Origin of the sequence: Enterobacter sp. RHBSTW-00901 (genome assembly GCF_014103115.1) — a bacterium.
GTDB classification, from domain to species: domain Bacteria; phylum Pseudomonadota; class Gammaproteobacteria; order Enterobacterales; family Enterobacteriaceae; genus Enterobacter; species Enterobacter cloacae_P.
Genome location: NZ_JABXPB010000001.1, coordinates 3332577 through 3389372, shown reverse-complemented (window position 1 = coordinate 3389372; position 56796 = coordinate 3332577). Strand labels below are relative to the sequence as shown.

Sequence of the window (56796 nt, the reverse complement as noted above, 5' to 3'; positions counted from 1 at the left end):
ATCATCGCACCGAGGATCGCACCACCGGTGATCGGCTTCTGCCAGAGATAGAACAGCAGTGCGCCTGCAAGCGACCCGATACCAATCGGAATGGATGCAGTCATGGCGCTCAGGATAATCAACGGCCCGAGGAAGCGCCCGGAAGCGTTACCTGCCCCCATCATCACGTCAGCACCGTAGGTCGAGTTACTCTGATTGATGGTGAACTTACGCGCCAGAATGATGACGTAACCAATCGCCAGACCAATCACCAGGCCGGTGATCAGGGCGGCAATAAAGTTGGTCACCGGGAACATGATGCCCGCTCCCAGCAGCAATGCAGGAACGCCGAGGCCAACGCCAGTCTGGATAGCCCCGCCGATATCTAAAATCCCCACCAGCGAGCCTTCGATGATACGGGCGAACAGGAAGCTGGCACCAAAGGCCGCTACCGCGCCGTAAACACCGGTATCAATCCCTGCTTTCAGCATCGCCACAAAAGCCACTTCGTTAAACGCGCCAATGCCGTAGAGGTAGTACATGTGCGTCCCGGCGAAGACGCCGGAGGAGAGCAGGCCAACGAAGATCGGGAACGACCAGTCGGCATACCAAAAACCTTTATTCTGTTCCATGTAGAGGCTCCTGTTATTTACCGCTGAGCGAGTTGTGGATCATGTCGAGCCAGTTCGGCACGGTCAGATGGAAGGATTCGATCATCTTCATATCGAAGCCACGGAAGAAGCCGCTCAGGACGAACAGCGCCACGATGGCCACCATCATCACTTTGGTGACGTGGTTCCAGCCGCTCTCTTCCACGCCTTTACCGATCAGAATACCCAGCACCAGACCCGGTACGGCGTTACCCATGATCAGCTGCGCCGCACCGCCAAACACGGTGGCCCAGAAGCCGGATTTTTTGCCTGCATCGATGGCCGCCAGCCAGAAGATAACCGGCATGACGGTGTTCACCAGCAGGTTAGCTGCCGGTACCAGCACCTTAACGGCCGTCACCTGAAGTGCAGCCGGAACGGAGGAGGCGGTAAGGTTAAGGAAGGTCACGACGATCATGCCGATCACGCCGCAGGCAATCGCCATCTTGCGGGGATCGTGGAGTGTTTCGCCGACGTTACGGTTTTTGAGCATTAGCGCCGCTGCGCCCCAGTTCGGGATAATGCGGTGGTCAACGTCCTGAGTGAATGCACCTGCGGCCACGGAAGAAGCCCAGGCGTTAAAGAAGAAGCCTAACCCAAAAGAGAAGTGAGAAGCCGGGTCCCCTTCACAGGAGTTCAGTTCCCCCAACGTACGAAACGCGCCCATACCCTGAGTGGTAGGCGCATGAAACATGCGTGCAGCCCCGGCCCCCACACCGACGCCAACCAGGCCGCCAATGATGAGCGATTTTATTAATATAATTAAGAACATCAGTCTGCCCTTTTATGAAGAATCAGCGTTGCGTGACGAAATCCACCCGATCAAGATTGATGGCAGTCACGTTGACGGTCACATCCAGCTCCACGCTGTAGGTGCGTCTTTCCCGGCGCAAAAAGAAGAACAGGAAGGCTTCTTTACGCACCACTTCTTGCGCCTGAACAACCTGCACATCCTGTGGCTCAATACGCAGTAAGATATGCGGTGAGGCTTGCATCACCGCGGCCTGAACGTGGTTGAGCGCATCGGCAAAGGCGCGCGCCTTGGCATCGCCTTTGCCCTTCACTCTCACGGTGGTCGTGAACTGTTCTTTCATGCTTATGCGCCGTGCTTCTTCTGCCACGCCTGTACCAGACGCTCGCCCAGCTCTTCTTTATCCATAAAGCCGAAGCCCAGCACGTTGCAGCCTTCGTTGATGGCGGTTACTCCCTCTTCCACAGAACGCATGCCGTATTTGGCTTTGTAGCCATATTTGGTTTGCGCAGTAATGGCACCCGCGCCACCGCTGCCGCAGAAGGAGATGCCGAAGGTGGCGTTTTCCGCTTTCATCACGTCACCCAGTTTCATATCTGCCGCCACCCCCGGCACGACAACCGCACGTCCACCTGCCTTTTCCACGCCGGCGGCCACTTTCTGACCTTTACCCAGGCGATCGCCAATCACGACTGTAATCTGTTCCATGTGTTGCTCCTTAAAGGTTGTCTTTCGCGACTTCAAAGTGAACGGAGAGCAGCCAGGCCTCTTCATCAGGAAGGTTGCCAAACTGCGCCACCACTTCGCGGGCAAGTCGCATTGAATCGGGTGAAATCTCGTCGAACAGCTCTGCTTCTACTTCCGGCAGCGGCTCGCCGGTCACAGACCGGTGCGCCATCGCGCGAACGTGTGAGGTCAGCATCTGTTCCTGTACTGCATTAGGGATGATGTTGTGCCGGGCCAGCAGGGTATAGACCTGCTGCAGCATGGTGTTAGCGAGCTGTTCTGTTTGCACCGCCTGATCCCCAACGTCGTTCATTACCGCTCCGTTAATCACTCGTCTTACCCCGTTAATGGCTCTGGAATAAAACTAACGATGACGGCAAAGGGTTTGTAGCGAGTTGTTTTCCACTTCGAAGTGGAAAGGAAAGCAGCAGCAGTGATCTGTGCCACATAAATACGCTGAATTTGAATAAATCAATGCATTTACGTGATGAATATCACTCAATCTGGCGGCACAAAAGGGATGAGTAAAGCAGAAAAGATTACGAGCAGACTCGTAGAAATGTGACGTGGATAAGGTTTTCTTATGGGGATTCGCTAGAGTGGCGACGGGTGCTTGAGACTGACCGTCTCAGGCATGGGACGGAAAGTGGAAAGCCCCGCCTGATAGAAAATCAGGGCGGGGGCTCGAAACGACACGCACAACCGTGGAGTTCGCTACCTCGCCCGCTTTAAAGCAAGGAGGCATCCATGAAACGCCAGTCCCTGATTATCCGGGGTTTGATGATTATTGCTTTGACAATAATCATTTTAACGCTGGTGACGAGGAAAACACTGTGCGAGATCCGTTTTCGAAACGGCTCGTTTGAAGTGACAGCGCGGATGGATTGTCGCTCCGGAAAGTAGGGAGCAAGCATGCGGGGGCGCGTAATGCGCCTCCGCACACGGAGAAAGGGCGTACAGCTCAGGCACCCAATTAACGATACTTTTTGTGATACGTATTGCGTGTCGTCACAAACTGATCGGCTGCTGCACGAGCTTCTTTCACTTTGCCTTCATTCGCGAGCTTCAGCGCACCGTCGATCTGGCCCACCAGCACGTCAAAGCCGTGGAGATAGTCCTTCATCTCGGCGCTGTCAGCCGCTTTGTTTTCCAGCTTAGGTGGCGTGGATTTTTTCGAGTCTAATGCCGCCTCACGCATTTTGGTCAACGCGTCTTTCATTTCTGCTGCATTGTCCGTTTTCTGAACGATCTTCAGGTTTTCACTGAGAATACCCATGTTGCTTTCAAGATCGGCAGCAAACGCAGAAGAGCCAAGAACCAGCGTTGAAGCCGCGACGATCGCTAACAGGTGTTTACGCATTGCTCACTTCCTTTTTTATTATTCACGATAAGCGTCATACCCTAAATAATTCGAGTTGCAGGAACGCGTGCAGCCAACGCACCTGCAGCTTGAAGTATGACGGGTATTATTGACCGGCAATTTTCATTTCCGGCAGAAGAACTGAACCACACTGTATATTGCTACGTGTTTCAATATCGTTACCGACAGTAACAATATTGCGCCACATATCTTTCAGGTTGCCGGCAATAGTGATTTCACTCACAGGATACTGGATTTCACCGTTTTCAACCCAGAAGCCCGCCGCACCGCGAGAGTAATCCCCGGTCATGCCGCTCACGCCCTGGCCCATCAGCTCCGTCACCACCAGGCCGGTCCCCATCTCTTTCAGCATCTGCTCAAAGTTCAGACCTTGCCCGGCAATACGCCAGTTATGAATGCCACCCGCGTGACCCGTGCTTTTCAGCCCCAGCTTACGTGCAGAATAGTTGGTCAGCAACCACTGGGTCAGAATACCGTCTTTGATGATATCGCGGCGTTCTGTGCGCACGCCTTCGCTGTCGAATGGCGTAGAAGCCAGACCTTTAAGCAAATGCGGATGCTCTTCGATAGTCAGCCATTCCGGCAGGATCTGTTTACCCAGCGAATCAAGCAGGAACGTCGATTTACGGTAAACCGAGCCACCGGCAATCGCCCCGACCAGATGGCCAAACAGGCCAGTCGCCACTTCATTGGCAAAAATAACCGGGGCTTTCATGGTAGAGAGCTTACGCGGTGACAGGCGAGAAAGTGTGCGCTGCGCACACTCAGCACCGACCCACTCCGGAGACTGCAAATCCTCCAGCGCACGGCCAATGGTATAGGCGTAGTCACGCTCCATATCGCCATTTTCTTCGGCAATCACACAGCTGGACAGCGAATGACGGGTCGAGCAGTAACCCTGCAACATCCCGTGGCTGTTGCCGAATACTTTGATGCCGTAGTGGCTGTTGAAACTGCCGCCTTCGGTATTGGTGATGCGTTTATCAGCCTGCAGGGAGGCCTGCTCGGCACGCGCAGCCAGTTCGATCGCTTCGTCCGGGGTGACTTCCGCCGGATGGAAAAGATCGAGATCCGGGGCATCAAACGCCAGCAGCTCTTTGTCGGCAACACCTGCGTAAGGATCGGGGGACGTATAACGCGCGATATCCAGCGCAGCCTGCACCGTACGGGCAATGGCATCCGGGCTGAGATCGGTCGATGATGCACTGCCTTTGCGATTCTGGTGATACACCGTGATCCCCAGAGCACCATCGCTGTTGAATTCTACATTCTCCACTTCGCCATAGCGGGTACTCACGCTAATGCCAGTGGTTTTGCTGACCGCCACTTCCGCGCCATCTGATTTACCTGAAGCGAGCGTCAGCGCGGTGGAGACGGCTTCTTCCAGAAGCTTACGCTGCGCTTCAACTTGTGAGGTTACTTTCATCGCAAATGCCATACTGTAAGAGAGAGTTAACTGAAGTCTAACAGAGAACCGTTTTTCAGTGCGCGTCTTAACTGGTAACATTAGCCTCTTTTTTTAAGGAGCCTGACATGACTAAGCAGCCCGAAGACTGGCTCGACGACGTTCCCGGTGATGACATCGAAGACGAAGATGATGAGATCATCTGGGTCAGTAAAAGTGAAATTAAACGCGACGCCGAAGAGTTAAAACAGCTTGGCGCAGAAATGGTAGAACTGGGTAAAAACGCGCTGGATAAGCTCCCGCTCGACCAGGATCTACGTGATGCCATTGAACTGGCACAGAAAATCAAAAAAGAAGGCCGCCGCCGCCAGCTTCAGCTTATCGGTAAAATGCTGCGTCAGCGTGACGTCGACCCGATTCGCCAGGCGCTGGACAAGCTGAAAAACCGCCACAACCAGCAGGTTGCGCTGTTCCATAAACTGGAGCAGATCCGCGATCGTCTGATTGAACAAGGTGATGATGCTGTACCAGAAGTCTTAAATCTGTGGCCAGACGCCGACCGCCAGCAGCTGCGTTCTTTGATCCGCAACGCGAAGAAAGAGAAAGAAGGGAATAAGCCGCCGAAATCTGCGCGCCTGATTTTCCAGTATCTTCGCGAGCTGTCTGAGAACGAAGAGTAACATTCGAACCGCCTGTTCCCCTCACCCTGACCCTCTCCCCAAAGGGGCGAGGGGAATTGAACAGCCTCTCCCCTTTGGGGAGAGGCTGTGGTGAGGGGATTACTCGACCACTTCCGCTTTTTTCGCCAGACCGTCCAGCAGTTTCTGATGGATCCCACCAAAACCGCCGTTGCTCATCACCAGAATGTGATCGCCAGGCTGTGCAGATTTCACCACCATATCCGCAAGCGTATCAACGTCCGCACTCCAGTGCGCAGGCTGTACGCAGGCATCGGCAACTTCCGCCACCTGCCACGGAATATGCTGCGGCTGCAGCAGGAAGACTTCATCGGCACGCCCTAAGGATGGTGCGAGATCGTCTTTGCAGATGCCCATCTTCATGGTGTTAGAGCGAGGTTCCAGTATCGCCAGAATGCGCGCCGTGCCCCCCACTTTGCCGCGCAGGGCAGCAAGCGTCGCCAGAATGGCCGTTGGATGATGTGCGAAATCGTCATACACCGTGACACCGTTGGCTTCGCCACGCAGCACCAGACGACGGCGGGCGTTCACAAATGAACCCAGTGCATTGGCCGCATCCGCAGGCTGAACGCCCACATGACGTGCCGCAGCAATCGCCATCAGACCGTTGTGCATGTTGTGCTCGCCCACCAGGCCCCACTTCACCTCACCCACTTTTTCGCCGTCGAGCAGCACTTCCCACTCAGAGGCATCCACGTTGAGTTTTTTCGCCTGCCAGTGGCCCTGATCGCCCACCAGCTCCTGCTCGCTCCAGCAACCCATCGCCATCGTCTGCTTCAGGTTGATGTCGTTCTCCGGCAGGATAATACGGCCCTGACCCGGAACAATGCGCACCAGATGGTGGCACTGCTTCTGAATCGCTTTCAGGTCGTCAAAGATATCCGCGTGATCAAACTCAAGGTTGTTGAGGATCAGCGTACGTGGGCAGTAATGTACGAATTTAGAACGTTTATCGAAGAACGCACAGTCGTACTCATCGGCTTCGATCACAAAGAATGGACTGTCACCCAGACGTGCGGAGACGTCGAAATTACCCGGTACACCACCAATCACGAAGCCAGGCTTGTAACCACAGGCCTCAAGGATCCAGGTTGCCATCCCGGCGGTGGTGGTTTTACCGTGAGTACCGGCAACAGCGATCACCCAGCGGTCGCGCAGCACAAAATCATGCAGCCACTGCGGGCCAGACATAAATGGAATATTGCGTTCCAGCACCGCTTCAACACACGGATTACCACGGGTCATGGCGTTACCAATGATCACCAGATCCGGCTGCGGCTCCAGTTGGCTGACATCGTAGCCCTGAATAAGGGAGATGCCCTGCTTCTCCAGAAGCGTGCTCATCGGCGGATACACATTGGCGTCCGAACCTGTCACTTCATGGCCCAGCGAGCGCGCCAGCATTGCCAGTCCGCCCATAAAAGTGCCACAAATCCCCAATATATGAATGCGCATACGTCACTATCCTTCTTCAATGTGGCGCACATTTTACTCACATGTCAGCGCCTGTGAAACGCATTTCAGGTAAATCCGTATGCTGCTGGCGCGATTCACCTCTGCGCTAACATTTGAATGTTTGTTAAGATTGTTGGGCTTTAGTCGTTTTAGTGAACATACAATCGCTCTACTCACATAAGATGCAGGGAAAGTGTTATGAAAACGTTAGGTGAATTTATTGTCGAAAAGCAGCACGAGTTCTCTCATGCTACCGGTGAACTCACTGCTTTGCTGTCGGCAATAAAGCTGGGCGCTAAGATCATCCACCGTGATATCAACAAGGCCGGTCTGGTCGATATCCTGGGTGCCAGCGGTGCCGAGAACGTTCAGGGCGAGGTTCAACAGAAACTCGACCTGTTCGCAAATGAAAAACTGAAAGCTGCACTGCGCGCACGCGACATCGTTGCGGGTATCGCCTCTGAAGAAGAAGATGAAATTGTTGTTTTCGAAGGGTGCGAACACGCGAAATACGTCGTTCTGATGGATCCGCTGGACGGCTCCTCCAATATCGACGTTAACGTTTCTGTCGGTACCATTTTCTCCATCTACCGCCGCGTCACGCCTGTTGGCACGCCGGTGACCGAAGAAGATTTCCTGCAACCTGGCAGTCATCAGGTTGCTGCCGGTTACGTCGTATATGGTTCGTCCACCATGCTGGTGTACACCACCGGGTGTGGCGTTCACGCCTTTACTTACGATCCGTCGCTGGGCGTGTTCTGCCTGAGTCAGGAACGTATGCGCTTCCCGGAGAAGGGCAACACCTACTCCATCAACGAAGGTAACTACATCAGATTCCCGAACGGCGTGAAGAAATACATCAAATTCTGCCAGGAAGAGGATAAAGCAACCCAACGCCCGTATACCTCTCGCTACATTGGCTCGCTGGTAGCGGACTTCCACCGTAACCTGCTGAAAGGCGGCATCTACCTCTACCCAAGCACCGCCAGCCACCCTGACGGGAAACTGCGTCTGCTGTACGAATGCAACCCGATGGCGTTCCTGGCCGAGCAGGCCGGCGGTAAGGCGAGCGACGGTAAAGAGCGTATTCTGGATATCGTGCCAAAAAGCCTGCACCAGCGCCGTTCGTTCTTCGTCGGTAACAACCATATGGTTGAAGATGTTGAACGTTTTATCCGGGAATTCCCGGACGCGTAATACCCTTAGCAAAGGGAGCCTGGCTGGCTCCCTTTCTCATTTATATATTTTACCGTATAAGTGTTTATAAAAAATACGCTTTAATATTCACCACTGCTCCTGCATTATTTCCATAACAGTTTGACAGATATTTCGTGGAGCATAACTTGTGATGAAAAACTATTCTCGAGCCAATACCGGTATTGATTTAAATCTTATCCCCGTATTTATTGAAGTGGTCCGCTGCGGCAGCATGGCAAAAGCCTCAGTGCGTCTGGAAATGTCCCGCCCGGCGGTAAGCCTGGCATTAAAACGCTTTAGCCAACTCTTTGACGAACCATTATTTTTCCGCAAAGGTTTATATCTGGAACCAACCGAAAAAGCGTTAGCCTTAACCAGCTCGCTGGAAATATTAGTGGGTGATATTCACGATAATCTCGGGGCGATAAATTCAGCGACAAATAAAACCCTGGCACACAATGCACCAGGGCTGGATATTATTATGCAACAGCCTGAGCCGTCAGTTTGAATGATGACATGGCTTCCATCAGCTCACGCGACTGCTCTTCCAGCGAGCGTGTCGCGGCAGAAGATTGTTGCACCAGCGCCGCGTTTTGCTGCGCGGTTTCGTCCATCTGATTCACCGCGATATTCACCTGCTCAATACCGCGACTCTGTTCCTGAGACGCGGTAGCAATTTCGCGCATCAGTTTGGTCATGCGCAGGACTTCAGTCGCGATTTCGTCCATCGTTTCACCGGCCTGCTGCGCCAGCTCGCTGCCCTCGTTAACGTGGGTTTGCGAATCACTGATAAGCGAACGGATCTCTTTTGCCGCATCGGCACTGCGGCTGGCCAGGTTACGCACCTCACCTGCCACAACGGCGAATCCACGTCCTTGTTCACCTGCGCGTGCGGCTTCAACAGAGGCGTTCAGCGCCAGGATATTGGTCTGGAATGCGATACCGTCGATGACGCTCAGGATGTCGGCGATGCGCGCCGAGCTGCCAGAGATATCCCGCATTTTCTCGATCACATAGCAGACCATTTCGCTGCCGTGATCGGCAGTGTCGGACACCGACTTCGCCAGCTGGTGTGCCTGTTCGGCGTTATCGGCATTAAGTTTCACCGTCGCGGTGATCTCTTCCATGCTGGCCGCCGTCTGCTCCAGCGACGTCGCGGTGGATTCGGTGCGCTGGGCAAGGTTCATATTCCCCGCCGTTAGCTCACGGCTGCCGGTATCAATTTGTGAACTGGCATCGCGCACCCGCATAACCGAGCCCATTAGCGACTGACGCATCTCTTCGATGGCCGCGTTCAGACGGTTAAATTCCTGGCTCGCAGGTGCATTCAGCGTATGGGTTAAGTCCCCCGCTGCAACATGTTCAAGCTGCGCAATGGAGGCAGAGAGCGGCTTCAGCAACATATTGCGCAGCACCAGCCAGGCCAGCACAATAATCCCGGCCGTCAGCAGCGCCGCCACGACAATCAGGATCAGCACCCGGTTTTTACTCGATTGCACCGCGCTCACTTCCGCTTTTCCGCGCGCTTCGCTCCATGTCTGGAACGCCTGCATATCGTTATCAAACTGCTTCGCTACCGGGATCAGCCTGTTCTCCAGCAGATCGTAGTAGCTGTCTGCATTCTGGTCGTTCAGGGCTTTCAGCATCGGGTTGATCCCTTGCTGGTTATACGCCGCGAGACTCGCCGCGACCTTATCCAGCAACTGCTGTCCTTGTTTGTCCGCCACACCATCGTCGATCACGCTTTTCAGCGTTTTTTGCGCCTGGATGACTTCCTGATTGATGGTTTTCACCGACTTCGCCGCATCGTCCAGCATGCCGATTTCCATCATGCGGACGGCCTGGCTTGCTTCATTGCGCGCACGCAGGATCAGCGTATAGCCAGAATTAAGCTGCACCATCTGTTCACCCTGAAGGTGGTTGATGCGCTGGAGTGAAGACGAACTCTGTGTGAGGGCATAAATACCAATGCCGCTGACAATCAGCAGCAGAAGGGTCATAACGGCCAGTAACGAAAGCAAGCCGGTACGAATCGATAGCGTTTTCAGCATGATATTATTTCCGGTAGCGAGATATTTCTGGGCATAAAAAAAGATTATCGGCCGCTACCGGAAAATGTTTAGACTTTAAGCAAATTCAGCGTGTTATCACTTTGTTGCTGATGTGCTTACACGCGTAACAGGCGAGTTCTGGCGGTTCTCCCACAGTACCGTCAGGCCACGTTGCAACGCGATAAAAATAAAGAGCAGAATGCCGATGGCGATTTTCGTCCACCACGAACTGAGCGTGCCGTCGAAGTTGATGTAGGTCTGAATCAGCCCCTGGATCGCCACGCCAAACAGCGTCCCGAGCACCGTTCCCACCCCACCGCTGAGCAGCGTTCCGCCAATCACAACCGAGGCAATGGCATCAAGCTCCACGCCCACCCCTGCCAGAGCGTAACCGGCCTGGGTATAAATGGAGAAGACGATACCTGCCAGCGTCGCCAGTCCGGTAGAGAGCATATAAATGCGGATGGTGGTGCTGCGGGTGGAGATCCCCATCAGGTTCGCCGAGGTGGCGCTGCCGCCAATGGCGTAAACCTGATTACCAAACCGGGTGCGATGAGCGAGGAAGATCCCAATCACGACCACGCCCAGCATCAACAACCCCATCGCGCTCAGGCGGCCACCGCCAGGGATTTTCCACGCCAGGCTGGAGAGCGTGTCGTAAACCGGATGGTTAATCGGAATGGACTCTTCCGACACCAGATAGCTGACGCCGCGCAGAAAGAACATTCCCGCGAGAGTGATGATAAAGGCCGGGATTTTTAGCGCATCTATCAGCAGCCCCATAAAGGCACCAAACGCACAGCCCAGCACCAGTATCAACGGGAAGGCCAGCAGCGGTGAAATGCCCCAGAAACCGATCGCTTTCGCGAGAAACACACCGGTAAACGCGATCACCGAACCCACAGAGAGATCAATCCCGCCCGAGAGGATCACAAAGGTCATGCCGACGGCGATAATGCCTAAAAAGGTGTTATCCGTCAGGATGTTGCAAATGACGCGCGTGGAAGCAAAGCCGGGGAACTGGGTCAGGCAATAGAGATACCCCAGCACAAACACGCCCAGCGTGATCATCAACGGTAAATTACGTTTTATCATGGCCACGGATCCCCTTAATGATGCTAACAAAGCGCGGCGACTGAACAATCAGCACGCAGAGCACGACCACCGCTTTCACCACCTGGTTGAGTTCCGGCTGAAAGCCGGAGAGCAGGATACCGGTATTCATTCCCTGAATAATCAGTGCGCCGACTACCGAGAGCAGCAGGTTAAAGCGTCCGCCCATCAACGATCCGCCGCCAATGACCACCGCCAGGATCGCATCCAGCTCCAGCCATAACCCGGCATTGTTGGCATCAGCCCCACGGATATCTGCCGCGACAATGATCCCGGCGATGGCAGCGCAGACACCGCTCAGCACGTAGGTCAGCATCACCATCAGCCGGGTATTCACCCCGGCGTTTCGCGCGGCGCGAATGTTGATCCCAACCGCTTCAATAAACATGCCGAGCGCCGTTTTACGGGTAAACAGCCAGAACACCACTAACGTCACCAGCGCAATAATGACCGGCGTCGGGAAAAAGAGCAGCTTACCGCTACCGAGCCACGCCAGGCCCGGCGAGTTGAAAGTGACAATCTGACCGGAGGTGATCAACTGCGCCACCCCGCGTCCGGCCACCATTAAAATCAGCGTGGCGACAAACGGCTGGATCTTGAGAACCGCCACCAGGATACCGTTCCACAGCCCGGCCAGAACGCCCGTGCCTAATGCTGCCAGCAGTACCACCGGCAGGCTATGTCCGGCCACGGTCATCGAGGCGGCAGTGGCACCTGCAATCGCCATCACTGCACCAACGGAAAGGTCGATACCGCCGGTGGCAATGACCAGCGTCATGCCAATCGCCAGCAGGGCCACGGGAGCGGCGCGGTTTAAGATGTCTATCGGGCTACCAAACAGGCGGCCATCCTGCACAATAATCTGGAAGAAATGCGGGGCGACCAGGCTATCGACCAGCAGTACCAGCAGCAGCGCGGCAATTTGCGGCGTGCCGGTCGGCCAGTTAAAGCGGCGCTTTGACTCACCAGTTTGCGAAAGCGAACGGGGCATCACGATTAACTCCTTATGCCGCGATGGCATTCATGATTGCCGGAACGGACAGTTTATCCAGCGGGATCTCTGCCACCTGCTTGCGATCGCGCATGATAATCACGCGATCGGCATACCCCACCAGCTCCTCCAGTTCGGACGAGATCACCAGCAGCGCCAGCCCGTCGGCACAGAGCGTTTCGATAAGCCGGATAATTTCGGCATGCGCCCCGACGTCAATACCGCGCGTCGGTTCGTCGAGGATCAGGAACTGGGGTTTAGTCAGCAACCAGCGTGAAAGCAGTACCTTCTGTTGGTTACCGCCGGAGAGAAACTCAATGGGTTGTTCCGCGCTCGGGGTGCGGATCCCCAGCTGGCGGATAAAGCGTTCGGCAATCGCATTTTGTTCTTTACGCGGAATCGGTCGTAACCAGCCACGCTGCGCCTGCAGAGCAAGAATGATATTTTCCCGCACGGAGGCCGCGGCAATAATGCCGTCCGTTTTCCTGTCTTCCGGGCAGAACCCGACCCCCAGACACGAAGCCTGATGTGGCGATCGCAGCGTTTGCGGTTTGCCTTTGATCAACGCGCTGCCGCTGTCGGCAGGTTTGATCCCGAAGATCACTTCGGCGGTTTCGGTACGGCCTGATCCGAGCAGGCCTGCCAGGCCGACAATCTCGCCGGGGCGCACCTCCAGATTAAACGGCGAGATCGTCCCTTTTTTGCCGTAATCGCTGAAAGCAGCGACCGGTTTATCGCTCAACAACGTGCGGCCTGCACGCTGGAGCGCATTGGTATCCAGCTCACGGCCCAGCATCATTTTAACCAGCTCAATCTGCGGTAGCTCACGGGTTTCGCGACAGCCGGCAAAACTGCCGTTGCGCAGCACCGTAATCCGATCGCTCACTTCATACACCTGATCGAGGAAGTGGGTGACGAAGATCAGGCTCACCCCCTGATTGCGCAGCTGGCGCATCAGAGTAAAGAGCATCTCCACTTCCTGGGTATCGAGGCTGGCGGTCGGTTCGTCGAGGATCAGCACTTTCGCAGAGAGATCGATGGCACGGCAAATGGCGACGATCTGCTGCATCGCCACGGAAAAGCGGTTTAACGGCTCGCGGACGTCGAGGGAGAAACCGTAAGACGCCATCAGTTTCGTTGCCCGCGCTTCCATCTCTTTACGCCGTAACAGGCCAAAGCGCCGTGGCTCACGGCCAATAAACAGGTTATCCGCCACCGACATATTCGGCAGCAGGTTCACTTCCTGGTACACCGTCCCAATTCCCAGCTGCTGGGCATGGGCGGTATTTTTTGGCGAAATCGCGTTGCCTTCCAGCCAGATGGAACCACGATCGGCGTGATAAACGCCGGTCAGGGCTTTAATCAGCGTTGATTTTCCCGCACCGTTCTCACCCAGCAGCGCCATGATCTCGCCACGTCGCAGGCTAAAATCGACGTTATCCAGCGCCTTTACGCCAGGGAAAAATTTGCTTAATCCTTCTGTGCGGAGGATTTCCTGGTGTTGTTCAGTGGTCATGGTTATCCCCCTCACCCTGGCCCTCTCCCCATAGGGGAGAGGGGAACGGGCATTAGTAGCCCATATTTTTCTTCTTCTCTAACTCTTCTTTGGCAGTATCTGGCAGGTAGAGTGTGGATTTAGTGATGGTCAGCTTCTCAGGCAACGTGCCGTCTTTCTTGAATTTCTCCAGCGCATCAAATGCCGGGCCGGCCATGTCTGGCGTCAGCTCAACGCTGGCATTCGCTTCACCGTCCATCATCGCTTTGTAGATATCCGGCACGCCATCGATAGAGCCGGTGAGGATATCTTTACCCGGCTTCAGGCCCGCTTCTTTAATGGCCTGAATAGCACCGATCACCATGTCATCGTTATGGGCGTAAACCATGCAGATGTTCTTGCCGTTGTTTTCAGCCTTGATAAAGCTTTCCATAACCTCTTTACCCTTGCTGCGGGTAAAGTCACCGGACTGAGAGCGGATAATCTTGATGTTCGGCGCTTTAGCGATGGCTTCTGCAAACCCTTTCTTACGGTCGATAGCCACGCTCGCGCCCACCGTACCCTGCAGCTCAACCACGTTACACGGTTTGCCACCCACCTGTTTCACCAGCCAGTCTCCAATTAATTGACCCTCAAGAATGTTGTTGGCGGTGACGGTGGTCATATAGAGAGATTTGTCTTTTACATCAATGGAACGATCGAGCAGGAAGACCGGGATCTCAGCGTCTTTGGCTTCCTTCAGTACCGGCTCCCAGCCTGTGGCCACCACCGGCGCAATGAAGATGGCATCCACCCCCTGAGCGATGAAGGAACGCACGGCTTTAATCTGGTTTTCCTGTTTTTGCTGACCATCGGCAATCTTCAGCGTGATGCCGCGTTTCTGGGCCTCGCTTTTCGCAACGTTGGTTTCAGCCGCACGCCAGCCGGATTCAGACCCGACCTGCGAAAATCCTACGGTTAAAGGTGCGGCCATCGCCATAGACGACATGGCTGCCGAAACTGCTGTGACAAGAAGTAAGCGCTTCCACATATGAACGTCCTCGTAGGGGTGTTTATTGTTGGTTAAAAGGTGTTCTGCGGAAAAACTATAGACAATACGAGATGTAACGGATTGCGTTACATCACACTTCAGAAAAGTGAATAAAGCGTTAATAACAAGTTTGTAATCGCTTTCATTTTGCCATGAAAAATGCAGCTGTGATTATGGACTTTCCTGCTATGAAATTGCTCTGAAAAGTGGGAAGAATGAGGAGAGAAGACGAAAACAGGCGGAGACATTCAGCGCCAGTTGGCTATAATACCTGCCACTTGTTTACCATCCATTTTAAAGGACACAGACATGAGCTTACTCAACGTCCCTGCGGGTAAAGAACTGCCTGAAGACATCTACGTTGTTATCGAAATCCCGGCTAACGCAGATCCTATCAAATACGAAGTGGACAAAGAGAGCGGCGCGCTGTTTGTAGACCGTTTCATGTCTACCGCAATGTTCTATCCATGCAACTACGGCTACATCAACCACACCCTGTCTCTGGACGGTGACCCGGTTGACGTGCTGGTCCCAACACCATACCCACTGGAGCCTGGCTCCGTCATTCGCTGCCGTCCAGTTGGCGTGCTGAAAATGACCGACGAATCCGGTGAAGATGCAAAACTGGTTGCGGTTCCGCACACCAAACTGAGCAAAGAGTACGATCACATCAAAGATGTGAACGACCTGCCAGAACTGCTGAAAGCACAGATCACTCACTTCTTCGAGCACTACAAAGACCTCGAAAAAGGCAAGTGGGTTAAAGTTGACGGCTGGGACAACGCTGAAGCTGCGAAAGCAGAAATCATCGCGTCCTTCGAGCGTGCAGCTAAGAAGTAATTCTTACCGCTGATAGTAAGCCCCGCATGTCGGGGCTTTTTTGTATCCGTTGCAAATTGTCACAAAAATGTCACAAAGAGATTTTCGCTCACGATATTAATTAGATAGCGCTTTTTACCTGCCTTACCTCCGCTTTGCCCCCTTAAAGTCCGCCTTCTACAGGTCGATACCTCCCCTGCGTGACCGCGATCGCTTTTTCACTTAACGGGAAATCATGAAACTCAACACACTCACAATTGGACAACGTCTGGGGCTTCTGGCGTCGCTTCTGCTGCTTGCGACCCTCTTGATTGGCCTGCGTGGCCTGCTGATCAATAGCGACAGCCGGGCGCAGAACGAGCAGATTATGACGATGGAACAGACCATCACCCGCAGTATCGACACCGCCCGTAATGCCCAGGTGCAATTCAAAATTCAGGTTCAGGAGTGGAAGAACACGCTGATTCGCGGTGCTCAGGGGCAAGAGGCATTCGATAAATACAAACAGGCCTTTATTGCAGAAAGCCAGAACACTCAGGCACTGCTGACACGCCTGAGCGAATTACTGCCAGAGATTGGCATGGATAACCAGCAAGTGCTGGAAACACGCGACATACACGCCGGTCTTGAACAGAAATACCTGGCGGCACTGGCCACTTATCAGGTGGGTGATGCCACCAGCGCCCAGCGTGTGGATCAACAGGTTACGGGGATCGACCGTGAACCCACTAAAATGATCGACAATGTCGTGGCGCGTACGCTGCAACATGCTCAGGCGCTCCACCAGCAAACTATCGCCCGTAATCAGGAGCAATACCAGCAGACGAAATGGATGTTAATGCTGACAATGGCCCTCACACTTGCCGCCGGACTGCTCGTCACCTGGTGGCTAATCCGGAGCATCACCCGCCCACTGGCACAGGCTGTCATCATTGCCCGTACCGTCGCCGCCGGGGACTTACAGTCCAGCTTTACCGTTGACGGGCGTGATGAAACGGCTGAGCTGATGCGTGCCCTTCAGGAGATGAATGACAACCTCACGCGTATCGTCTCTGGCGTACGTAACGGCACCGAAACCATCGCCACCGCGTCGGCGCAGATCGCCAGCGGTAGTCACGAGCTTTCATCCCGTAACGAAGCACAGGCCAGTGCGCTGGAACAAACTGCCGCATCAATGGAGGAGCTCACATCGGTGGTGAAAAGTAACGCCGAAAACTCGCGTACCGCCAGCGATCTTGCCAGAAGTGCCCGTCAGGTTGCCAGCCAGGGTGAAGAGGCGGTTGAACGCGCAGTACAAACCATGAGTGAAATCCACAATTTCTCCAGTGAAATCAATACGATTATCGGTATGATCGACAGTATTGCCTTCCAGACCAATATCCTGGCGCTAAACGCAGCCGTTGAAGCCGCGCGTGCAGGCGCTGAGGGGCGTGGCTTTGCGGTAGTTGCTGCGGAGGTTCGTGCGCTGGCACAGCGTTCAGCCGCCGCCGCCAAAGATATTCGCGTTCTTATCGACCGTTCCGTGAACCGTATTGACGAGGGGAATGGGCAGGTGAAACAGGCCGGTGCAGCGATGGCAGATATTCTGCACAGCGTCAGTAAGGTGAGTGAACTGATTGAGGCGATTTCACATGCCAGCCATGAACAGAGCACCGGAATTGATCAGGTGAATGTGGCAGTGACCCATATGGATGCGGCTACACAGCAAAACGCCACCTTGTCGCAGGAATCTTCTGCGGCAGCACAGGCGATGCATCGTCAGGCGGAACAGCTGCTGGATACGGTACAAATATTTAAGCTACGTCAGGAAGCGGTTTAACGCTGATAAGCTCTTGCACTGAAAAAACAACGCCACCTTACGGTGGCGTTGTCGTTTTTCAGTACTGGTCTCTGTCTAACCAGTTACCGCTTTCAATCCGCGTTAACCCTTCGACCGGACGCTGATAGACGTACATCCATGCACTTCCATATGGCGTCTGGATCAACTGGCGTGCGTATTCACCGCCCCTGGTGCGCAAGGCATCAAGTTCGGCAAGCGTGGCATTATCAATACGATAAACCTCACCCTGTACCGTTCCGTCCCCCGGAACCGCGCCTGGATAGTGGCCCAGACTGTACAACTGGTAGTTCTCGATATTGTAATTTCCCAACAACTGGGCGTTGGTCATCCAGTGACTGTTGCCTTGCTTGGTTCGTAAACTGCCGTAAACAAATATTCGCATTGCTAAAACTCAAACTGATAGAGCAGATCAAGTGCCTGGTCTACGCCGGACACTGCTTCCAGATATAGCTTAGGCATCAGGCGATAGCGTAACGTGAGTGTTGCCAGTGAGTCAAAGATCCCCACACCGTATTTTACCTGCAGACCCGGCAGTACATAGCCGCTGACCACCACCTGCGAGGAGTCACCCACGCCCTGGGTGTCCAGCGCCAGATTACTTACGCCGAACGTCTCACCGATTTTACCCACAACCTGACCACTTTGTGCAACCCCCAGCCCCACTAACATTGACGTCATCGCCGCACTGTCGTTTTGACCGCTATCCAGACCCTGCCCACGCAGCAGGTAAGAGAGGGCTTCCTGTTGCGACATTGCCGGGTCAGAGAAAATCTCGGCTTTCGGTTCATCGGCAGAACCGGTGACGCGCACGCCAGCAATCACGTCGTTTTCCGTGGCCTCAGGATTACGAATCGCTTCGATATTCAGCAGCGGTTGATCCGGCGGTCCGGAGAACAGCAGTATACCTTTACGCACAATCAAATCCTGACCGTAGGCATGGAAACGCCCTTCAGGAATATTGATTTGCCCGTTAAGACCTAATCCCTGCTTATCCTGCGCGACGTTCAGATCGCCAGTCAGTTTCGCCTTCAGCCCAAACGCATCCAAACGCACGTTATTCCCCACGTGCACGATAAGATTACTATTGATCGGTATGCCAGCGCTCTTCTGTTCGACAGGTTTCAGATTATCATTGAGCATAACTTCATCGCTTGAGACACCCACTGCGCTTTCCGGCACGTCGTGAACCACAATTCGCGCCCACGGCACGTCCACGCGTCCATCCAGTGTGAAGAGGCTCGGTGTTGCTTCAAAGACAATATCCGGCGACACGTCCAGGCGCACCATTGGCGGTACGGTGATCCGCACCTTACTGCCTTTTGCTGCAATGCGAGCGCGCCAGTTATCGAGCTGGCTCCAGTCTGCATCACCGCTCAGGTTGATTTGCCCCTGCTGCGTTCGCACCACACCGGCGATAGTCGAGCGCATGCCGTTGAAGTTCATCGCTATCTGGCTTGGCTGCATATCAAACGGCATAAAGTTACCGTCAATATCCACGCCGTTTAGCTGCATCTGACCAAACAGCTGCGGGCTTTGCGCATTGCCCGCCAGACGCAGGTTTGCACTGAGCATCCCCGCCGCTTTTTCTCCGCGAGAGAAAATCGGGTTCACCATCGCCAGGTTGAAATTGCGGATATTGACGTTACCGCCCAGATTGCGTCGCCCTTGCGGATCGGTAATCTGCACCTGCCCGTCAAACTGACCGTTGTTGGTCAGGCGGATAAGCCATCCCAGCTCTGCGCGGTTGTTATGCAGATCGGCACTCAGGTTGAGGGTATCGAACGCCACCGGCAACGGTGCGCTGTTTACCTCCTGTGTCACCTTCACGTTACGGCCAGAGAGCGTAACGCTACCCTGCGGCAGCCCCTCTTTGGTGGTGTCCCAGACCACGTCAGCTTTACCGCTGAAGACGCCGCTGGCCTGCGTGGTTTCCGGCATAAACGGCTTCAGCATCGCCAGGTCGAAACGATTGAGGTTGATCTGCGCACGCCCCTCCGCACCGGCATCGATGGTTTGCGGCACGCACAGCTCAGCGTTCGGGTTGGTCCAGCAATGTGGCCCGATGCTGATTTTCTGCTCAGCGTTACGATAGTCCAGCGCAATGGCACGCGACAGCGCCAGTGGCCCGACAGGGGTGTTAAAGCGGGTGTTATCCAGCGTCCCTTTCCAGCGTTCTTCCTTACGGTCAAAACTGCCCGCCAGATGGAGTTGCCCGGAAACGGGTTCGCCCTGCACGCGCAGCTGGAGGTCATGCTGCTTCTCGTTACCTTTCGCCTCAAGCGTCACCAGATTGATATTCACATCCGGCTGGGCAATGCGCTCTACGCGCAGGTTCAGGTTGCCGCCGATCTGATCGGTAGACTTCACATCCCCTTCCACGCGCACACGGGCAACAGACAGTTCCTGCCAGCGCAGATTACTGGCCGTGATATCTGCCAGCAGCTGCGGCGCATCTACCGTGCCACGCACCTTCACTAACCCCTTCGCCGTGCCGCCAAGCCCTGGCAGGGCGTTATCCAGATTCGGTGCATCGATGGTGGCATCCAGATTGAGATCCTTCACCCCCAGCTCGCCTTTGATATCCGCCGTGTTACGCCCCAGAGCCACATGCAAGCCCGGGATCACCCACTGCAGGTAGCTATTGCCCTTCAGCGAACCTTCCACGTTAACCTTGTTCTGCTTCACGTTACCGGTGAGCTTAATTTCCGGCACATCCATCTGCCACGAGCCACCGTACAGGCTGCCGCGCGTTTTGATCAGGCCATCAAGTTTAGACGGCCAGTCCGGTACCTCTTTCCCCGTGTTGATGCCCGTCAGCTTCAGCTCGCCGTGCCAGCTGATCGCCTGCTGCCAGTCGAGTAAAGCGGTCAGTTCCGTTTTCCCTTCCAGCGCCGCAACGGTCAGTTTGTCGAGATTAACCTGCTGTTCGTTACCCTTTGCATCCAGCGTGATAGTCGCTGGCGGCACGCCCTGCCCCTTCACTGCCGTGCGGAACGACAGCGTGTAATCGGTCATCTTGCCACTCAGCTTCAGCTTCAGGTCGTTGGCCTGGAACTGTTTTTCGCCGGTGAATGGCCAGTAAAGCTGCTGGCTGACAATATCGAGATTGAGAGGCAACCCGGCTTCCGCCAGCTGTGCCTGCGCCCGCAAGACCATATCTACCGGGCCGGAGAGGTTCACGCCAACATCCAGTTTGTCGCGCAGCGCACCGCCGACTTTTACCTTCACTTTCTCGCCCTTCAACGGGTCGATGTTGAGCGCACTGTTCAGCGTGATATCCACCGGCCAGTTATCGCGCAGTAGCGCATGACCAGACGCATTGACGGAGCCCTGGCTGGTATCAACATCCAGCGCGTCGAGCTTCATATTGCCGTCAATGCTGCTGACTTTAAGCAGCAGGTTATAGACCGTCAGATCGGTATCACCGGTCAGACGCAGCTGCTCACCCTTAAACTCTTCGATATTGAGGTTCAGCGGCAGATGAACATCCGTCATCTCCGGTAAAACAGGTTTCGAGAAGAGATCTTTCAGCGTTTCACCCAGCGGTTTTTCTTCCGGCTGCGGGTTCTGGATCTTCGGCTCGACGATCTTCTCCTGAGTCACCTGCGCCACTTTCGGCAGCGCAATCAATAGCCCCTGCAGGGAGGTTGGCGTCAGAGTCAGGTTCTTCTCCTCCCAGCGCAGGCCGGAGGTGAAATTCATCACCGACACGGTGGTGTCGTCTATGTTGATATTGACGTTATCCAGCGCCACGCGATAGAGCGCAATCGGGTACGGCGTGGAGAGGTTCAGTGGGCCGCTGTCCTCTTCTTCAACCGGTGCTGATTTCGGCATTTTTTTCGAATCAATCGCCACATTCACATCTTTTAGCGACAGATCGTTCACACACAGCTTGCTGTCCCGCAGGCAGCCCAGCTTGACCGCCAGGTGGAATTCCCCCGCGTTGACCGCTACGCCTGGTTGCGCATAACGAACATTCTTCAGACGCAGATCGCGCCAGCCGCCTGTCACCTGGCCAATTTCCAGCCCCGGAACCCAGCGGTTTGCCGCGTTAAACACCAGATGCAGGCCGGTTGTCGTACCGACCAGAAACGCCACCGTGCCGAGCAGCAGCACGTTAAAAATCAACACCCCGAGGCTTATCTTCTTCCATAAACTCATAATTCAGGCCCCAGACCGATGTAAAACTGTAAACCGTGTTCCTTTTTGTCTCCCACCGGAACGGCGAAGTCGAGCTTGATTGGCCCAACGGGAGACTGCCAGCGCACGCCAACGCCTGCGCCGGTTTTAAAATCGTTTGTACGGATGTCGTTCACCGCCTCACCACCATCGACAAACATCGCGCCCCACCATTTCCCGCTGACGTTGTACTGATATTCCAGCGAGCCGGTCGCCAGCTTTGATGCCCCGGTCAGCTGACCTTTATCGTTTTCTGGCGAAATGGATTTGTACTTGTAGCCGCGAATACTGCGGTCGCCACCGGCGAAGAAACGCAGATCGGGCGGAACTTTGTCGAAGTCCCCGGTTTCAATCCAGCCGAGGTTCCCGCGTACCACGAAGCGGTGTTTATCGTACAGCGTGCGGATCCAGACGTTTTGCGCCTGCACGACCGCGAAGTCGACGTCAGAACCCCACATCGTACTGGAGTAATCAACAGAATAACGCTGGGAGTCGCCCCAGGTGGGCATCAGGCCGCCGCGTGAACGGGTGCGGCTGATCATCACGCCCGGATACAGCAGCATGGTCGTGTTGGTAACGTTAGCCTGGGTAAAGTGGTCAAGGCTCCAGCGCAGGTTGATAGCGCGCTGCCAGCCGCTGGAAAGATCCCAGTAACGCGAAACGGCGAGCGTGGTGGAATCCGCCCGGGTATCGTTCAGGTCGGTACGCTTAAAGCCGCCCTGAACGAGGTAATATTGCTCCAGCGGATTTTTCAGCAACGGCATTTTGTAGCTGAAATCGAGCTGTTGTTCCGGTGCGGAGATACTGGCACTGGTGGTCAGGCTATGGCCCCAGGAGTTCATCCACGGTTTTTTCCACGTCGCCTTCACGCGCGGACCGACGTCAGTCGAATAACCGAGCCCTGTCTCAACGGTGTTCTCTGTGCGCGGCGAAACCACGCCGTGCAGCGGCAACACTTTCGTTTTACGTGATTTATCAAACTCTGGCGCGACAACAACGGAGTTAAACCACCCGGTTGCCGACAGACGACGGTTTAGTTCTGCCAGGTCTTTTGATTGGTAGTAGTCCCCCTTCCTGAAGGGGATCAGGTTTTGCAGGTATTCATCACGAATTTGCGAGCCTTCGAACGTCACGTCACCAAAGCGATAGCGTTCACCGCTGTCGTAGTCGATATCCCAGAAGGCCTGGTGTCTGTCCAGCGCAATACCCAGCTGGCTTTTGTTGAACTGGCTGTCGAAGTAGCCCTTACGCAGCGACACGCTCGTCAGCTCTTTTTTGAAATCGTCGTAGTCACCGTGATTAAGCACGGTACCGATTTTAGGCCGCGTGCTGAGCAATTCCAGGTAATCCCGGTCTGTACGTGCGCCACCGCGTAACACAACATCAGTACCGCCAATCAGTACCGGTTCGCCCGGCGAGACGCGGGCAATCAAAACCTGTCGCCCCTTCTTTGGCGGCGGGCGAAGATCAAAATCAATGGTGGGTTCGTAATACCCCAGAGCCTTCAGCCCTTCGCGGATCGCATCATCCACGCGCGCACGAAAACGCCGGTCCGGCGTCACTTCGTCACTCTGGATCGTCGACAGCTGTGCACGCACGTTTTTTTCCAGCGCTCCGGATAACCCCTCTACCTGCAAACGAACATTCGCCGCGCTGGCGACTCCGCTTGTCAGTAATAAACTGACTAAACATAACTGGCGGATCTTTGGCACGTTTTCTCCTGAATATCCTTGTTTCCACCCCTGGAAGCAAATGAAGTGCCGCTCCGCGGTCCTCTACGGCTTATCAGCCCAAAACCCAATTCATGGGTTGAAAAAGGGTGTAATACCCAAATATTTCTTATGATTAAATCTAGACTCATTTAGCGTATTTATTGTGTTCAATTAAACGCTTCGTGACAACCTTAACCGAAACATCGCTACCCGGAGGCCCCACCGTGAGTTTATTCGACAAAAAGCATCTTGTTTCTCAGGCCGATGCATTACCGGGACGGAATACCCCAATGCCTGTGGCGACCTTGCATGCTGTAAACGGTCATTCCATGACAAATGTCCCGGAAGGAATGGAAATCGCCCTGTTTGCGATGGGCTGCTTCTGGGGCGTCGAACGTCTCTACTGGCAGCTACCCGGCGTTTACAGCACCGCTGCGGGCTACACCGGAGGTTACACGCCAAACCCAACCTACCGTGAAGTGTGCTCCGGCGAAACCGGTCATGCCGAAGCGGTGCGCGTGGTGTATGACCCAGCCGTGACAGGCTACGAGCAATTGCTGCAGGTCTTCTGGGAAAATCACGACCCGGCGCAGGGTATGCGTCAGGGTAATGATCACGGCACCCAGTATCGCTCTGCGATTTACCCGCTCACACCAGAGCAGGAAACGGCGGCGCGCGCCAGCCTGGAGCGCTTCCAGAGCGCAATGCACACCGCCGGTGACGATCGTCAGGTCACGACGGAAATTACCGCTGCGAAACCGTTCTACTATGCCGAAGACGACCACCAGCAGTACCTGCATAAAAACCCGTATGGCTACTGTGGCATTGGTGGTATCGGCGTGTGTCTGCCACCACAACTTGCATAAGGATCGCTCAGACCGGGCAGCGACGGAGGTTACCTGGTCTGAAAATCACCATTTTTTAGCCAAAAACGTGACCTCTGGCGGGTTTACATACCTTTACGCTATACTACCCGCTGAAATAATCAGCTCAACGCTACGAGCTGGTGTTCAATAGTGTTTTCACACAAACGTGACTAACTTCCCTTCCGAGGATCTGGCGAGAAGCCGGATAAACTATGTTAAACAGTATTTTAGTAATACTTTGTCTTATTGCCGTCAGTGCATTTTTCTCGATATCGGAGATCTCGCTGGCCGCCTCCCGTAAAATCAAACTAAAACTGCTTGCCGATGAAGGCAACATCAATGCCTCACGCATTCTGAAAATGCAGGAGAACCCGGGTACGTTCTTTACCGTGGTGCAAATTGGCCTGAACGCTGTCGCCATTCTGGGTGGTATCGTGGGTGACGCTGCGTTTTCCCCGGCCTTCCACAGCCTCTTTATTCAGTACATGTCCGCAGAACTTGCAGAACAACTCAGCTTTATTCTCTCCTTCTCGCTGGTGACAGGTATGTTCATTCTGATCGCCGACCTGACTCCGAAACGCATCGGTATGATTGCGCCAGAAGCTGTGGCTTTGCGTATCATCAACCCGATGCGCTTCTGTCTGTTCGTGTTCCGCCCGCTGGTGTGGTTCTTCAACGGCCTGGCCAACATGATTTTCCGCATCTTTAAGCTGCCAATGGTGCGTAAAGATGACATCACTTCCGACGACATTTATGCCGTGGTGGAAGCCGGGGCGCTGGCTGGCGTACTGCGTAAACAAGAGCATGAGCTGATCGAGAACGTGTTCGAACTGGAATCCCGCACCGTGCCGTCCTCCATGACTGGCCGTGAAAGCGTGATTTGGTTCGATCTGCATGAAGACGAACAGAGCCTGAAGAACAAAGTGGCGGAACATCCGCATTCTAAGTTCCTGGTATGTAACGAAGATATTGACCACATCATCGGTTATGTCGATTCCAAAGATCTGCTGAACCGCGTACTGGCGAACCAGAGCCTGGCGCTCAACAGCGGCGTACAGATCCGCAACACCCTGATTGTGCCAGATACTCTGACGCTCTCTGAAGCGCTGGAAAGTTTCAAAACCGCCGGTGAAGACTTCGCGGTTATCATGAACGAATACGCACTGGTGGTGGGTATCATCACCCTGAACGACGTCATGACCACGCTGATGGGCGACCTGGTCGGCCAGGGTATGGAAGAGCAGATTGTTCAGCGTGACGAAAACTCGTGGCTGATTGATGGCGGTACGCCGATTGATGACGTCATGCGCGTACTGGACATCGACGAATTCCCACAGTCCGGCAACTACGAGACGATCGGTGGTTTTATGATGTTTATGCTGCGTAAAATCCCGAAACGTACCGACTCGGTGAAGTTCTCCGGCTACAAGTTTGAAGTGGTGGATATTGATAACTACCGCATCGACCAGCTGCTGGTGACGCGTATTGATAATAAACCGACCGTGCTGGTACCGAAGCTGTCAGAAGCGGAAGAGAAGGTGTCGGCGTAACGCCCTGCATACCCCTCATACATCAACGGCTCCCATTGGGAGCCGTTTTTTTAAACAACTGCATAGCACGCTGGTTAAGCCATCTCAGTTTGCAGACGCATAACCTGACGGTTGACTTCGGACATCACAGACAAGTGCTGTTTGTCCTTCACTCTTGGGATAAGGATCTTGCCCTTATCGAACTCAAAAGCGCCAACATCCTTGATATACAACCGTCCACGGAACAGGATCTTCACGTACTTCGCCACCTGAAGCGGGTTGTAGCGTTGGAAAATTTTCATTCTTGTATCTCCTGCGAATCATACGCTCTTGCGGTGCCACAATCGGCCCGACTGTCCTGAGCGCAAATTTTAGTGCCCATTGACTATAGATCAGAAAACTATTGGTACCCAGTATGCATAAGTTTATTTACCGTTTTATTACAATTATTCAGAACAATCTTTGCAAACCGTGAGCGGGCGCAGTATAAGCCGTCGTTTTTTCATGGATATGTGCGTTGACCCGCAAACTGGCATTGGGATTGCGGGAAAACCACATTGATCGCACTTATGATTAAAAGCGTAAGACCAAGTGGTCGGATCACCTGCAAACAATAAGGAAACACCATGACCCTACGTAATATCCTGGCAGCAGCATGCCTGCTCCTGCCCCTGTGGGCTTGCGCACACAACTTTGAAAACGGACAACGTGTGCCGCCGGTCGGGATTGCTGACCGGGGAGAACTGATTCTCGACAATGATAAGTTTAGCTACAAACCCTGGAATAGCGCGCAGCTCGCGGGCAAAGTGAGAGTTGTACAACATATTGCCGGACGTACATCAGCAAAAGAGAAAAACGCGAATCTGGTGGAAGCAATCAAGGCCGCAAAATTCCCCCATGACCGTTACCAGACCACCACCATTGTTAACACCGACGATGCCATTCCCGGCTCCGGGATGTTTGTTCGCTCAAGCCTGGAGAGCAATAAACAGCTCTATCCGTGGTCACAGTTTATCGTCGACAGTAACGGCATCGCGCGCAAAGCCTGGCAGCTGGAAGAAGAGAGTTCGGCAATTATCGTGCTGGATAAAGAGGGCCGCGTGCAGTGGGCTAAAGACGGGGCATTGACCCAGGAAGAAGTGCAGCAGGTGATTGCACTGCTGCACAAACTGCTGGCTCAGTAGATAGAAACACGGAAGCCGGGGTTCAGGAATGATTCGCGCGGGGTGTAGTCCAGCGGCTTACCCTGCCAGTCATGAACATGCGCACCGGCAGCCACTGCAACCGCATGGCCTGCCGCTGTATCCCAGACATTCGTAGGCCCAAAGCGTGGGTAAAGCTGCGCATGACCTTCCGCCACCAGGCAGAATTTCAGTGATGAGCCAATCGAGGTAGTCTGGTGTTCACCCAGCTGCTGCAGGTATTCCTGCAGTTCGCTGTCGCTGTGCGAACGGCTGATGACCACCAGCGGTGGACGCGCATCGCGCACCCGAATTTGCTTACGCACGCCGCACTCTTCCTTCCAGGCCTTACCTTCCGCCGCGCTGTACATGACTTTCATCACCGGTGCGTATACCACACCGAGTACCGCTTTCCCCTTTTCAATCAGGGCGATATTCACGGTGAACTCACCGTTGCGCTTGATGAACTCTTTGGTGCCATCCAGCGGGTCTACCAGCCAGTAACGCTGCCAGTGCTGGCGTTCATCCCAGCCCTGCGGTGCCTCTTCTGACAAAACGGGGATTTCTGGCGTCAGGGCCTGCAACCCTTTGAGGATCACACCATGCGCCGCGATATCCGCCGCCGTAACCGGGGAGTCGTCCGCTTTGCTGACAACATCCATTGGTTTTGCACCATCATACACTTGCATGATGGCATCACCCGCATCCCGTGCGAGCTGACAAATCTTATCTAACATTCTCCACCTCTTCGTTAACGCAGTGGGCATAACTTATTGTTTTAGTTATATCGTAATGTGAACAATTCCGCTATCTGTGAAGCAATTCCGGTTTAAACGCACTTTTTTCTGGCAGGATTCACAATTCTGTAAGCAACAAAATATACATACATATTCTTTTGTGGCTTGGATCGAAAAAAGGACTCCTCTGATGATTAAGTTTAGCGCAACGCTCCTGGCGACGCTGATTGCGGCAAGCGTTCAGGCGGCGACGGTAGATCTCCGTATTCTGGAAACCACCGACCTGCACAGCAACATGATGGACTTCGATTACTACAAAGATACCTCGACCGAAAAATTCGGACTGGTACGCACGGCAAGTTTGATCAACGCCGCACGAGGTGAAGTAAAAAACAGTGTCCTGGTCGACAACGGAGATTTAATTCAGGGTAGCCCGCTTGGCGACTATATGGCAGCGAAGGGGCTGAAAAAAGGCGAGATCCATCCGGTGTATAAGGCAATGAACACTCTGGATTATACCGTCGGCAACCTGGGTAACCACGAGTTTAACTACGGACTGAAATACCTTCATGATGCGCTGGCCGGCGCTAAATTCCCCTACGTTAACGCCAATATCATCGATGTTAAGACCCAGAAGCCGTTATTTACCCCTTACCTGATTAAAGAAACTGCCGTCGTCGATAAAGAAGGTAAAAAGCAGACGCTGAAAATCGGCTATATCGGTTTTGTACCGCCACAGATCATAACGTGGGATAAAGCCAACCTCAACGGCAAAGTGACCGTCAACGACATCACCGAAACAGCGCGTAAATACGTGCCGGAGATGCGCAAGAAAGGGGCGGATCTGGTGGTGGTGGTCGCTCACTCCGGGCTTTCCGCCGATCCTTATCAGGCGATGGCTGAAAACTCGGTTTACTACCTGAGCGAAGTCCCGGGCGTCGACGCAATTCTGTTTGGCCACGCTCATGCGGTCTTCCCGGGTAAAGATTTTGCCAGCATCAAAGGTGCAGACATCAAAAAAGGGACATTGAATGGCGTACCGTCCGTGATGCCTGGTATGTGGGGTGACCACCTCGGCGTGGTGGATCTGGTGCTGAATAACGGCGGTGGCAGCTGGAAAGTCACACAATCCACAGCCGAAGCGCGCCCAATTTATGATGCCGCGGCCAAAAAATCACTGGCTGGCGAAGACAAAAAGCTGGTCGACGTGCTGAAGCATGACCATGATGCGACGCGAGAATTCGTCAGCAAGCCGATCGGTAAATCTGCCGACAACATGTACAGCTACCTGGCGCTGGTACAGGATGACCCGACCGTTCAGGTGGTCAACATGGCGCAAAAAGCCTATGCCGAACATTTTGTGCAGGGCGATCCGGATCTGGCAAAACTGCCGGTACTGTCAGCCGCTGCGCCATTCAAAGTAGGCGGGCGTAAGAATGACCCGGCAAGCTATGTTGAAGTCGAAAAAGGCCAGTTGACCTTCCGTAACGCCGCCGACCTCTATCTCTACCCGAACACCCTGGTGGTGGTTAAAGCCACAGGGAAAGAAGTAAAAGAGTGGCTGGAGTGCTCTGCCGGGCAGTTTAATCAGATCGATCCCAACAGCAGCAAACCGCAGTCGTTGATTAACTGGGATGGGTTCCGCACCTACAATTTCGACGTCATCGACGGGGTGAATTATCAGATTGATGTCACTCAGCCCGCGAAGTATGACGGCGAATGTCAGGCCATTAATCCGCAGGCGGAACGCATCAAAAACCTGACCTTTAATGGCAAGGCCATTGACCCGAATGCCACCTTCCTGGTGGTGACCAATAACTACCGCGCCTACGGTGGGAAGTTTGCCGGTACGGGTGATAGCCACATCGCGTTTGCATCACCGGACGAGAACCGCTCGGTGCTGTCAGCATGGATCAGTGCAGAGTCGAAAAAGGCAGGTGAAATTCACCCGGCCGTCGATAACAACTGGCGACTGGCTCCGATCCACAGCAATACGCAGCTGGATATTCGTTTTGAAACCTCACCATCCGATAAAGCAGCCGCATTTATTAAGGATAAAGCCCAGTATCCGATGAGCAAGGTCGCGACCGATGATATCGGGTTTGCGGTTTATCAGGTGGATTTGAGCAAGTAAAAAGCCAAACGGCAATGCCACGTCTGTTCCCTCTCCCTGTGTGAGAGGGCCAGAGTGCGGGAATCAGGCCGCTCGATCGTCGCGGTTCGCCAACACCTGAGGCGTATTCACCTCGATCCAGTCCGCCAGTGCGGCCACTTTCTCGCTCACCTCTGCCCCTAACGGCGTCAGACTATACTCTACGTGCGGCGGTACGACCGGGTACGAAACGCGATCAACAAACCCGTCCTGCTCCAGCGCCTGAAGCGACTGAGCCAACATCTTTTCGCTCACGCCCCCCATCTTGCGGCGCAGGTCACTGAAGCGATGCGTTCCCTGACGTAATGCCACCAGAATCAGCACGCCCCAGCGACTGGTGACATGCTTGAGCACGTCCCGGGAAGGACACTGCTCGGCAAACAGATTTCCGTCGCGCATTTGTTCGCTGAGTGTCGGGATCGTCATTTTCATACTTACCTTTTTGTACGTACTTACTAAAAGTTAGTTAAGGTGATAGTGTGCCACAACACCAGACAAACACGAAGGAGATTCATCATGATCGCGATTACCGGCGCTACCGGTCAGCTTGGCCATCTCGTTATCGAACAACTGCTGAAAACCGTTCCGGCAAACCAGATTGTAGCCATTGTGCGTAATCCGGCGAAAGCCCAGGCATTAAGCCAGCAGGGTATTGTCGTCCGCCAGGCCGATTACACTGACGAAGCGGCTTTCACCACCGCACTGAACGGCGTGGATAAACTGCTGCTGATCTCATCCAGCGAAGTGGGCCAGCGCGCCACACAGCACCAGAATGTGATTAACGCCGCCAGGGCGGCTGGGGTGAAGTTCATCGCCTACACCAGCCTGCTGCATGCGGATAAATCCCCACTGGGGCTGCACGTTGAGCACGTCGCCACCGAAAAAGCGCTAGCGGAATCAGGTATCCCTTATGCCCTGCTGCGCAACGGCTGGTATACCGAAAACTATCTGGCGAGTGCGCCGCCTGCGCTGGAACACGGCGTATTTATCGGTGCCGCCGGTGAAGGCAAAATCGCCTCCGCTACCCGTGCAGATTATGCGGCAGCCGCAGCGAAAGTCATTGCTGAAGAGGGTCACGCGGGCAAAGTTTACGAACTGGCAGGCGACAATGCGTGGACGCTGAGCGAGCTGGCGGCTGAGCTGAGCAAACAGAGCGGGAAACAGGTGGCTTATCAGAATCTGAGCGAAGCGGATTTTGCCGCCGCGCTGAAGAGCGTTGGTTTGCCCGCCGGGCTGGCGGATATGCTGGCGGATTCCGACACGGGGGCGTCGAAAGGTGGTTTGTTTGACGACAGCCATACGCTCAGCAAACTGATCGGCCGCCCAACGACATCACTGAGCGAGAGCGTCAGCGCTATCCTGTAATTGTTACAAACTGGTTATTTTTTGTGGCATCCCCTCGGGTCATCTCTGATAATGAAGCGATGACCCACGAGGAGACTCACCGTGCAAGGCGTACCGGAACAGTTCATTGATGAGAGAGACAGCGCGCGCTTTCGCCACCTGGCGCAATTGCCGGGCCTCGAACTCTATCACGCGCATATCTCAGACTACGCCTTTGAGCCCCACACCCACGAAGCCTTCGGGATCGGCACGATTGAAACCGGTGCCGAGCGCTTTCGCTATCGCGGTACGCAACACCTCGCCTCTGAAAAATCCGTTGTCACCATGAACCCGGACGAGATCCACACGGGGGAATCTGCCACCGAAGGTGGCTGGCGCTACCGGATGGTCTACATCGAACCCGATCTGCTGGAAGAGGTGACCGGCCTTCGCCAGTGGTGGTTTAGCGATGTTACGCGTTACGATCCGCAACGTTCAGTCCAGATTGGCCAGCTGATTTATGGCCTGTGGCATACGGACGACCCGCTGGCGCAAAAAGGGTTATTGCTGGATCTCATTGAGACCTTCCAGCCGCTGGCCCGCCACGCACCGGTGATACAGGAAGGCGCACACCGGTTCGCACGTGTGCGCGAATATCTGCATGACAACTATATGCATTCGCTGACCCTGGACGAGCTGGCGAATGTAGTGTCACTCAGCCCGTACCATTTTCAGCGCCAGTTCAAAGCCCACTTCCATGTTACGCCGCATCAAATGCTGATGGCGATCCGCCTGTGGCGCGCCAAAGCGTTCCTGACGCACGGTATGCCCGCCGCTGAAGTGGCCGCCGCCACCGGATTGACCGATCAGTCGCATTTGACCCGCGCCTTTACCCGCCGTTACGGCATCACCCCTGTGCGTTACCAGAAACAGGTGACCACGCGCTAATGCGCAACCTCATACAATACGGGCGCATGTTCCCCTTCTACACTGAGTGCAAAGTGAATCAATGTGGGTGGAAAAATGGTTAGCGGCGTGTTGTATGCCCTGCTTGCAGGTCTGATGTGGGGGTTAATTTTTGTCGGCCCTCTGATAGTACCAGAGTACCCGGCGGTACTGCAGTCGATGGGACGTTACCTGGCACTGGGGCTGATTGCACTGCCCTTAGCGTGGCTGGGGCGTGCGCGGCTGCGACAGCTCAGCCGCCAGGACTGGTTCGCTGCACTGGCGCTGACCATGATGGGTAACCTCATCTATTACTTCTGTCTGGCGAGTGCCATTCAGCGTACAGGGGCACCGGTTTCTACCATGATTATCGGTACATTACCGGTGGTGATCCCCGTGTTTGCGAACCTGCTCTATAGCCACCGCGATGGCAAACTGGCGTGGTCAAAAATGGTGCCAGCACTGGCATGCATCGCCGTGGGACTGGCGTGTGTGAATATTGCCGAACTGCGCCACGGGCAGACGGATTTCAACCTCTGGCGCTACGGGTCTGGCATCATGCTGGCGTGTGTTTCCGTGGTGTGCTGGGCGTGGTATGCCCTGCGCAACGCTCGCTGGCTGCGGGAAAACCCGGATAAACATCCAATGATGTGGGCGACGGCACAGGCACTGGTCACGCTGCCGGTGTCACTGGTGGGATATGTGGGGGCGTGCATCTGGTTAGGTCAGCAGCAACCAGAATTTACCCTGCCCTTCGGGCCTCGACCGTGGATATTCATCGGCTTAATGGTTGCCATCGCCGTGCTGTGTTCCTGGGTGGGCGCGCTGTGCTGGAATATCGCCAGCCAGAAGCTGCCGACGGTGATCTTAGGGCCGCTGATTGTCTTCGAAACCCTGGCCGGATTACTTTATACCTTCCTGATGCGCCAGAGTGTACCGCCACTCCTCACGGCCTGCGGGATCTTGTTGCTTGTGGCCGGGGTAGTGATTGCGGTGAGAGCGAAGCCGGAAAAACCGAGGGTTGTTCCGGCCTCTGAGGTGTGAGTATTGCCCGGTGGCGGTTACGCCTTACCGGGCAAAGCGTTAGAACGTTTCCCAGTTTGCTTCTGAAGCGGTGACAGCAGGTTGTGCTTTTGGCACATATGTTTTCACCGGAGCCGCTTTTGCTGCCTGGTTGCGGGTAATCTTAAACACCGCCACCGCTTCGTTCAGGCGCGCAGCCTGATCTTCCAGCGCCGCCGCCGCCGCGGCAGATTCTTCCACCAGCGAGGCGTTTTGCTGGGTCACGCGATCCATCTCCGCCACAGCCTGGCCGACCTGATCAATACCGCGACTCTGCTCGTCAGAGGCGGAGGCGATTTCACCCATGATGTCAGTAACACGCGTGACCGCATTGACGATTTCCTCCATCGTCGCCCCGGCTTCATTCACCAGTTGAGAGCCCGCATTCACGCGCTCGCCGGAATCATCGATCAGCGCTTTGATCTCTTTCGCCGCCTGGGCGCTGCGCTGGGCCAGAGTACGAACTTCCCCCGCCACCACCGCAAAGCCGCGACCCTGTTCGCCTGCACGTGCAGCTTCAACCGCCGCGTTCAGCGCCAGGATGTTGGTCTGGAAGGCAATACCGTCGATCACGTTGGTAATTTGGGCAATTTTGCTGGAACTGGTAGCGATTTCATCCATCGTGCGCACCACGCCTTCCACCACATGACCGCCCTTCTTCGCTGTTGAAGAGGCATCCAGCGCAAGGCGGGAGGCCTGACGCGCATTATCGGCGTTTTGCTTCACGGTCGCCGTTAACTGTTCCATGCTGGCGGCGGTTTCTTCCAGAGAGGCTGCCTGCTGTTCAGTACGGGACGACAAATCGTTACTGCCCGCAGAAATTTCCCCCGCACCGGTATAAATGGTATCCGCACCCTCACGCACCACGCCAACCGTGTTCGACAGCGCTTTTTGCATCTCCTGGACGTTATGTGCCAGCAGCGCCATCTCGTTTTTACCACTGGCGTCGATCGGCTGAGTCAGATCACCCGACGCAATGGCACGAATATGGCTGATGACATCCTGCAGCGGCAGCAGCAGAACGCGGCGCATCGCAATCCAGCTGAAAATAATGACGACAATCACCAGAAGCATAACCGCAGAGAGGATCCACAGAATACGCGTGTAGTTGCTCTCATTATCCTGAAGCCCTTTGTCCGTCAGTACAACCTGCGCTTCACGCCATTCACGGTACACGCTCTGCATTGCGTTCTGCTTCTGCTCCGCATTCTGTTTGAACATACCCTCCAGATCGCCCTGTGCCAGTAAAGCGTTCATTTGCGTAAGCGTTGCGGAATAAATGCGGTACTGCTCTTCCAGGCGATTCGTCAGGTTGTCGTCCAGACCCGGGGTATTAGGCAATGCATAGTATTTGTCGTAGTGATTCTGTGCATCTGCCAGCAGCTTTTTTGCGGTAGTCACCAGCTCATTCAGCTGCCCGCCGTTAATCTGGGATGCCATGCTGCTTTGCAGGCGCAGCATGCCGCGGTTCAGGGTGACGCGAGCCTGGTTCAGGCTGATCCATGCATCGGTAAACTCCGCCACGTTTTTGCCCGAAAGCTGCGAGACGGCGAAGTTGTCTTTGTCGTTATTCAGCGCATTAATAAAAATGCCAGCAGAGATCAATTGCATGATGCCAAGCACAAGCAGCACCGAAACCAGAAGAGTAATCACTTTTATACGTTTAAACATGCGTAGCCTTTTATATGCGGGATATTGTCTGACGTGTATCTATCGGCAGGCGCGGCGGGTTGTTTACTGCTTATCCACCTTTAAAAACTTTCGAAAGAAATTTTCCAAATCCATTCAGCAGGTTAATACACAAGATTTTTTTCGTGACCTACATCTCATTTTCAACTTTGCCCCTAAAGGGTTATAGTATCGCCACAAAGATGCATTTAAAATGCATCTTATATTATTGATGATGAGGTAACTGCTATGGCCTTCCGCGACCAACCACTCGGCGAGCTGGCGCTCTCCATCCCTCGCGCTTCGGCGCTGTTCCGTAAATACGATATAGACTACTGCTGCGGCGGTAAGCAAACTCTGGCGCGTGCGGCCTCGCGCAAAGAGCTGGATGTAGAGGTTATTGAAGCGGAGCTGGCACAGCTGGCCGCACAGCCCATTGAAAAAGACTGGCGCGCCGCACCACTTACCGAAATCATCGACCATATCATCGTGCGTTACCATGATCGTCACCGCGAACAGTTACCAGAGCTTATCCTGCAGGCGACCAAAGTTGAGCGCGTGCATGCCGACAAGCCTTCGGTGCCACGCGGTCTGGCGAAATATCTGACCATGCTGCACGAAGAACTTTCCAGCCATATGATGAAAGAAGAGCAGATCCTCTTCCCGATGATTAAACAGGGCATGGGCAGCCAGGCAATGGGGCCTATTAGCGTGATGGAAAGCGAACATGATGATGCGGGTGAACTGCTGGAAGTGATCAAACACACCACCAACAACGCCACACCGCCGCCGGAAGCGTGTACGACGTGGAAAGCGATGTACAACGGTATTAACGAGATGATTGACGACCTGATGGAACACATCAGTCTTGAGAACAACGTTCTGTTCCCGCGTGCATTAGCCGGAGAGTAACAAAAAGGCCCGGTAGCGATTACGCTTACCGGGCCTGTAACGTTTTCAAACGTATTAACGCACACCCGCCATACGTTTCTTACCGATAAACAGCCAGCCCAGACCCAGTGCGATGAACCACAGTGGCGTGACGAGCAGCGCCTGACGAGTGTCATCTTCCAGCGTCAACAGAACCAGTACGAACACGAAGAACGCCATACACACCCAGCACATCAGCTTGCCCAATGGCATCTTGTAGATCGATTTTTCATGCAGATGTGGACGCTGTTTGCGGTACACCAGGTACGAGCACAGGATGATAGTCCAGACAAACATGAACAGGATCGCAGACACCGTGGTGATCATGGTGAAGGCACCGATCACGCTCGGGTTCACGTAGAGCATTACCACACCGCCCAACAGGCACATGCAGGAGAAGGTTAACCCTTTCGCCGGTACCGCGCGCTTAGACAGTTTGGCGAACGCGCTCGGCGCAACGCCTTCCTGTGCCAGCCCAAACAGCATGCGGCTGGTAGAGAAAACACCGCTGTTCGCGGAAGAGGCAGCAGACGTCAGCACCACGAAGTTAATCAGGCTCGCTGCTGCTGGCAGCCCCACCAGAACGAACAGCTCGACGAACGGGCTCTTGGTTGGCACGACGGAGCTCCACGGCGTCACGGACATAATGATGACCAGCGCGAAGACGTAGAACATGATGATACGAACCGGAATAGAGTTGATTGCACGCGGCAGAGACTTCTCTGGATCCTTGGTTTCCGCAGCGGTAGTACCTACCAGCTCAATTCCCACAAAGGCAAATACTGCAATCTGGAACCCGGCAAAGAATCCGCTGATGCCTTTCGGGAACCAGCCACCGTCATTCCACAGATGGGTAAACGAGGCCTGAACGCCCGTTGGCGACTGGAAATGCGTGAGAATCATCACCAGCCCCACCACAATGAGCCCCACAATCGCCACGATTTTGATCATCGCGAACCAGAACTCCATCTCACCGAACATTTTCACGGTGGCAAGGTTCAGGCTCAGCAGCAGAACGATAACGGCCAGCGAGGCCACCCAGTCCGACAAACCGGGGAACCAGAACTGCGCATAGGCGGTAATCGCGACGACATCCGCCATACCGGTTACCACCCAGCAGAACCAGTATGTCCAGCCGGTAAAATAGCCCGCCCAGGGGCCGAGCAGATCGGAAGCGAAGTCGCTGAAGGACTTGTATTCGAGGTTCGAGAGCAGCAATTCACCCATTGCACGCATCACGAAAAAGAGCATAAAGCCGATGATCATATAAACGAAAATGATCGACGGCCCGGCAAGGCTAATGGTTTTACCCGATCCCATAAACAGCCCGGTACCGATGGCACCACCAATGGCAATAAGCTGAATATGACGGTTTGTGAGATTGCGCCGTAGCGACTGTTCAGACGACGCCTCTTCAACGGCGGCGACTTTGATCTGATCTACCATGTGATATTTTCCTGTTTATGCCTGTCTGTGTTGTTAAGGCTCTTCTGGCCTTTAAATACGTCAAAAGATGACGGTTCCCATGAAAGGACTCATCGATATTAGGTAAGAATCGGCGGGATGAATACTATGATTTGAATATTATGTTAATAATATGTTTAAAGTGAGTGTCATATCACTCATACAACGCGAAACAGCTCACAAAAATACACGCAACATATACATTTGCAAGATAAAATGTTGATTCAGGTGTAACTATAGGTTTTCTCACTATTTTCCCCTCCCGCACAGGGAGAGGAAAATAGTATGTCGATTACAGGATTTCCAGCAATTCGACTTCAAACACCAGGGTGCTGAATGGTGGGATGGACGCGCCCGCGCCACGCTCGCCATAGGCCAGGTTCTGCGGGATAGTCAGTTCCCATTTGGAACCCACTGGCATCAGGGTCAGCGCTTCGATCCAGCCAGCGATAACACCGTTAACCGGGAACTCAGCCGGTTCGCCACGCTGCACGGAGCTGTCAAATACAGTACCGTCGATAAGCTTACCGGTGTAGTGCACGCGAACATGGTCAGTACGTGCCGGGATAGTGCCGTCACCCTGGTTGATCACGCGGAACTGCAGGCCGGACTCGGTGCTGTTCACGCCTTCACGCTCACGGTTTTCTTCCAGGTATTTCACGCCTTCGGCAGCCATTTCTTCGAAACGCGCACGACGCACGGCGTCAGCACGTTCGTGGATTTCACGCAGCGCGCGATGCACAACATCAACCGGAACCGCCGGATGTTTGCCTTCCAGCGCGTCAGCGATACCCGCCACCAGCGCTTCCGGTAACAGGCCTTCCAGGCCGGATTCGCTCAGCTGCTGTCCTACCTGCAAGCCGATACCGTAGCTTGCCTGCGCTTCGATAGTGTCAAAAGTCGGGGTGGTCATGGGTTTTCCTTCCATCACATTTAAAGTAGCGGGCAGCATAGCAGCCATGCCCTTATGGGTAAAACTTTGTCTGAAGTAAAGGTGACAAACTGCGACGAAACAGAAACAATAGAGCCAGTCAGGATTTTCCCAAATATGTGTCACGAAAGCTGGCTTTGTTACGCCCATCAGGCAGTTAGCAAACTACACTTCTCAGGACAGGATAAAAAAGACGCGGAGCAGGAGGAAAGCCATGCCCGGGCGATTTGAACTGAAACCTACCCTGGCGAAAATCTGGTATGCGCCAGATCATTTTCGCATCATGGATCCGCTACCGTCCCTGCATCGCAGAGGCATTATCATCGGAGCGCTGCTGATGATCATTGGCTTCTTGCTTCCTACCGGCGGTGAGGATACGGGCACCACAACGGTGACCCGTAATGCACAGTTGGATCTCCAGTCGCAAACGCGACCACAGCCTGATGCTCAACCTATGCAGACTCAGCTGGTTACGCCATCTAACGATCCGGGCCAGGTCGCGCCAGTTGAACCAGAGCCGGTTCAGGATGAGCAGCCGCAGGAACAGGCCGCAACCCCTTCAGAACCTCAACAAACGCGGCAACCCACCGGAATTGAGCAACAGTGGCGCACCTATCGCGTAGAGCCGGGTAAAACCCTCGCGCAACTGTTCCGCGACCATAATCTGCCACCGACCGATGTCTATGCGATGGCACAGGTTGAAGGTACAGGTAAGCCGCTCAGCAATCTGCAAAACGGCCAGATGGTGCAGATTCGTCAGAACGCCAGCGGTGTGGTGACGGGCCTGACCATTGATGCCGGAAACGGCCAGCAGGTGCTCTTTACGCGTCAGAACGACGGAAGTTTTATCCGGGTGCGTTAGTTGCCGTAGGCCGGGCAAGCGTCAGCGCCGCCCGGCAATGCCCCACTCAGTGGCTCCGCTTATTCACCCACCAAATCCCCGAACACACCAGCACCAGCGCAACGGCATATTTTATCTCCAGGATATTTTCGCCAAGAAAAATGGCAGACAGCACCGTTCCCGCAACCGGTATCACGAAGTTAAACGGTGCGATCATACTGACGCGGTTGACTTTGAGTAGCATGCTCCACAACGCGAAGGCCACAGATGAGAGCAACGTCAGATATCCCAGTACCGCCAGCGCGTTGACGCTATGCAGCACCAGCGTGCCCCCCGTGACATAGCCACCTGCCACCAGCATCGCCCCGCCGATAGCCAGCTGCCATCCGGTCATCACCATGGGGTCGACCGTCTGAGAGATGCGTTTTCCGTAAAGCGTGGCAGCAGAGAGGATAAATGCCGCCAGCATCACAAACCCGTCGCCATTCCAGACAAAGTGGAACTCGCTTAGCCCACTGTGGAAGTTCACCAGCATCACTCCGGCAAACCCCAGAATACAACCCAGCGTTTTGTTATAGCTAAGCTTGTCGTTGTGATAGATAAAGTGTGCCAGCAGTACGCTGAAGAAAGTCCCGGTGGCATTCATGATCGAACCATTGACACCCGTGGTGTAGGCCAGCCCGATATAAAAGAAAGTGTATTGAATGGTCGTCTGCGTCAGACCCAGGACAGTCAGTTGCCCAAACTGAGCGGGTGTTAATCGGGCGATGGGTTTGCGCTGTGCTAATGCAAAGAGGAGTAACAACACACCCGCAAACAGAAAACGGTAGCCAGCAAACACCACTTTCGACGGGATATCATCAGTCGCAATCTGGAAGAGTTCATAACCGTTTTTAATGGCCGGGTAGGAGCTACCCCAAAGCAGACAGCAGAGCGTGGCGCAGGCATAGGCCACATTGCGACGGGCAAACACGGGCGTGGGCAGAACAGTTTCCATGACAAATCTCATAAATAAAATTGCGTTTCAATTTATTATCAGAGAAGGAGCCTGGAATAGCTACCATACAAGCAAGAAAACGTGTCTGGTACCGTTAAAAAGCAAAACGCCGGCACAAGGCCGGCGCTTCGACGTGAGCAGAGTAAAAATTACTCAGCTACAACGTTAACAACCAGTTTAGCGAACACTTCGCCGTGAACCTGGAAGTCAACTTCGTGCTCACCAGTGGTACGCAGAACGCCGTTCGGCAGACGAACTTCGCTCTTAGCCACTTTAACGCCAGCAGCAGTTACTGCATCAGCGATATCGCGGGTACCGATGGAACCGAACAGTTTACCTTCGTCGCCAGATTTGGACGCGATGGTAACGGTGCCCAGTGCGTTGATTGACTCAGCGCGAGCGTTAGCAGCCGCCAGAACGTCAGCCAGTTTGGCTTCCAGTTCAGCGCGACGTGCTTCGAAAAACTCTACGTTTTTCTTGGTAGCTGGAACAGCTTTACCCTGTGGAACCAGGAAGTTACGAGCGTAACCCGCTTTAACGTTTACCTGATCACCCAGGCTGCCCAGGTTTGCTACTTTATCAAGCAGAATAACTTGCATTACCTTATCCTCTTAAAGTCGTATTAATGGACCGTGCCCGATTACTGATGACGATCAGTGTACGGCAGCAGGGACAGGTAGCGAGCGCGTTTGATAGCGCGAGCCAGCTGACGCTGGTATTTTGCACGAGTACCGGTGATACGGCTTGGGACAATCTTACCGCTTTCGGTGATGTAGTTTTTCAGCGTTGCGATATCTTTATAGTCGATCTCTTGAACGCCTTCCGCGGTGAAACGGCAGAACTTGCGACGACGGAAATAACGTGCCATATGGCTAGTCTCCAGAATCTATCAAATCAATCTGCTCGGCATGCAGAACCATTTTGCTCAGGCCGTTCTTTGCCTTGTGGCAAGAGATGAACCCCTGAACGATGACTGCACTACCGACCGTTATACTGTGAGTAATGGCCTGGTTTTCGTGTCCGCTAATAATAACGGGCATTTGGCACCACGCCTGCCGGTGAAACCCGGCTTCCTCTTGCACAGAACGATGCTCAAGCACGAACTGGCAATGCGGAATTCCTGATGGACTGACCTTTCGAAGGGGGGTCCTGCACACGGTGCCGGACAACACCAGACGGTTGGTCATCAGAAATTACTCTTCAGAATCCCCAGCATCAGAATCATCTGCGGTTTCGTTTGCGAAATCATCGCGACGCTCACGGCGCTCGTCTTTCGCTTTAACCATCGGAGATGCTTCGGTCACTGCGTGTTTGGTACGCATAACCATGCTGCGGATAACGGCATCGTTGAAGCGGAAGTTAGTTTCCAGCTCATCGATCACTTCCTGCGGAGCTTCAACGTTCAGCAGAACGTAGTGAGCTTTGTGCAGTTTGTTAATCGGATAAGCCAGCTGACGGCGGCCCCAGTCTTCCAGACGGTGGATCGTGCCCGCTGCTGCAGTGATTGCACCAGTGTAGCGCTCGATCATACCCGGAACCTGTTCGCTCTGGTCAGGATGGACCATAAAAACGATTTCGTAATGACGCATCGAATTGCTCCTTACGGATTATTCAGCCTCCTGTCTGGGTCAGCCGAGGCCCGGGGAGGCAAGGAACGTGTTAAAGGTCGGCTGAAAAATTGACGCGTCATAATACTTGCGTGTCCCTGGAAACTCAAGCTGATTGCGCAAAAAATTCGCACAAAGCGCAAAGAGACCCTAACTGGATGATTTAAAATTAATCACATCAGGAAGCGTTGTTTTTTTGAACAACTGCATCAGAAATGGTCACTTATCCGCATCTGATAAGCGATTACACTTTAATCAGAGCCCATCTGAAGAAAAAAGGAGAGCAATAAACCGTCACACAGCACGCAGTCGTGGAGCGTATATCATGAAAAAAATCGCAATCGCCATTATGGCTGCGCTATTGCTCAGTGCAAACGCAATGGCAGCCATCAAGATAGACGGCCGACAGGCCAGAAACATGGATGATGTGCAAAGCTTAGGCGTAATCTACATCAATCATAATTTCGCCACTGAAAGTGAAGCAGATCAGGCAATTAATGAAGAAACCGATGCGCAGGGTGCAACATACTATCACGTCATACTGATGCGTGAGCCCGGCAGCAACGGCAATATGCACGCCAGTGCAGATATTTACCGATAACGCTTTAACGCTAGCACCAGGAAAGCCAACAAAGAGAATATAGCCATAGTTTGACTTGCCCCCTGCCCGGGGGCTTTTTTTTTGCGAATGGCTCTGAAATACCACCGGTTACAACTGTTTTGGTATTCCAGAGCACTTATTCACTTCTGCCCGTAGTAGGCATTTGGACCATGCTTACGCATGAAATGCTTGTTCATCAGGTAATCATCAATCCCCTGAAGATGTGGGTTAATACCGCGGGCAATCCACGCCATTCGTGCCACTTCCTCCATGACGACCGCATTATGTACGGCGTCATGAGCATCTTTTCCCCAGGCGAACGGGCCGTGCTGATACACCACAATGCCCGGCGTATGCAGCGGCTCACGTTCAGCCAGCGTTTCGATAATGACCTTACCGGTGTTGAGCTCGTACTCACCTTCCACTTCCGCCTGCACTAGCGCGCGCGTGCAGGGAATATCACCAAAGAAGTAGTCCGCATGCGTTGTTCCCAGTGCCGGGATCGCCAGCCCTGCCTGCGCCCAGGCAGTGGCATGCGTGGAGTGGGTATGCACAACACCGCCAAGCGACGGATAACGCCGGTACAGCGCCAGATGGGTGGCCGTATCGGAAGAAGGACGCCAGTTACCGTCAACAACATTACCTTCGAGATCCAGCACCACCATATCGTCGACTGTCATGGTCTCGTACGCCACGCCACTGGGCTTAATCACAACCCGCCCCTGCTCACGATCGATAGCGCTGACGTTGCCCCAGGTGAACGTCACCAGACCATAGCGGGGAAGATCCATATTGGCCTCAAACACCTGCTGCTTAAGCTGTCGCATCTTCGGCCTCCATCAACCCTGCCCGCGCCATACGCTCGCGCACCCAGTCCCGTGCTTTCGCCACTTCACCTGCCGGGTCGTCCGACGTTTCGCTCCACATCTCAATCAGGTAAGGCCCGCAATAACCGGTCTGTTTGAGCGTCTGGAAGCACCGTTCGAAATCCACCACCCCGGTGCCGAACGGAACATTTTTGAAAACGCCAGGACGCGTATCTTTGACGTGTACCGCCACGATATGCCCGATACCCGCCTGAAGCTCCATCTGTACGTCATTATCCCATGCCGACAGGTTGCCGATATCAGGGTAAAGCTGGAACCACGGGTTATTCAGGTAATGGGCATAACCCAGAGCCTTGCTGATAGAGTTCATTAACGGGTAATCCATAATCTCCATCGCCAGCGTCACCTGCGCGCGGCTGGCCATGTCGACGCTCTCTTTCAGGCCGTCGCGAAAACGTCGACGCGTCTCATCGTTGGCTTCCTGGTAATAAACGTCATACCCGGCAAGCTGGATCACACGGATACCGACATCCTGCGCAAAGCGAATGGCTTTACGCATAATCTCCAGCCCCTGAGCCCGCACGGCATCATCTTCACTCCCGAGAGGAAAACGACGGTGGGCGCTGAGGCACATGGAAGGAACACGCACGCCCGTTTCAGCAACAGCGCTCACCAGTGCCAGACGCTGTTCACGGCTCCAGTCGAGCCGAGAGAGACGATCGTCCGTCTCATCTACGGACATTTCGACAAAGTCGAAACCCAGCTGTTTTGCCAGCTGCAGCCGCGCCAGCCAACATTCCCCCGCAGGGAGTGCCTTTTCATAGATGCCAAGCGGGACCTGTTTTGACAACATACCCGCTCCTTAGCCCCAAAGCTGAGCGATTGAGCGTTTGAACTGACGCGCCGCCTCTACCGGAGACGCGGCATCACGGATGCTACGACCGGCAATAAACACGTGAATGGGAATGCCTTTGAACAGCGGCAGATCTTCCAGCGCCAGCCCCCCCGTTACGGTGACTTTGAAGCCCATATCGGCCAGACGTTTGATGGCGCTGATATCTGCTTCTCCCCACGCAACACCGGCGGCCTGCGCATCGCGGCTACGGTGGTACACCACCTGCTGGATACCCGCATCGCGCCACTCCTGTGCCTGTTCCCAGGTCCAGAAGCCGGTCAGTTCAATCTGGACGTCACCATTGAACTCTTTTGCCACATCCAGTGCGCCTTTGGCGGTGTTGATATCCGCACAGCAAATCACGGTGACCCAGTCAGCATTGGCTTCAAAGCACATACGAGAGAGGATTTTGCCCGCGTCAGCAATTTTGGCATCCGCCAGCACGATTTTGTGCGGATAAAGCGCTTTCAGATCGCGCACAGCGCGCACGCCTTCACCCACGCAGAGGATGGTACCCACTTCAATAATATCGACTTCTTCCGCAATCAGGCGGGTGGTTTCGTAAGCGTGAGACAGCGTCTGGTTATCCAGTGCAACCTGCAACATTGGTAATGACATTTTCAATTCCTCTTAAACTGCCGCCGCAGTGGCGTTATCAATTAAATCCAGCACGTCCTGCGCGGTACGGCAGGCACGTAAACGGTCAAAATTGGCTTCATCATCAAACAGATTGACGATCTGCATGATGCCCACCTCCTGGTGGGTATTGGCATCGACGGCGGCCATCGTGATGAGGATGTCGACCGGATCGTTATCTTCGTGGTTGAACACCAGGGGCGTTTTCAGCGTCACCAGGGCGAAGCCCGTTTTTTTGACGCCCTCTTCCGGGCGGCCATGCGGCATTGCCAGGCCCGGTGCAATCACAAAGTAAGGGCCATGCTGCGCAACGCCATCAAGAATGGCCTGGTAATAACGCGGCTCGACAACGTCAGCCTTAACCAGCAGATCCACGCTCAGTTTTACCGCTTCCTGCCAGGTGCTGGCCTCTGCCTGTAAAAGGATGGAGTTATTGTCTGCCAGCGAATCACGTAGTTTCATATGGCGTCCTTACTTCACGTCTTGTGGGAAGTGTTCTTTGATCACTTCCAGCAGTTTTGGACCAAAATCCGCTGGCGATAGCATGTTGCGCACACCCACGACATATTTATTGCCCGTCACGGTGATCTCACCGGCGATATGAGTAGAGGCGATGATGATATCTGCGCCGTTCAGTTCACTTTTGTATTCACCCACTGCGCAGCTGTTCACCGTGTGGTCAATGTTTGACTGGGTTAAAAACTGATCCACTTTCATTTTCATGATCATGGAGCTTCCTTGCCCATTGCCACACACAGCCAGAATACGTACGGTCATAATCAACACTCCTTAGTGAGCAGAAACTTCTGCTGTTTGTTTTTCTGCATCTTCTTCGGCTCGCAGCGCGCGACCGGCGAAGAACATATAAGCCAGGGCAATCAGGATAATGACGGCCATAAAGATCAGTCCGATGGAGACAAAGCCCTGCATCATCGGCGGTGCCAGAATTGACCAGTCAGCCATGCCCATCCAGGCACTCATGCCCGTGAGCTTAACCGCCCATACGCAGCCGAAGATTTCAATCATCCCCATCACCAGACAAATCTTGAGTGCCGCACGCCAGCCACCAAAGTGGTTAGCAAAGACACCAATGGTGGCGTTGGAGAAGAACATCGGGATAAAGCCAGGAATAATCAGAATGGAAGAGCCGCAGCCCACCAGGATGCCAACCGCAATCAGCTGACCGATAGTGCCCCACATAAAGCCCCAGACCACGGCGTTTGGTGCAAAGCTATAAATCGCCGCACAGTCAATGGCCAGTACGGCACCGGGAATCAGGCGTTGAGAAATACCGTTGAAGGCTTCGGACAGTTCGGCAACGAACATGCGCACTCCCTGGGTGATGATGAAAATCGCCACCGCGAAGGAGAAGCCGGTCTGCAGGATATAGATAGTCCAGTGGGTTTTACCCGCCATCGCCTGCACCACGTCAATGCCGAAGGAGAGCAGAATGGCACCGAAGAAGAGGGTCATGACAATCGCCGTTGAGACGATGTTGTCGTGGAAGATATTCAGCCAGCCAGGTAGCTTAAGATCTTCAACACTCTCTTCTTTCTTACCCAGATATGGCGCAACTTTATAGGCAATCCAGGAAGCAAACTGTTGCTGATGGCCGATGGAGAAGCCGCAGCCGTCGGTCACGTCCTGCGTTGGCTTGTACATCATGTTGGAGGTGATCCCCCAGTAGAGCGACACCAGCACCGCAGTGCAGATAATCGTGGTCCACATTGGGTAGCCGAAGATATAGAAAGAAACCGCAATCAGCCCCGCCTGCTGGAACATAATGTGGCCGGTCAGCATGATGGTTCGAATGCCGGTAATCCGACGTAGCAGAACGTAAATGATGTTCAGCGCCAACGCCAGCAGGACGGCGTACCCCACCCAGCTATAGGCATCTCCCATACGATCGATGGTGGCCATCATGGATGCATAGGTGTCAGAGATCGCGCCGTTGATGCCATACACTTCCGACATTTTGGCGACCACTGGCTTAAACGTGCCGGTCAGAATGCCTGAACCTGCCTGCAACAACATGAAACCAATGATGGTTTTGATCGTGCCTTTGATAATAACGCTGACGCTCTTACGCAGCAGGATGTAACCCAGACACGTCACAATACCCAGCAAAAGCGGGGCGTTAGTCATTACCTGATTAAAGAACACGGTAAAGACGTTGTAGAGGATCTCCATAACTCTCTCCAGAAATGAGAACACGAGGGGCAATCCCTGTGTGGTTGGTGCCATCACTCTATTAATCACAAATAATCACCACAAGATTGCATTTGATTATTTGTGACGTATCACGCAAATTATTTCCATATTGTTAGTAATGATTTTCACTACCGCATAAAAACAATAAATTATTCTATATAATTCATTTAGTTAATACTTTATAGCCGTAAGTCTAACAAGGTTTATGCAGATTTTCCGTGAGGTTAGCAGGGTAAAATTACGCAATTTACCCATTGAAAACCCGATAAAATGGTGACAGCATTGAATCACAACAAATCACAATGTGATTACTTTTGATTAAAACCAGGAGTCAAACGATGAGTAAAGTGAACACCATCACCCGTGAATCATGGATTCTGAGCACCTTCCCGGAATGGGGTAGCTGGCTGAATGAAGAGATTGAGCAGGAACAGGTCGCTCCTGGCACCTTTGCAATGTGGTGGCTGGGTTGTACGGGGATCTGGCTGAAATCAGAAGGTGGCGCGAATATTTGCGTCGATTTCTGGTGCGGAACGGGCAAACAGAGCCACGGCAATCCGTTGATGAAAAAAGGCCATCAGATGCAGCGTATGGCGGGCGTTGAAAAACTTCAGCCCAACCTGCGTACCACGCCATTTGTCCTTGATCCCTTTGCCATTCGTCAGATTGATGCCGTGCTGTCTACCCACGATCACAACGATCACATTGATGTAAACGTGGCAGCAGCCGTCATGCAAAACTGCGCTGACGATGTACCGTTCATTGGGCCGCAGACCTGCGTCGATTTATGGATCGGTTGGGGTGTACCAAAAGAGCGTTGCATTGTGATGAAACCAGGCGACGTAGTGAAAATCAAAGACATTGAAATCCACGCGCTGGATGCCTTTGACCGTACCGCACTGATTACCCTGCCTGCCGACCAGAAAGCCGCTGGCGTGCTGCCAGATGGGATGGACGAACGTGCGGTGAACTACCTGTTCAAAACGCCTGGTGGTTCCCTGTACCACAGCGGCGACTCTCACTACTCCAACTACTACGCGAAGCACGGTAACGAGCATCAGATCGACGTGGCGCTGGGCTCCTACGGCGAGAACCCGCGCGGCATTACGGACAAGATGACCAGCGCCGATATGCTGCGCATGGCGGAAGCGCTGAACACCAAAGTCGTGATCCCGTTCCACCACGATATCTGGTCAAACTTCCAGGCCGATCCACAGGAAATCCGCGTACTGTGGGAGATGAAAAAAGACCGCCTGAAGTATGGCTTCAAGCCGTTTATCTGGCAGGTGGGGGGCAAGTTCACCTGGCCGCTGGATAAGGACAATCTCGAGTACCACTACCCTCGGGGCTTCGATGATTGCTTCACCATTGAGCCAGACCTGCCGTTCAAGTCATTCCTCTGATTGTGAAGCCAAATCGCCAGACCTGAGTGTCTGGCGATTTCATATTTATTTTAGTAATCTCACGCTATTTCAAATATCATCTTTTCAAATCAATTCTTATCGGAATAGCTCATGACGGAAGCGCAACGGCATCAAATTTTACTGGAACTCCTGGCGCAAACAGGGTTTGTCACCGTCGAGAAAGTGATCGAACGTTTAGGGATCTCCCCGGCGACGGCACGGCGGGATATCAACAAGCTGGATGAAAGCGGCAAACTGAAAAAAGTCCGCAACGGCGCGGAAGCCATCAGCCAGCAGCGCCCCCGCTGGACGCCGATGAACATCCATCAGGCACAAAACCACGATGAAAAAGTGCGGATTGCCAGAGCCGCCTCACAGCTGGTGAATCCCGGTGAGAGCGTGGTCATCAACTGCGGCTCCACGGCGTTTCTTCTGGGCCGGGAGATGTGTGGGAAGCCGGTGCAAATCATCACCAATTATTTGCCACTCGCCAACTATCTCATCGACCAGGAACATGAAAGCGTGGTGATTATGGGGGGGCAGTACAATAAGAGCCAGTCCATCACCCTCAGCCCGCAGGACAGCGAAAACAGCCTCTATGCCGGGCACTGGATGTTTACCAGCGGTAAAGGTCTGACCGCTGATGGGTTGTATAAAACCGATATGCTGACCGCAATGGCGGAACAAAATATGCTCAACGTGGTGGGCAAGCTCGTTGTGCTGGTAGACAGCAGCAAAGTAGGTGAACGCGCAGGCATGCTGTTCAGCCGGGCTGAACAGATAGACATGGTAATCACCGGCAAAAATGCCAACCCGGAGATCCTCCAGAAGCTGGAAGCCCAGGGTGTCACTGTTCTGCGCGTTTAAAGGTGCTGGCGAAAAAAGTCGACGGTGGCATCCAGCGCCGTCGGCGTAATACGATGCCGAACCCCAGTTTCCCACAGGCAGGTCAGATTGCCGTCCAGACCTTCGCGTTGTAGCGCCTGCTGTAAACGGAAGGTTTCGACAGCGGGAACCACATCGTCTGCGCCACCATGCCACAACAGTAATGGACGTTCAGCCAGGCGCGGTAATGCCCGGGTGACGTCCCACTCCGCCAGTGATGCCAGCAAGGCTTCAGTACCGTCCTGCACTGGTGGTGGAAACAACGTCTGTGACAGTGAGGTGAAATAGCCCGACCCCATCAGGCAGGCCACGGATTTCACTTCGGGGTGATGCGTCATGATCCCAAGCGCTGTCATCCCGCCCATCGAAGCCCCGGCCACTGCCAGACGATCGTCGGCCACCAGACCGGCCTGATAAAGTGCATCACGCAACCCGGCAAACTCGGTCAGACTACCGTAAAGGATTGGCCAGAACTGCCCCAGCCGTGCCTGCTCATCGCCCGTAAACCGCGCACCGTGGTCAGGAGCATCCGGCATGACGACACGAAACCCAGCCTGTGCCAACGCCACCGCAAAATAGCTATAGACCAGCTTTGATGAAGTAAACCCATGATAAAAAACCACAACAGGTAGCGGTTGCTCACTTTTCCCTGCCGGTATTGCGTGTAATATTTCATGGTCACCGAGGCGGCGTGTTTCAAGTTCAATCATTGTCGATCCTGTGCTAATGAATGATTCATAATGTTGAGAACTGGGTTACGCTTTCACGATATTTTCATTCGAAATTTACGCCCCAGATAACACTTCGGGAACATTCCCCTAAAACTAAATTCACAGACAACTACACTATGTCTATCAGGAAACGAGATATGGTTATGCACAGGCTTGCTGCTTTATTGCTGGTGTCTCTGCTCGGTGGCTGTAGTGCGCTGCAGGGAACGCCACAACCCGCTCCCCCTGTAGCCGATCACCCGCAGGAAATTCGTCGTAATCAGACGGAAGGATTACAACGTATGGGTACCGTCTCCGCGCTGGTTCGCGGTTCCCCGGATGACGCGGAAGAAGCAATTGAAGCACAAGCCGTCGCCGCCAAAGCAGATTATTACGTCATCATTATGATCGACGAAACCATCATTACGGGACAGTGGTACTCACAGGCAATTTTGTACCGTAAGTGAAGGTCATAATTTGAACGACATTTACACTGCTTTGCGTCCATAGACATTTTCCTGTCCACAATAAACTCCATGCCCGCAACAATGGAAGTGAGTTTATTTGCAAAGGAGTGCCCGGCGGATACCGGAGACATGTGAAATGGAGCTGACGATGAAACGAACTCTTGCTTTGACCTCTTTGTTGCTCTCAGCTGGCCTTGTGAGCACAACCGCACAATCAGCTGAATTCGCCAGTGCTGATTGCGTGACTGGCCTGAATGAAATTGGCCTCATCTCCGTCAATAATATTTCGGGGAGCCCGCAAGACGTTGAACGTGTCGTTGCATTAAAAGCTGATGAACAGGGCGCTTCCTGGTATCGCATCATCCAGATGCAGGAAGACAACCATGTCGACCATTGGCGGGTACAAGCCATCCTCTATGTTTAATTCCTCCAGATAAAAGCCACTTTTTGAGTGGCTTTTCGTATTTGTAAATCAAGAAAATCATCAACAACACGTGAGCCAGGTTGACGCTAGCCGACTCTGCCCGTGGCGCGTAACAACAGGTCATTTTGCACCTGTTCACTCATAAGCGAACCGCCACGGTTGTCCAGCATCATACGGCACCACGCCTGCGCCACTGGTGGTGATGCGTACCGCAGCATCTGGCTCCCGGCTCCCAGTAAAAAGATCTGCTGAGCGATCTCTCTGCCCTGTGCCTCCTGTGGTTTACGCAGTTTTTGCTGAAGCTGCCGCCAGCAGCGATCGAAGTGTCTGTCCTGTCCTTTTACCTGGGCAAAATCGTCAGTGAGCAGCTCAAGAATGCCCGGTTGCTTCGCCAGCACGCGCAGAACATCCAGACACATGATATTGCCTGAGCCTTCCCAGATACTGTTAACCGGCATCTCCCGGTACAAACGGGGAAGCTCACTCTCTTCGCAATAGCCGATCCCCCCCAACACCTCCATCGCTTCTGCCACAAAGGGGATCCCCGCTTTGCACACGCTGTATTTCGCCGCCGGGGTGAAAAGCCGCGCCCAGGCCGCCTCTTGTGCATCGGCGCGCTTATCCCACGCGCGGGCAAGGCGGAATAACAGTGCCGTTTGCCCCTCCAGCACCAGCGCCATACGGCTCAGTACATCGCGCATTAATGGCTGCTCGATAAGGTTCTTACCAAATGTCTGCCGCTGATGGGCATGGTACAGCGCCACGGATAGTGCCCGGCGCATCAATCCGTGGCTACCCAGCGCACAGTCGAACCGCGTGAGTCCCCCCATTTTGAGGATCTGCCGAACCCCTTCCCCCTCCTCCCCTAACAACCATCCGGAGGCATCAAGAAACTCCACTTCACTACTGGCGTTAGAGCGGTTACCCAGCTTATCTTTCAGACGCTCCAGGCGTACGGCGTTACGTTGCCCGTCAGGTAAAAAGCGCGGGACAAAAAAGCAGGACAACCCACCTTTCGCCTGCGCCAGCACCAGGTGTGCATCACTTTGCGGCACGGAGAAAAACCATTTATGCCCCACCAGCCGATAGCTGCCGTCACTGCACTTTTCCGCTTTGGTGGTATTGCTGAGCACATCCGAGCCGCCCTGCTTTTCCGTCATCCCCATACCAATCAACAGGCCACGCTTCTGCCCACCGGGAGAAAAATGTGGATCGTAACGATCGCTCAGTAATGGCGTGAGCCAGTGACGAAAATCGCCAGTCAGCGACTGTTGCAACAGCGGTGTGGCGGCAAAGGTCATGGTGATGGGGCAAAGCGTGCCTGCTTCCACCTGGGCGTGGAGCATAAAACGCGCAGCCCGGGCGACAAATGATCCCTTCCGCGCCTCCTCTTCCCACGCCAGGTTGTGTACCCGGTTGGCACAGAGACCTTGCATCAGCAAATGCCACGCCGGGTGAAAACGAACGTCGTCCAGCCTCTCCCCGGTGGCGTCATAACGTAGCAGCTCCGGCGGGTTGACGTTTGCCAGCCTGCCCAGCTCCAGTGACTCAGCCGTCCCTAACTGTTGCCCGATGCTGGCGAGAAGCTCAACATCCCAGCCAGCACCCTCACGTATCACCGCATCGCGCAGTGCGCAATCAGAGAGAAAAAGGTTGCTGTTCGAAAGCGGTACGGGTTGATTAAAAACGGTATGCGTCTGCCAGTGCATGCTGTGTCCCTCCTTCAGTGGCAATGAAGGTAAGTATGGACAGACCACGCTCACACTGCATGGGAGTGGAGTCACACGCTGGCGATCCCGCTGATATCATTCGTGAAATAGCTCACAGAACACAAGAATAAACTATTTCATACATTCCGTTTTGTTGAATAATTTATTCTTACTTTATTCTGCGAGGCACGTTATGCAACCTTCCCACCGTGCGCCGGATGCGCACAAGCGCGCGTTAATTGCTGGCTCCATTGGTAACTTCATCGAATGGTATGAGTTCGCGGTTTACGGTTTTCTGGCGACCGTCATTGCGAAAAACTTCTTCCAGCTCGAAGGGGAATCGGGGCTGACCAGCCTGATCCTCACCTACGCTTCGTTTGCCATCGCTTTCTTCTTTCGCCCGCTGGGCGCGGTGGTATTTGGCCGTATTGGCGACCGTATTGGCCGAAAACCTACCCTGATTATTGTGCTGGTGTTGATGACGCTGGCCACTGCCGCCATCGGCATGGTGCCGGTCTACGCCAGCATCGGTATTGCTGCACCGCTGATTATCACATTGCTTCGTATACTACAGGGGTTGTTTGCTGGGGGTGAATACGGGGGAGCCGTTTCGCTGATGACAGAGTTCGCACCACGCGGCAAGCGAGGGCTCTACGGAGCATGGCAGTCCTTCACCGTCGCGCTGGGACTGCTCGCGGGGGCTGGCGTGGTCGCGCTCCTTTCCACGCTGCTCACACCCGACGCTCTGCACGACTGGGGCTGGCGCATTCCGTTCTTCCTGGCAATCCCGATGGGGGTTGTTGCCCTGTGGTTACGAGTGAGCATGGAAGAGACACCAAGCTTTGTCCACCAGCAGGAAAAACCGGCCATCGCTCAGGCCGATACTGCCGCCACGCTCAAAGCCATCGTGATGGGGATTGGACGCGTGATGGTCTGGTCTGCCGCGGGTTATACCTATCTGGTGATTATGCCCACTTACCTGCAATCTGCATTACATACCGGATTCAACCAGGCGCTGTTGATTGCAGTAATTTCTAACATCGGTTTTGCACTCACCATTATGCCATCGGGGATCCTGAGTGACAGGATCGGACGCCGTACGGTGATGATTATCGCCACTGCATTACTGCTGATCCTCGCCCTGCCGCTGCTGAAAATTCTGCAGGCAGAGTCCAGCACGCTGGCGGTGAAAGCGCTCGTGGTGTTGGTTGCGGGTGGCCTGGTGGGAATGCTGGCAGGGCCAGGGCCTGCGATGCTGTCGGAGATGTTCCCGACGCGGGTACGCTATACCGGGCTTGGGTTGGCTTACTCCCTGTCGAACGCCCTCTTCTCTGGCTGTGCCGGGTTGATTATTACCGGGCTGATCAAAGAGACGGGCAACCTGGATATTCCGGCTTACTACGTCATGGCAACGGCGGTGGTGAGTATGGTGGCGCTGATGACGCTGAGGAAAGATGATCATTTGCGATCGCTGGAAGAGTGAGTTGACCACCGTCTGATGCCCTCTCCCGATGGGAGAGGGCGAAAACACTAAAGGCCGTCATCAGGACGGCCTTTCTGTTTACCCGCGCTGACGCACCGCTTCAAACAGGCAGATGCCCGTTGCGACAGACACGTTCAGGGATGAGACGCTGCCAGCCATTGGAATACTGATCAGCTCATCGCAGTGTTCACGGGTCAGGCGACGCATACCTTCGCCTTCTGCACCCATCACCAGCGCCAGACGGCCGGTCATTTTGCTCTGGTACAACGTATGATCCGCCTCACCGGCAGTCCCGACGATCCAGATATTCTCTTCCTGCAGCAGACGCATGGTACGCGCCAGGTTGGTTACACGGATCAGCGGAACGTTTTCCGCCGCGCCACAGGCGACTTTCTTCGCCGTTGCGTTCAACTGAGCGGAGCGATCTTTCGGCACGATCACGGCGTGTACGCCCGCCGCATCGGCGCTACGCAGACACGCGCCGAGGTTGTGTGGATCGGTCACGCCATCCAGGATCAGGAAGAACGGGTTATCCAGCGTGGCGATCAGATCCGGCAGATCGTTCTCCTGATACTGACGACCCGGCTTCACGCGGGCAATGATCCCCTGGTGAACCGCACCTTCACTTTTCTCATCCAGGAACTGGCGGTTCGCCAGCTGGATCACCACGCCCTGCGCTTCCAGCGCGTGGATCAGCGGCATCAGACGTTTATCTTCACGCCCTTTCAGAATAAAGACTTCCTGAAAACGCTCCGGTGCGCGCTCCAGCAGGGCCTGCACCGCGTGGATGCCGTAAATCATTTCACTCATTGATGGTTCTCATAATGTGCATTTCCCCTCTCCCCTTTGAGGAGAGGGTCAGGGTGAGGGGAGAATTTACTCCGCCTGATTTTTCTTTGCTGCGCGCTTTGCTTTGGTGGCAGCGGCAATTTTCTGCGTTTTAGACGATGGCTTTTTCGCTTTTCGGGCCTCTTTCTTCGCAGCCTTCGGCTTCTGTTTCTTCTCGCCACGGAAGGCGCTGTCTGGCTCGAAGTTCACCTTCTTACCGGCCTGACGACGTTTACCGCCCGCATTGCCACCTTTTTTCGCCTTTTCACGCGCCGTTTTACCCACGTTACGCGGGCCACGTTCGCTGGAGATCAGGCTGAAGTCGATTTTTCGCTCGTCCATATTGACGGCTTCAACCTTCACTTCAACACGATCGCCAAGACGATAGGTCTGGCCACCGGATTCGCCAATCAGGCGCTGCCCGACCTGGTCGAAACGGTAGTAGTCGTTATCCAGAGTCGATACATGCACCAGACCATCGATAAACAGCTCGTCCAGACGGACGAAGAAACCAAATCCGGCCACGCTGGCAATCACGCCTTTAAAGACGCTACCAACGTGATCCAGCATAAAGTCACATTTCAGCCAGTCAGAGACTTCGCGCGTTGCTTCATCAGCACGGCGTTCGGTCATAGAACAGTGTTGACCCAGCTGTAGCATCTCTTCCATCGAACAATGGTAGCCGCCAGTTTCAGTGCTGTTCCCTTTGTGGCCCTGTTCCTGCGCCAGCAGATATTTAATCCCACGGTGCAGGGAAAGGTCAGGATAACGGCGGATTGGCGAGGTAAAGTGTGCATAAGACTGCAGCGCCAGGCCGAAGTGACCACGGTTCTCTGGATCGTAAATCGCCTGCTTCATGGAGCGCAACAGCATCGTCTGTAGCATTTCTGCGTCAGGACGATCGCCAATGGACTCCAGTAACTCGGCATAATCACGCGGCTCCGGCTTGTTACCGCCAGGCAACTCCAGACCGAGTTCTGCCAGAACAGAGCGGAATGCAGTGATGGCTTCCGTCGACGGTTTGTCGTGAATACGGAACAACGCAGGCTCTTTGGCTTTCTCAACGAAACGTGCCGCCGAGATGTTCGCCAGGATCATACACTCTTCAATCAGCTTATGCGCATCGTTACGCTGGGTCTGCTCGATACGTTCAATGCGACGTTCAGCGTTGAAGATAAATTTCGCCTCTTCACTTTCAAACGAGATCCCACCGCGCTCTTCGCGCGCCTGATCCAGCGTTTTATAGAGGTTATGCAACTCTTCAATGTGTTTAACCAGCGGCGCATATTGTTCACGCAGATCCTGGTCGCCCTGCAGCATATGCCAGACTTTGGTATAGGTCAGACGTGCGTGAGAGCTCATCACCGCTTCGTAGAACTTGTAACCGGTTAAACGACCTTTGGTAGAGACGGTCATCTCGCAGACCATACACAGACGGTCAACCTGCGGGTTCAGGGAGCACAGGCCGTTGGAGAGCACTTCCGGCAGCATCGGCACCACCTGAGACGGGAAGTAAACCGACGTACCGCGGCTGCGCGCTTCATTATCCAGCGGGGTGTGCGGGCGGACATAATAGCTTACATCGGCGATAGCAACCCACAGACGCCAGCCGCCACCGCGTTTTTTCTCACAGTAAACGGCATCATCGAAGTCGCGGGCGTCTTCACCATCAATCGTCACCAGCGGCAGGTCGCGCAGATCCACACGGCCCGCTTTGGACTCTTCTGGTACTTCTTCCTTCAGGCCAACGATCTGCTCTTCAACCGCTTTTGGCCAGATGTATGGGATCTCATGCGTACGCAGCGCCATATCGACGGCCATGCCAGTACCCATGTTGTCGCCCAGCACTTCGACGATTTTACCCACCGCTTTGGTACGACGGGTTGGACGCTGGGTGAGTTCAACCACCACCACAAAGCCCATACGTGCGCCCATCACCTCTTCAGGTGGGATCAGGATATCGAAACTCAGACGGCTGTCGTCCGGTACCACAAAGCCCACACCCGCATCGG

The 56796-nt window shown here is 54.2% G+C and carries 58 protein-coding genes (2 of these 58 running past the window's edge); 21 read left to right on the top strand and 37 right to left on the bottom strand.

Features of this window, described 5'->3' with window-relative positions; translation table 11 throughout:
* The 5 genes in view from HV318_RS16355 to HV318_RS16335 are tightly spaced (at most 22 nt apart) and all read right to left on the bottom strand, a layout consistent with a single transcriptional unit that may run on beyond the window.
* Positions 1–611: the 5' portion of an EF_0833/AHA_3914 family membrane protein gene (locus HV318_RS16355; protein WP_182273539.1), read on the bottom strand. 31 nt of this gene lie to the left of the window's left edge; only the first 611 of its 642 coding nucleotides appear in the window; its start codon is at positions 609–611; the stop codon falls past the left edge of the window.
* A 13-nt stretch (positions 612–624) separates the two neighbouring features.
* Complete coding sequence (locus HV318_RS16350; RefSeq protein ID WP_182273538.1) at positions 625–1401, bottom strand: DUF4311 domain-containing protein; 777 nt, start codon at positions 1399–1401, stop codon at positions 625–627.
* 22 nt (positions 1402–1423) lie between these two features.
* Positions 1424–1723: a DUF4312 family protein gene (locus HV318_RS16345; protein WP_182273537.1), complete on the bottom strand. Its 300-nt coding sequence runs from the start codon at positions 1721–1723 to the stop codon at positions 1424–1426.
* 2 nt (positions 1724–1725) lie between these two features.
* Complete coding sequence (locus tag HV318_RS16340) at positions 1726–2088, bottom strand: SFCGS family glycine-rich protein (RefSeq protein ID WP_002437459.1); 363 nt, start codon at positions 2086–2088, stop codon at positions 1726–1728.
* A 10-nt stretch (positions 2089–2098) separates the two neighbouring features.
* Positions 2099–2437 carry a glycine dehydrogenase gene (locus tag HV318_RS16335; protein ID WP_182273536.1) on the bottom strand — a complete coding sequence of 113 codons (339 nt, stop codon included), beginning with the start codon at positions 2435–2437 and terminating at the stop codon, positions 2099–2101.
* A 416-nt stretch (positions 2438–2853) separates the two neighbouring features.
* On the opposite strand from HV318_RS16335, the gene HV318_RS16330 reads away from it, so the two are divergent.
* Positions 2854–3009 carry a Hok/Gef family protein gene (locus HV318_RS16330; protein ID WP_182273535.1) on the top strand — a complete coding sequence of 52 codons (156 nt, stop codon included), beginning with the start codon at positions 2854–2856 and terminating at the stop codon, positions 3007–3009.
* A gap of 70 nt (positions 3010–3079) precedes the next feature.
* Here the strand turns inward: HV318_RS16330 and cybC are convergent, their stop codons facing one another.
* Both cybC and pmbA read right to left on the bottom strand, forming a co-directional pair.
* Complete coding sequence (gene cybC, locus HV318_RS16325) at positions 3080–3466, bottom strand: cytochrome b562 (RefSeq protein WP_182273534.1); 387 nt, start codon at positions 3464–3466, stop codon at positions 3080–3082.
* A gap of 106 nt (positions 3467–3572) precedes the next feature.
* Complete coding sequence (pmbA, locus tag HV318_RS16320; RefSeq protein WP_182274613.1) at positions 3573–4925, bottom strand: metalloprotease PmbA; 1353 nt, start codon at positions 4923–4925, stop codon at positions 3573–3575.
* A 95-nt stretch (positions 4926–5020) separates the two neighbouring features.
* Here pmbA and yjgA point away from each other — a divergent pair, with 95 nt between their 5' ends.
* Positions 5021–5572, top strand: coding sequence for a ribosome biogenesis factor YjgA (gene yjgA / locus HV318_RS16315; RefSeq protein WP_182273533.1), 552 nt, complete (start codon positions 5021–5023; stop codon positions 5570–5572).
* Between the two features lie 99 nt (positions 5573–5671).
* Here the strand turns inward: yjgA and mpl are convergent, their stop codons facing one another.
* On the bottom strand, positions 5672–7045 hold the full coding sequence (gene mpl, locus HV318_RS16310; protein ID WP_182273532.1) for a UDP-N-acetylmuramate:L-alanyl-gamma-D-glutamyl-meso-diaminopimelate ligase: 1374 nt from the start codon (positions 7043–7045) through the stop codon (positions 5672–5674).
* 198 nt (positions 7046–7243) lie between these two features.
* On the opposite strand from mpl, the gene fbp reads away from it, so the two are divergent.
* Together fbp and HV318_RS16300 are read left to right on the top strand one after the other, a co-directional pair.
* Complete coding sequence (fbp, locus tag HV318_RS16305) at positions 7244–8242, top strand: class 1 fructose-bisphosphatase (protein ID WP_182273531.1); 999 nt, start codon at positions 7244–7246, stop codon at positions 8240–8242.
* Positions 8243–8393: 151 nt separating this feature from the next.
* Positions 8394–8750: a helix-turn-helix domain-containing protein gene (locus HV318_RS16300; protein ID WP_182274612.1), complete on the top strand. Its 357-nt coding sequence runs from the start codon at positions 8394–8396 to the stop codon at positions 8748–8750.
* Here the strand turns inward: HV318_RS16300 and HV318_RS16295 are convergent.
* The 5 genes from HV318_RS16295 to ytfQ all read right to left on the bottom strand — a co-directional run bounded on the left by HV318_RS16295 (position 8722) and on the right by ytfQ (position 14922).
* Positions 8722–10293 (bottom strand): methyl-accepting chemotaxis protein, encoded by a 1572-nt coding sequence (locus HV318_RS16295; RefSeq protein WP_182273530.1) that lies wholly within the window; start codon positions 10291–10293, stop codon positions 8722–8724. The genes HV318_RS16300 and HV318_RS16295 overlap by 29 nt on opposite strands.
* Positions 10294–10389: 96 nt before the next feature.
* Positions 10390–11388: a galactofuranose ABC transporter, permease protein YjfF gene (gene yjfF, locus HV318_RS16290; protein ID WP_182273529.1), complete on the bottom strand. Its 999-nt coding sequence runs from the start codon at positions 11386–11388 to the stop codon at positions 10390–10392.
* The gene (ytfT, locus tag HV318_RS16285; protein WP_182273528.1) at positions 11375–12400 is read right to left on the bottom strand and encodes a galactofuranose ABC transporter, ATP-binding protein YtfT; all 1026 of its coding nucleotides are present in this window, start codon (positions 12398–12400) and stop codon (positions 11375–11377) included. The genes yjfF and ytfT overlap by 14 nt, the downstream gene beginning before the upstream one ends.
* 10 nt (positions 12401–12410) lie before the next feature.
* Entirely contained in the window at positions 12411–13913 is a 1503-nt protein-coding gene (gene ytfR / locus HV318_RS16280; RefSeq protein ID WP_182273527.1) for a galactofuranose ABC transporter, ATP-binding protein YtfR, read from the bottom strand.
* Positions 13914–13965: 52 nt separating this feature from the next.
* Positions 13966–14922 (bottom strand): galactofuranose ABC transporter substrate-binding protein YtfQ, encoded by a 957-nt coding sequence (ytfQ, locus tag HV318_RS16275; RefSeq protein ID WP_182273526.1) that lies wholly within the window; start codon positions 14920–14922, stop codon positions 13966–13968.
* A 309-nt stretch (positions 14923–15231) separates the two neighbouring features.
* On the opposite strand from ytfQ, the gene ppa reads away from it, so the two are divergent.
* Positions 15232–15762 (top strand): inorganic diphosphatase, encoded by a 531-nt coding sequence (gene ppa, locus HV318_RS16270; RefSeq protein ID WP_010427397.1) that lies wholly within the window; start codon positions 15232–15234, stop codon positions 15760–15762.
* 214 nt (positions 15763–15976) lie between these two features.
* Positions 15977–17560 carry a methyl-accepting chemotaxis protein gene (locus HV318_RS16265; RefSeq protein WP_182273525.1) on the top strand — a complete coding sequence of 528 codons (1584 nt, stop codon included), beginning with the start codon at positions 15977–15979 and terminating at the stop codon, positions 17558–17560.
* 58 nt (positions 17561–17618) lie between these two features.
* Here HV318_RS16265 and HV318_RS16260 read toward each other — a convergent pair whose 3' ends face one another.
* From HV318_RS16260 to tamA, 3 genes are read right to left on the bottom strand one after another with little or no spacing between them, the layout of a single operon-like run.
* Entirely contained in the window at positions 17619–17963 is a 345-nt protein-coding gene (locus HV318_RS16260) for a gamma-glutamylcyclotransferase family protein (protein ID WP_182273524.1), read from the bottom strand.
* Positions 17964–17965: 2 nt separating this feature from the next.
* Complete coding sequence (gene tamB / locus HV318_RS16255) at positions 17966–21742, bottom strand: autotransporter assembly complex protein TamB (protein ID WP_182273523.1); 3777 nt, start codon at positions 21740–21742, stop codon at positions 17966–17968.
* Entirely contained in the window at positions 21739–23472 is a 1734-nt protein-coding gene (tamA, locus tag HV318_RS16250) for an autotransporter assembly complex protein TamA (RefSeq protein ID WP_182273522.1), read from the bottom strand. The genes tamB and tamA overlap by 4 nt, the downstream gene beginning before the upstream one ends.
* Positions 23473–23696: 224 nt before the next feature.
* Between tamA and msrA the strand changes: the two genes are divergently transcribed.
* Together msrA and paeA are read left to right on the top strand one after the other, a co-directional pair.
* The gene (msrA, locus tag HV318_RS16245) at positions 23697–24338 is read left to right on the top strand and encodes a peptide-methionine (S)-S-oxide reductase MsrA (RefSeq protein ID WP_182273521.1); all 642 of its coding nucleotides are present in this window, start codon (positions 23697–23699) and stop codon (positions 24336–24338) included.
* A 212-nt stretch (positions 24339–24550) separates the two neighbouring features.
* Positions 24551–25888, top strand: coding sequence for a polyamine export protein PaeA (gene paeA, locus HV318_RS16240; RefSeq protein WP_182273520.1), 1338 nt, complete (start codon positions 24551–24553; stop codon positions 25886–25888).
* A 74-nt stretch (positions 25889–25962) separates the two neighbouring features.
* On the opposite strand, the gene ytfK is transcribed toward paeA, so the two are convergent.
* On the bottom strand, positions 25963–26169 hold the full coding sequence (gene ytfK / locus HV318_RS16235; RefSeq protein WP_182273519.1) for a stringent response modulator YtfK: 207 nt from the start codon (positions 26167–26169) through the stop codon (positions 25963–25965).
* A gap of 324 nt (positions 26170–26493) precedes the next feature.
* On the opposite strand from ytfK, the gene HV318_RS16230 reads away from it, so the two are divergent.
* Positions 26494–27051, top strand: coding sequence for a YtfJ family protein (locus HV318_RS16230; protein ID WP_182273518.1), 558 nt, complete (start codon positions 26494–26496; stop codon positions 27049–27051).
* Here HV318_RS16230 and cysQ read toward each other — a convergent pair.
* Positions 27045–27785 carry a 3'(2'),5'-bisphosphate nucleotidase CysQ gene (gene cysQ / locus HV318_RS16225; RefSeq protein ID WP_182273517.1) on the bottom strand — a complete coding sequence of 247 codons (741 nt, stop codon included), beginning with the start codon at positions 27783–27785 and terminating at the stop codon, positions 27045–27047. The genes HV318_RS16230 and cysQ overlap by 7 nt on opposite strands.
* A 190-nt stretch (positions 27786–27975) precedes the next feature.
* On the opposite strand from cysQ, the gene HV318_RS16220 reads away from it, so the two are divergent.
* Complete coding sequence (locus HV318_RS16220) at positions 27976–29919, top strand: bifunctional 2',3'-cyclic-nucleotide 2'-phosphodiesterase/3'-nucleotidase (protein ID WP_182273516.1); 1944 nt, start codon at positions 27976–27978, stop codon at positions 29917–29919.
* Positions 29920–29982: 63 nt separating this feature from the next.
* Here the strand turns inward: HV318_RS16220 and HV318_RS16215 are convergent, their stop codons facing one another.
* Complete coding sequence (locus HV318_RS16215; RefSeq protein ID WP_182273515.1) at positions 29983–30369, bottom strand: winged helix-turn-helix transcriptional regulator; 387 nt, start codon at positions 30367–30369, stop codon at positions 29983–29985.
* An 84-nt stretch (positions 30370–30453) separates the two neighbouring features.
* Between HV318_RS16215 and HV318_RS16210 the strand changes: the two genes are divergently transcribed.
* The 3 genes from HV318_RS16210 (at position 30454) to HV318_RS16200 (ending at position 33249) form a co-directional block, all read left to right on the top strand.
* Positions 30454–31302 carry an SDR family oxidoreductase gene (locus HV318_RS16210; protein WP_182273514.1) on the top strand — a complete coding sequence of 283 codons (849 nt, stop codon included), beginning with the start codon at positions 30454–30456 and terminating at the stop codon, positions 31300–31302.
* An 81-nt stretch (positions 31303–31383) separates the two neighbouring features.
* Entirely contained in the window at positions 31384–32208 is an 825-nt protein-coding gene (locus tag HV318_RS16205) for an AraC family transcriptional regulator (RefSeq protein WP_182273513.1), read from the top strand.
* A 75-nt stretch (positions 32209–32283) separates the two neighbouring features.
* Positions 32284–33249 (top strand): DMT family transporter, encoded by a 966-nt coding sequence (locus tag HV318_RS16200; RefSeq protein ID WP_182273512.1) that lies wholly within the window; start codon positions 32284–32286, stop codon positions 33247–33249.
* Between the two features lie 39 nt (positions 33250–33288).
* On the opposite strand, the gene HV318_RS16195 is transcribed toward HV318_RS16200, so the two are convergent.
* Complete coding sequence (locus tag HV318_RS16195; protein WP_182273511.1) at positions 33289–34938, bottom strand: methyl-accepting chemotaxis protein; 1650 nt, start codon at positions 34936–34938, stop codon at positions 33289–33291.
* Between the two features lie 246 nt (positions 34939–35184).
* Here HV318_RS16195 and ytfE point away from each other — a divergent pair, with 246 nt between their 5' ends.
* Positions 35185–35847, top strand: a complete 663-nt coding sequence (gene ytfE / locus HV318_RS16190) for an iron-sulfur cluster repair protein YtfE (protein WP_182273510.1) — start codon at positions 35185–35187, stop codon at positions 35845–35847.
* Between the two features lie 54 nt (positions 35848–35901).
* Here the strand turns inward: ytfE and cycA are convergent, their stop codons facing one another.
* Positions 35902–37311, bottom strand: a complete 1410-nt coding sequence (cycA, locus tag HV318_RS16185; protein ID WP_182273509.1) for a D-serine/D-alanine/glycine transporter — start codon at positions 37309–37311, stop codon at positions 35902–35904.
* Between the two features lie 310 nt (positions 37312–37621).
* Positions 37622–38242 carry an FKBP-type peptidyl-prolyl cis-trans isomerase gene (gene fklB / locus HV318_RS16180; RefSeq protein ID WP_182273508.1) on the bottom strand — a complete coding sequence of 207 codons (621 nt, stop codon included), beginning with the start codon at positions 38240–38242 and terminating at the stop codon, positions 37622–37624.
* Between the two features lie 232 nt (positions 38243–38474).
* Here fklB and HV318_RS16175 point away from each other — a divergent pair, with 232 nt between their 5' ends.
* Positions 38475–39122 (top strand): LysM-like peptidoglycan-binding domain-containing protein, encoded by a 648-nt coding sequence (locus HV318_RS16175; RefSeq protein WP_182273507.1) that lies wholly within the window; start codon positions 38475–38477, stop codon positions 39120–39122.
* Positions 39123–39168: 46 nt separating this feature from the next.
* On the opposite strand, the gene HV318_RS16170 is transcribed toward HV318_RS16175, so the two are convergent.
* From HV318_RS16170 to rpsF, 5 genes are all read right to left on the bottom strand, one after another.
* Positions 39169–40098, bottom strand: a complete 930-nt coding sequence (locus HV318_RS16170; RefSeq protein WP_182273506.1) for a DMT family transporter — start codon at positions 40096–40098, stop codon at positions 39169–39171.
* Between the two features lie 149 nt (positions 40099–40247).
* On the bottom strand, positions 40248–40697 hold the full coding sequence (rplI, locus tag HV318_RS16165; RefSeq protein WP_182273505.1) for a 50S ribosomal protein L9: 450 nt from the start codon (positions 40695–40697) through the stop codon (positions 40248–40250).
* Positions 40698–40738: 41 nt separating this feature from the next.
* Complete coding sequence (gene rpsR, locus HV318_RS16160; RefSeq protein ID WP_000135199.1) at positions 40739–40966, bottom strand: 30S ribosomal protein S18; 228 nt, start codon at positions 40964–40966, stop codon at positions 40739–40741.
* 4 nt (positions 40967–40970) lie between these two features.
* Entirely contained in the window at positions 40971–41285 is a 315-nt protein-coding gene (gene priB / locus HV318_RS16155) for a primosomal replication protein N (protein WP_014068638.1), read from the bottom strand.
* Positions 41286–41291: 6 nt separating this feature from the next.
* On the bottom strand, positions 41292–41687 hold the full coding sequence (rpsF, locus tag HV318_RS16150; RefSeq protein WP_014830397.1) for a 30S ribosomal protein S6: 396 nt from the start codon (positions 41685–41687) through the stop codon (positions 41292–41294).
* A gap of 343 nt (positions 41688–42030) precedes the next feature.
* Between rpsF and yjfY the strand changes: the two genes are divergently transcribed.
* Complete coding sequence (yjfY, locus tag HV318_RS16145) at positions 42031–42306, top strand: DUF1471 family protein YjfY (protein WP_182273504.1); 276 nt, start codon at positions 42031–42033, stop codon at positions 42304–42306.
* Between the two features lie 140 nt (positions 42307–42446).
* On the opposite strand, the gene HV318_RS16140 is transcribed toward yjfY, so the two are convergent.
* Genes HV318_RS16140 through ulaA form a run of 6 tightly spaced genes read right to left on the bottom strand, consistent with a single transcriptional unit; the run spans position 42447 to position 46854 of the window.
* A complete protein-coding gene (locus tag HV318_RS16140) occupies positions 42447–43133 on the bottom strand; it encodes an L-ribulose-5-phosphate 4-epimerase (protein ID WP_182273503.1) in 687 nt (228 codons plus the stop codon).
* Positions 43120–43986 carry an L-ribulose-5-phosphate 3-epimerase gene (locus HV318_RS16135; RefSeq protein ID WP_182273502.1) on the bottom strand — a complete coding sequence of 289 codons (867 nt, stop codon included), beginning with the start codon at positions 43984–43986 and terminating at the stop codon, positions 43120–43122. The genes HV318_RS16140 and HV318_RS16135 overlap by 14 nt, the downstream gene beginning before the upstream one ends.
* Before the next feature lie 9 nt (positions 43987–43995).
* Positions 43996–44646: a 3-keto-L-gulonate-6-phosphate decarboxylase UlaD gene (gene ulaD, locus HV318_RS16130; protein ID WP_008502901.1), complete on the bottom strand. Its 651-nt coding sequence runs from the start codon at positions 44644–44646 to the stop codon at positions 43996–43998.
* 12 nt (positions 44647–44658) lie between these two features.
* Complete coding sequence (gene ulaC, locus HV318_RS16125) at positions 44659–45126, bottom strand: PTS ascorbate transporter subunit IIA (protein WP_182273501.1); 468 nt, start codon at positions 45124–45126, stop codon at positions 44659–44661.
* A gap of 9 nt (positions 45127–45135) precedes the next feature.
* Positions 45136–45441, bottom strand: a complete 306-nt coding sequence (ulaB, locus tag HV318_RS16120) for a PTS ascorbate transporter subunit IIB (RefSeq protein ID WP_000218355.1) — start codon at positions 45439–45441, stop codon at positions 45136–45138.
* Between the two features lie 12 nt (positions 45442–45453).
* Positions 45454–46854 (bottom strand): PTS ascorbate transporter subunit IIC, encoded by a 1401-nt coding sequence (ulaA, locus tag HV318_RS16115; protein WP_182273500.1) that lies wholly within the window; start codon positions 46852–46854, stop codon positions 45454–45456.
* Between the two features lie 359 nt (positions 46855–47213).
* On the opposite strand from ulaA, the gene ulaG reads away from it, so the two are divergent.
* Entirely contained in the window at positions 47214–48278 is a 1065-nt protein-coding gene (gene ulaG / locus HV318_RS16110) for an L-ascorbate 6-phosphate lactonase (RefSeq protein ID WP_010427455.1), read from the top strand.
* 111 nt (positions 48279–48389) lie between these two features.
* On the top strand, positions 48390–49145 hold the full coding sequence (ulaR, locus tag HV318_RS16105; protein ID WP_182273499.1) for an HTH-type transcriptional regulator UlaR: 756 nt from the start codon (positions 48390–48392) through the stop codon (positions 49143–49145).
* Here ulaR and yjfP read toward each other — a convergent pair.
* Positions 49142–49873: an esterase gene (gene yjfP, locus HV318_RS16100; RefSeq protein ID WP_182273498.1), complete on the bottom strand. Its 732-nt coding sequence runs from the start codon at positions 49871–49873 to the stop codon at positions 49142–49144. The two genes, ulaR and yjfP, sit on opposite strands and share 4 nt — an antisense overlap.
* A gap of 137 nt (positions 49874–50010) precedes the next feature.
* On the opposite strand from yjfP, the gene bsmA reads away from it, so the two are divergent.
* The gene (bsmA, locus tag HV318_RS16095) at positions 50011–50340 is read left to right on the top strand and encodes a biofilm peroxide resistance protein BsmA (RefSeq protein WP_182273497.1); all 330 of its coding nucleotides are present in this window, start codon (positions 50011–50013) and stop codon (positions 50338–50340) included.
* 148 nt (positions 50341–50488) lie between these two features.
* The gene (gene yjfN / locus HV318_RS16090; RefSeq protein ID WP_182273496.1) at positions 50489–50764 is read left to right on the top strand and encodes a DUF1471 family protease activator YjfN; all 276 of its coding nucleotides are present in this window, start codon (positions 50489–50491) and stop codon (positions 50762–50764) included.
* A gap of 86 nt (positions 50765–50850) precedes the next feature.
* On the opposite strand, the gene HV318_RS16085 is transcribed toward yjfN, so the two are convergent.
* On the bottom strand, positions 50851–52473 hold the full coding sequence (locus HV318_RS16085) for an isovaleryl-CoA dehydrogenase (RefSeq protein ID WP_182273495.1): 1623 nt from the start codon (positions 52471–52473) through the stop codon (positions 50851–50853).
* Positions 52474–52666: 193 nt separating this feature from the next.
* On the opposite strand from HV318_RS16085, the gene HV318_RS16080 reads away from it, so the two are divergent.
* A complete protein-coding gene (locus tag HV318_RS16080; RefSeq protein ID WP_182273494.1) occupies positions 52667–53956 on the top strand; it encodes an MFS transporter in 1290 nt (429 codons plus the stop codon).
* 78 nt (positions 53957–54034) lie between these two features.
* Here HV318_RS16080 and rlmB read toward each other — a convergent pair whose 3' ends face one another.
* Both rlmB and rnr read right to left on the bottom strand, forming a co-directional pair.
* Positions 54035–54766, bottom strand: a complete 732-nt coding sequence (gene rlmB / locus HV318_RS16075; protein ID WP_182273493.1) for a 23S rRNA (guanosine(2251)-2'-O)-methyltransferase RlmB — start codon at positions 54764–54766, stop codon at positions 54035–54037.
* Positions 54767–54832: 66 nt separating this feature from the next.
* Positions 54833–56796, bottom strand: partial view of a ribonuclease R gene (gene rnr, locus HV318_RS16070; protein WP_182273492.1) — the 3' portion only. Its footprint extends 472 nt past the window's final position; the window shows 1964 of its 2436 coding nt (coding positions 473–2436); the start codon falls outside the window, past its right edge — the gene reads right to left on this strand; it ends in the stop codon at positions 54833–54835.

Excerpts from the sequence above, each read along its gene's own strand:
- HV318_RS16085 (WP_182273495.1), bottom strand. The coding sequence starts at position 52,473 with ATGCACTGGCAGACGCATACCGTTTTTAATCAACCCGTACCGCTTTCG.
- HV318_RS16340 (WP_002437459.1), bottom strand. The coding sequence starts at position 2,088 with ATGGAACAGATTACAGTCGTGATTGGCGATCGCCTGGGTAAAGGTCAG.
- rpsR (WP_000135199.1), bottom strand. The coding sequence starts at position 40,966 with ATGGCACGTTATTTCCGTCGTCGCAAGTTCTGCCGTTTCACCGCGGAA.
- HV318_RS16345 (WP_182273537.1), bottom strand. The coding sequence starts at position 1,723 with ATGAAAGAACAGTTCACGACCACCGTGAGAGTGAAGGGCAAAGGCGAT.
- yjgA (WP_182273533.1), top strand. The coding sequence starts at position 5,021 with ATGACTAAGCAGCCCGAAGACTGGCTCGACGACGTTCCCGGTGATGAC.
- HV318_RS16080 (WP_182273494.1), top strand. The coding sequence starts at position 52,667 with ATGCAACCTTCCCACCGTGCGCCGGATGCGCACAAGCGCGCGTTAATT.
- bsmA (WP_182273497.1), top strand. The coding sequence starts at position 50,011 with ATGTCTATCAGGAAACGAGATATGGTTATGCACAGGCTTGCTGCTTTA.
- fbp (WP_182273531.1), top strand. The coding sequence starts at position 7,244 with ATGAAAACGTTAGGTGAATTTATTGTCGAAAAGCAGCACGAGTTCTCT.
- cybC (WP_182273534.1), bottom strand. The coding sequence starts at position 3,466 with ATGCGTAAACACCTGTTAGCGATCGTCGCGGCTTCAACGCTGGTTCTT.
- ulaD (WP_008502901.1), bottom strand. The coding sequence starts at position 44,646 with ATGTCATTACCAATGTTGCAGGTTGCACTGGATAACCAGACGCTGTCT.
- ytfK (WP_182273519.1), bottom strand. The coding sequence starts at position 26,169 with ATGAAAATTTTCCAACGCTACAACCCGCTTCAGGTGGCGAAGTACGTG.
- cysQ (WP_182273517.1), bottom strand. The coding sequence starts at position 27,785 with ATGTTAGATAAGATTTGTCAGCTCGCACGGGATGCGGGTGATGCCATC.
- priB (WP_014068638.1), bottom strand. The coding sequence starts at position 41,285 with ATGACCAACCGTCTGGTGTTGTCCGGCACCGTGTGCAGGACCCCCCTT.
- HV318_RS16195 (WP_182273511.1), bottom strand. The coding sequence starts at position 34,938 with ATGTTTAAACGTATAAAAGTGATTACTCTTCTGGTTTCGGTGCTGCTT.
- ulaA (WP_182273500.1), bottom strand. The coding sequence starts at position 46,854 with ATGGAGATCCTCTACAACGTCTTTACCGTGTTCTTTAATCAGGTAATG.
- ytfE (WP_182273510.1), top strand. The coding sequence starts at position 35,185 with ATGGCCTTCCGCGACCAACCACTCGGCGAGCTGGCGCTCTCCATCCCT.
- rpsF (WP_014830397.1), bottom strand. The coding sequence starts at position 41,687 with ATGCGTCATTACGAAATCGTTTTTATGGTCCATCCTGACCAGAGCGAA.
- HV318_RS16220 (WP_182273516.1), top strand. The coding sequence starts at position 27,976 with ATGATTAAGTTTAGCGCAACGCTCCTGGCGACGCTGATTGCGGCAAGC.
- HV318_RS16135 (WP_182273502.1), bottom strand. The coding sequence starts at position 43,986 with ATGTTGTCAAAACAGGTCCCGCTTGGCATCTATGAAAAGGCACTCCCT.
- ytfQ (WP_182273526.1), bottom strand. The coding sequence starts at position 14,922 with ATGTGGAAGCGCTTACTTCTTGTCACAGCAGTTTCGGCAGCCATGTCG.
- ulaC (WP_182273501.1), bottom strand. The coding sequence starts at position 45,126 with ATGAAACTACGTGATTCGCTGGCAGACAATAACTCCATCCTTTTACAG.
- HV318_RS16170 (WP_182273506.1), bottom strand. The coding sequence starts at position 40,098 with ATGGAAACTGTTCTGCCCACGCCCGTGTTTGCCCGTCGCAATGTGGCC.
- paeA (WP_182273520.1), top strand. The coding sequence starts at position 24,551 with ATGTTAAACAGTATTTTAGTAATACTTTGTCTTATTGCCGTCAGTGCA.
- cycA (WP_182273509.1), bottom strand. The coding sequence starts at position 37,311 with ATGGTAGATCAGATCAAAGTCGCCGCCGTTGAAGAGGCGTCGTCTGAA.
- HV318_RS16350 (WP_182273538.1), bottom strand. The coding sequence starts at position 1,401 with ATGTTCTTAATTATATTAATAAAATCGCTCATCATTGGCGGCCTGGTT.
- fklB (WP_182273508.1), bottom strand. The coding sequence starts at position 38,242 with ATGACCACCCCGACTTTTGACACTATCGAAGCGCAGGCAAGCTACGGT.
- yjfY (WP_182273504.1), top strand. The coding sequence starts at position 42,031 with ATGAAAAAAATCGCAATCGCCATTATGGCTGCGCTATTGCTCAGTGCA.
- yjfN (WP_182273496.1), top strand. The coding sequence starts at position 50,489 with ATGAAACGAACTCTTGCTTTGACCTCTTTGTTGCTCTCAGCTGGCCTT.
- ytfR (WP_182273527.1), bottom strand. The coding sequence starts at position 13,913 with ATGACCACTGAACAACACCAGGAAATCCTCCGCACAGAAGGATTAAGC.
- yjfF (WP_182273529.1), bottom strand. The coding sequence starts at position 11,388 with ATGATAAAACGTAATTTACCGTTGATGATCACGCTGGGCGTGTTTGTG.
- HV318_RS16265 (WP_182273525.1), top strand. The coding sequence starts at position 15,977 with ATGAAACTCAACACACTCACAATTGGACAACGTCTGGGGCTTCTGGCG.
- ppa (WP_010427397.1), top strand. The coding sequence starts at position 15,232 with ATGAGCTTACTCAACGTCCCTGCGGGTAAAGAACTGCCTGAAGACATC.
- mpl (WP_182273532.1), bottom strand. The coding sequence starts at position 7,045 with ATGCGCATTCATATATTGGGGATTTGTGGCACTTTTATGGGCGGACTG.
- HV318_RS16210 (WP_182273514.1), top strand. The coding sequence starts at position 30,454 with ATGATCGCGATTACCGGCGCTACCGGTCAGCTTGGCCATCTCGTTATC.
- pmbA (WP_182274613.1), bottom strand. The coding sequence starts at position 4,925 with ATGGCATTTGCGATGAAAGTAACCTCACAAGTTGAAGCGCAGCGTAAG.
- ulaB (WP_000218355.1), bottom strand. The coding sequence starts at position 45,441 with ATGACCGTACGTATTCTGGCTGTGTGTGGCAATGGGCAAGGAAGCTCC.
- rplI (WP_182273505.1), bottom strand. The coding sequence starts at position 40,697 with ATGCAAGTTATTCTGCTTGATAAAGTAGCAAACCTGGGCAGCCTGGGT.
- ulaR (WP_182273499.1), top strand. The coding sequence starts at position 48,390 with ATGACGGAAGCGCAACGGCATCAAATTTTACTGGAACTCCTGGCGCAA.
- HV318_RS16140 (WP_182273503.1), bottom strand. The coding sequence starts at position 43,133 with ATGCGACAGCTTAAGCAGCAGGTGTTTGAGGCCAATATGGATCTTCCC.
- HV318_RS16200 (WP_182273512.1), top strand. The coding sequence starts at position 32,284 with ATGGTTAGCGGCGTGTTGTATGCCCTGCTTGCAGGTCTGATGTGGGGG.
- yjfP (WP_182273498.1), bottom strand. The coding sequence starts at position 49,873 with ATGATTGAACTTGAAACACGCCGCCTCGGTGACCATGAAATATTACAC.
- HV318_RS16230 (WP_182273518.1), top strand. The coding sequence starts at position 26,494 with ATGACCCTACGTAATATCCTGGCAGCAGCATGCCTGCTCCTGCCCCTG.
- HV318_RS16295 (WP_182273530.1), bottom strand. The coding sequence starts at position 10,293 with ATGCTGAAAACGCTATCGATTCGTACCGGCTTGCTTTCGTTACTGGCC.
- rlmB (WP_182273493.1), bottom strand. The coding sequence starts at position 54,766 with ATGAGTGAAATGATTTACGGCATCCACGCGGTGCAGGCCCTGCTGGAG.
- HV318_RS16260 (WP_182273524.1), bottom strand. The coding sequence starts at position 17,963 with ATGCGAATATTTGTTTACGGCAGTTTACGAACCAAGCAAGGCAACAGT.
- ulaG (WP_010427455.1), top strand. The coding sequence starts at position 47,214 with ATGAGTAAAGTGAACACCATCACCCGTGAATCATGGATTCTGAGCACC.
- HV318_RS16300 (WP_182274612.1), top strand. The coding sequence starts at position 8,394 with ATGAAAAACTATTCTCGAGCCAATACCGGTATTGATTTAAATCTTATC.
- HV318_RS16330 (WP_182273535.1), top strand. The coding sequence starts at position 2,854 with ATGAAACGCCAGTCCCTGATTATCCGGGGTTTGATGATTATTGCTTTG.
- HV318_RS16215 (WP_182273515.1), bottom strand. The coding sequence starts at position 30,369 with ATGAAAATGACGATCCCGACACTCAGCGAACAAATGCGCGACGGAAAT.
- tamB (WP_182273523.1), bottom strand. The coding sequence starts at position 21,742 with ATGAGTTTATGGAAGAAGATAAGCCTCGGGGTGTTGATTTTTAACGTG.
- HV318_RS16175 (WP_182273507.1), top strand. The coding sequence starts at position 38,475 with ATGCCCGGGCGATTTGAACTGAAACCTACCCTGGCGAAAATCTGGTAT.